Raw genomic sequence first — 57,077 nt, forward strand, 5'->3', positions numbered from 1 at the left:
CGGACTCCGCACGGTTGCGGATGCTGCGGGCCTCGTCGCGACCGGCGCGCTCCTGGGAGCTCCAGCGGCGCTTCGGAGCACCGGACTCGGCCTCCTCCGGGCGGTAGCCGCGGTGCCCGGGGCTGCGGCTCCCGGGGCGACGGTCGTACCCGCCGGTCGCGCGACCCTCGCGGTCGTCGCGTGCGGGACGCTCGTCGCGAGCCGTGTCCCGACCGCCGGCCGGACGGTGGCGGTCGTGGAACGAGGTCTTCTTGGCGCCGTAGCGCGGCTCGAAGTTCGCGGCGGCGCGACCGCCGCGGGGCTTCTTGTTCTTGGGCATTCGGGTGTCCTTCTTGCGTTCTCGCACGAGAACAGCGCTGCGCGCACGCGCGAGCACTCCGATCCAGCGGAGTCCGGACGATCTGCGGCCGGGGCCATTCCTGTGATGGTTGATTCGCGTCGATCGACGCGCACCATCGGCCCCTGGACTCACACTTCACACACTGAAAAACGTCCGCGCCCTGCGCGGGTGTCCGAAGCCGACCGTCTCAGTCTACCCGGCATCCCTGGGAGACCCCCGCACTCCGGCGGCCTGCGGCACTACGATGTCGAGGTGAACTCCGTCTCTCCCACCGGCACCCAGGTCCATCTCCGTCTCGGCGACGTGACCGCGCAGATCGCCCAGGTCGGCGCCTCTCTCCGTGCCCTCCGGATCGGCGAGGTCGATCTCATCTCCCCGTATCCGCTCGACATCCCGACGCCGTCGTGCTCGGGCGTCGTGCTGACCCCCTGGCCCAACCGGGTGCGCGACGGCCGCTGGGACGACGAGGGCACCGTGCGCCAGCTCGCGATCACCGAGCCGAAGACGGACAACGCCAGTCACGGCCTGCTGCGCTTCACGGCGTACGCCATCGAGCAGACGGAGGGCGCCGCGACGCTGCGGGCGACCGTCTTCCCGCAGACCGGCTACCCGTACCTGATCGAGACGTCCGTCGCGTATGTCCTCACCGCGGACGGCATCGAGGTCACGCACACGCTCACCAACTGGTCCGACTCCCCCGCGCCCGTCGCGGTCGGCACACACCCGTTCCCCACGATCGGCGATGTCGACCCGCACGACCTCGTCCTCCGGGTGCCCGCCCGCACCGCCTTCGAGACGGATGACCGCATGCTCCCGATCGGCACCCGTCCCGCCGATCCCGAGCTGCGCGAGGGCATCCGCGTCGGCGACGTCTCGCTCGACACCGGGTTCACCGACCTCGACCGCGACCCGGACGGCCGGGTGCGGCACACCCTCACCGCCCCCGACGGCCGGACCGTCACGCTCTGGCAGGGCGAGGGCTTCGACTTCGTGCAGGTGTACACGGCCACGAACTATCCCGGTACGCCGCTCGCCGTCGCGATCGAGCCGATGACCGCCCCGGCTGATGCCCTCAACAGCGGCCGCGGCCTGAGACGCCTGGCCCCGGGCGAGACCTGGACCGTGGAGTGGGGCCTCTCCTTCGCCTGACCGCGGTCCACCGGTCCGGAGAACACACGCGGAAGGGCCCCGATCCTCGTCTCCTCGACGGGACCGGGGCTCTTTCTCCGCGTTGCGGACGCGCGACTACTCGCCGTGGTTCTCGCGCAGCTCGCGCCGGCTGACCGGCGTGCCGTCCGTGTGCACGGGGACCGGGGCGCCATCGTCGTGCGGCTCGCCCTTCCGCGCGCGACGGCGCTCCCGCGCCCCCTCGACGAGGTTGTACAGGGTCGGCAGCACGATGAGCGTCAGCACGGTCGAGGAGACGAGCCCGCCGATCACCACGATCGCCAGCGGCTGCGAGATGAAGCCGCCGTGCCCGGTGATCCCGAGCGCCATCGGGGTGAGGGCGAGGATGGTGGCGAGCGCGGTCATGAGGATCGGGCGCAGACGCTTCTCCCCTCCCGCCATCACCGCCTCCGCGGTCGACAGTCCCTTCTCCCGGTACTGGTTCACGAGGTCGACGAGCACGATCGCGTTCGTCACCACGATGCCGATGAGCATCAGCACGCCGATCAGCGAGGCCACGCCCAGCGGTACGCCCGTGATGATCTGCAGCAGGATGGCGCCGGTCGCCGCGAACGGCACCGAGATCAGCAGCAGCAGCGGCTGACGCAACGACTTGAACGTCGCCACCATCACCACGTACACGATGAGGATCGCGGCGAGCATCGCCAGGCCGAGCTGCGCGAACGAGTCGGCCTGCTGCGAGGCGACGCCGCCGACCTCGGCCGAGGCGCCGTCCGGCAGGTCCGCGGCGGCGAGCGCCTCGGTGACCGACTGGGTGGCGACCGCGAGGTTGTCCGATGCGGGCGGCACGGTGACGGTCGCGGTGCGCCGTCCCTGCTCGGTGGTGATCGAGGTCGGACCGTTGCGCTGCTCCACGGTCGCGATGTCCTCCAGCGGCACGATGCCCGCCGCGGTGGGGATCGCGAGCTGCTGGAGGGCGTCGACGGTCGTCGGCGGCTCCGGGTTGACGAGGTACACGGTCAGCGCGGTGTCGTCGATCTCCACCGAGCCGATCTGCTGCGGACGCATCGTGTTCGACACGATCGACCCGACGGCGACCTCGGACAGCCCGACCTGGGCGGCGGCCTCGCGATCCACGACCACGGCGATGTACGGCAGCGCCTCGGCGAGGTTGTCGGTCACCTGCCCGATGCCCTCGCGGCCGTCGAGCTCGTCCACCACGGCGGAGGTCGCGGTGGCGAGGTCGTCGCCGCTCGCGGCCGACACGGTGATCTCGATGTCGCTGGAGCCGAAGCCGGCGGACGCCGCGACGGCGACCTCGCCGACCTCGTCGCCGAGGCCGTCGATCGCGTCCTGCACCTCGGCGCGCAGCTTCTCCTGGTCGGCGTCGCCGTCGGTGAGCACGGAGTACGTGATGCCCGCACCGCCGGAGAACGCGTCGCGCAGCGCGGAGCCGCTCGACCCGATGGAGGCCTGCACGTGCTCGATGCCGTCGATGTCGAGGAGCGCCTCCTCGACGGGGACGGCGGCGTCGGACTTCGCCTGCAGGCTCGCGGTCGGCCCGAGGTCCTGCGTCACGGTCATGGTGTTCTGACCGGAGTCGCTGAGGAAGTTCACCTTCATCAGCGGGGCGGCGGCGAGGGTCCCGGCGAGGACCACCACCGCGAGCGCGACCGTGATGCCCGAGTGCTTCAGCGTCCAGCCGAGGATGGGCCGGTAGCCGCGCTGCAGCCGCGTCGGCGGGGCGGCCGGGTCCTCCGGGTCGATCGCGTTCCCCTGGTCGTCGAGGAGCGGCTTGCCGGGCTTGAGGAACCAGTACGCGAGCACCGGGACGATCGTCAGCGCCACGAAGAGCGACGCGACCATGGCGATCGTGACGGTCATCGCGAACGGACGGAACAGCTCGCCCACCATGTCGCCCACGAACACGATCGGCAGGAACACCGCCACCGTCGTGATGGTCGAGGCGGTGATGGCGGCGGCGACCTCGCGCACGGCGAGACGGATCGCGTCGCCCTTGTCCGCGTCGCCCACGTAGTGGCGCTTGATGTTCTCGATCACCACGATCGAGTCGTCGACCACGCGGCCGATCGCGATCGTGAGCGCCCCGAGGGTCAGCACGTTGAGGGAGTAGCCGAACGCCTGCAGCCCGATGAAGGTGATGAGGACCGAGGTCGGGATCGAGATCGCGGTGACCAGGGTCGAGCGCACCGACATCAGGAACACGAGGATCACGAGCACGGCCATCACGAGACCGAGCAGACCCTCCGTGGCGAGGGTGTCGATGGACTGCACGATGAACGGCGCCTGGTCGAACACGACCGTGAACTCCGCGTCGGGGAGCGCCTCCCCGATCTCGTCGAGGGCCGCGATGACCCCCTGCGACACCTCGACCGTGTTGGCGGCGGGGAGCTTCGTGATGGAGATCGACAGGGCGTCCTCGCCGTCGACGCGGGAGATCGAGGTCACCGGGTCGGACACCTGCTCCACCGTCGCGACGTCGCCGATGGTGACCGCGGTGCCGACGAGCGGCAGGGCGGCGATCTCGTCGACCGAGGTGATCTTCGCTCCGGTCTGCACCGTGAGGGTCTCGTCATCCTCGGTGATCTCGCCGCCGGGGAACAGGGTGCCGTTCTGCTGGAGTGCCGTGCTGATCGCCTCGCTGCTCTGTCCGGCGGCGGCGAGCTTCGCGAGGTCGGGGGTGATGGTGATGCGCTGTCCGACGCCGCCGACGATCTCGGCCGCGTTCACCCCGTCGACGTCCTCGAGGTCGGGGATCGCGACGCTCTCGAGCTGCGCCTGGGCGTTGTCCGCGTCGTCGAAGCCGGTGACCGCCACCTGGATCACCGGGAAGTCGTCGATCGAGACCGAGAGCACCTGCGGCGTGACGTCCTCCGGCAGCTGCGAGGAGATGCGGTTGATCGCCTGCTGGATCTTCTGCTCCGCGGTCGCGAGGTTCGTGCCGTACGAGAACATCGCCTGCACGATGGACGCATTGGTCGTGCTCGTCGCGGTGGTCGACTCCAGGTCGGGAACCCCCTGGATGGCCGACTCGATCGGCGTCGAGACGTCGTTCTCGACCACCTCGGGCGAGGCGCCGGGGTACGTGGTCATGACCACGAGTGCCGGCAGCTCGAGCGACGGGATGAGCTCCTGCTTGAGGTTGGTCAGCGCGAGCCCGCCGAACACCGCGGCGACGATCGTCACGAGCGCGATGAGGGCGCGGTTCTTCAGGCTGAGGATGGCGAGTTTCGACAAGGCGTGGTCCTCGGTGTCAGGGGGTGGCGGTCGCTGCGGATGGGAGGGAGAGAGGTTCTCCGAGGATCCGCGCCAGTGCGGATTCGAGGAAGGACTGTTCGAGATCGACGTCGCGGATCTGCGTGCTCCACATGACGCCGTCGATGAAGATCATCGCCGCTCGGGCCCGGTCGGCGCCATAGGTCGGCTCCAGGAGGTCGACGAGGCGGTCGGACAGGTGGCGCGCGAGCTCGCGCAGACGCGGATCGTGGACGGCCGCCGTGACCACCGCTCGATCCGCCTGCACGGCGTGTCCGTCGTGGATGCTGTCGTGGACGAGCGCGGCGATGACGTCGGCCCCGGCTCCGCGTTCGGCGAGGGCCTGCCGCACCCCGTCGAGCCGGCATTCGATCTCGTCCGCGAGGGCACGGAAGGCGGCGCTGCGCAGGTCGTCGAGGGTGTCGAAGTACTGGGTGGTCGCCCCGAGCGGCACTCCGGCGCGGGCGGCGACCATGCGGTGCGTGATGGCGTCGGCCCCGACCTCGACGATGAGCTCGGCGGCAGCCGTGACGATCTCCCGACGGCGCGCTTCGGGATCACGCCGCCGACGCGCGCTCTCCGCCATCGCTCACCCCCTGGACATCCGTACATGTACGTTTGTACATTCGCTCCGGTGTGAACTCCCTGAGAGCCCCGCCCCTCTCCCCCTCCCCCCTCGCTGCGGGATCAGAAACGTGCCTGGGAGACGCGGTTCGGGTGCCCTATTGCACTCCCCTGCCGGTGGGTCAGGCGGCGGAGGAAGAAGCGGAGGAGGAGGGGGTCTGGCCGCGCTCGAAGTAGGCGACGAGCTCGGGGTCGAGCGGGGGGACGGAGATCGCGGAGCCGTCGCCCCGGAGGGACGCGGTCGCGAGGATCCCGGCGGCCACGGCCTCCCGCGCCGCGACGGGAGAGGTCGCCGTGAGACCACCGTGCCGCACGAACCGGAGGAACTCGGCCACGAGCAGCGCGTCGGCACCGTCGTGTCCGGCGTCGGGCACCTCGGGCACGATGAACACCTCGTCCGCGTCGGCCGCCCCGGCATGCCGACGGTTCCACAGCCTCACCTCGCTGCCGGCCACGTCGCCGAAGTTCTCGATGCGCCCCTCGGTGCCGATCACGGTGTAGTTCCGCCAGTAGTCCGGGGTGAAGTGGCACTGCTGGTACGACGCGAAGATCCCGCCCTCCAGCCTCAGGTTCACCATCGAGATGTCCTCGACATCGACGACGGGGTGGAGTCCCGTGAGCGCGGTCGGCGGCCAGTTGTCCATGCTGAACCAGTCGGGCATCCGCTCCCCCGTGCGGTCCCGCCGGTCGGTGATGTCGCCATAGACGCTCAGGCCGCCCATCGCCGCCACCTGCTCGGTGTACGCGCCGGCCAGCCAGTGGATGATGTCGAGGTCGTGCGCCCCCTTCTGCAGGAGGAGTCCGGTGGTGCGGCTCCGGTCGGCGTGCCAGTCCTTGAAGTAGAAGTCGCCGCCGTGCCCCACGAAGTGCCGCACCCACACGGCCTTCACCTGCCCGATGCGCCCGTCCTGGATGAGCCCGCGCATGAGGGTGATCACGGGCATGTGCCGCATGTTGTGGCCGATGTAGAGCCGGGTGCCGGTGCGTCGCGCGGTCTCCAGCATGCGGTCGGCGTCGGCGAGATCGATCGCGAGGGGCTTCTCGCAGAAGACGGGCACCCCGGCCTCCAGCGCCCGGATGGTCAGGGCGGCGTGCGTGTCGTCCGGGGTCAGCACCATGACGGCGTCGACGCCGGATGCGAGCAGCTCGTCGAGGGAGTCGGTGATGAGCGCGTCGGGGACGAGCGCCCTGGCGTCCTCGCGGGCGCGGGGGGCGAGGTCGCAGACGGCGGTGATGCGGGAGCCGTGCCCCGGCCGGTGCACCTCCTCCTGGAGGGTGGAGCGCGCGCCGAAGCCGATGATGCCGATGTGGAGGTCCAACAGAAGTCCTTCGTGACAGAGGGGGAGAAAAGGGGGCGGCTCAGCGGCCGCGGGTTGCCGGGGCGTCGAGGTCGGTCGAGCCGCCGGGGACGAGGGCCCAGGGGAACTCGTGCAGCGCCCCGGGCGAGGGGTCGCCCTCGAGCGCCTTCTCGACGATGATCCGCGCCTGACGCTCGTAGAAGTCCGTGGGGCCGACGGTGGTGAGGGTGGGCGCGATGAGCCGTGCGTCCGGCGTGTTCCCGACACCGATCACCGCGACGTCGTGCGGCACGCGAAGCCCGAGCATGTGCGCGGCGTTGATCGCGGCGATCGCGGCGAAGTCGGTCGTCGCGTACACGGCGTCCGGGCGGTTCTCCTGCGACAGCAGCTCGATCGCGGCGGTGAAGGCGCTGGCCTGGGTCTCCGCATAGGTCACGGTCCACGCCGGATCCGGGGAGATGCCGGCCGCCGCGAGCTTCTCGACGTACGGCGTGTAGCGCGTGACCTGGGTTCCCGCGAGGCGGACGGCACCCTCCGCGGCGATGCAGCCGATGGCCGTGTGCCGCTCCAGCAGGTGATCCATCGCGAGCTCGCACCCCGGGATCGCGTCCGAACGGATGACGTCGAAGCCGTCCGGCTCCAGGTGCTCCGAGAACACCACGAGCCGCTGGCCGCGCTTGACGAGGTCGCCCAGCCGTCGCGCGTCCTCCTCGTCCAGGCCGACGCCGTCGAGATACGCCACGTCGCTCTCGACACGGTCGAGGGCCGCGTGCCAGTCGCCGTCGGCGAGGATCAGCGTCGTCAGCCCGTGCCGGTTCGCCTCGGCGTTCACGGCGTCGGCCACCGCCAGCGACCACGGATCGCTCAGCATGTGCAGGGAGAGCTGCACCATGCCGCTGCGACCCGTGCGGATCGCCCTCGCGGCCGTGTTCGGCCGGTAGTTGAGCTCGTCCGCCGCCGCGAGCACCCGCGCCGCGGTGGCCTCGGCCACGCCCGCCCCGCTGGCCCCTGCTCGCCCGGAGAACACGTACGAGACGGTCGCGGTCGACACTCCGGCACGTTCGGCCACCATCCGCAGGGTCGGGCGGCGGCTCGGGGCGTGCTCACGCTGTGCCATGTCTCAGCCCTTCGTCCCGCTGAACGCGATGCCCTGGATGAACTGCCGCTGCAGGATCATGAACGTCACCAGCATGGGCAGGGTCGCCAGCAGGGCACCCGCCATGAGCACCGGGTAGTCGGTGCCGTGGATGCCGACGAGCTGCGAGAGTCCGACCGACAGCGGCATCTTCGCCGGATCGGTCGTCACGATCAGCGGCCACAGCAGATCGTTCCAGGACCACAGCACAGTGAACACCACAAGTGCGATGATGCCAGGCTTCGCGAGCGGAACCATGATCCGCCAGAAGGTCTGCCACGGATTCGCCCCGTCGATGCGCGCCGCCTCCTCCAGCTCGGCCGGCATCGAGAGGAAGAACTGCCGCATCAGGAAGGTCCCGAAGGCGCTGAAGATGCCGGGCACGATGAGCGCCTGCAGCGTGTTCAGCCAGCCGAGCGCCTGGATGATCTCGTACTGCGGCAGCAGGTAGAGCTGCGAGGGCACCATGAGCACCGAGAGGAACACGACGAACAGGGCGTTCCGGCCCGGGAAGGCGATGCGCGCGAACGCGTAGCCCGCCATGGTGCACAGGGCGACCTGCCCGACCGTGCGGCCGACCGTGAGGAGCACGGAGTTCAGGAACATCTGCCCGAACGGCATCGAGTCGAAGACCTCGGCGAAGTTGGTGAACACCCACTCGCGCGGGAGGAACGACGGCGGCACCTGCACCGAGTCGGACAGCGTCTTGAACGAGGTCAGCAGCTGCCAGACGAACGGGAACACCATGAGCGCGGCGCCGACGATGAGCACGACGTGCACGATCCACAGCCCGCGGTTCCGTGGGGTGCCCGCCCTCCGCGATCGTGCGGGGGCGGCACCGACGACCGCGCGGGTGTCGAGGGAGACGTCACTCATAGTGCACCCACTTCTTCTGCAGCCGGAACTGCACGATCGTCAGCACGAGGATGATCAGCAGCAGGAGGAAGGCGACGGCGGCGGCGTAGCCGCGGTCGTTGTCGAGGAAGCCCGCCTCGTAGAACAGGTAGACGACGGTGCGGGTGTTCGGCATCGCGGGGTTGCTGCGCCCGAGCATCATGTAGATGAGATCGAACACCTGCAGCGCCCCGATCACGCTGATGACGCTGACGAAGAAGATCGAGGGCGACAGCAGCGGGATCGTGATCGAGAAGAACTTGCGTACGGGGCCCGCCCCGTCGAGGTCGGCCGCCTCCATGATCGTGTCGGGGATGCCCTGGAGCCCGGCGAGGAAGATGACGATGTTGGTCCCGAGGCCCGCCCAGATGCCGACGACGGCGATCGCGACCAGCGCGGTGTTCGGATCGGTCAGCCAGCTCCGCCCCTCGATGCCGACCGCGCCGAGGGCCGCGTTCAGCACGCCGTAGTCGCCGTTGTAGATCATGCGCCACACGAGCGCGATCGCCGCGGGCATGGTGACGACGGGGATGAAGTAGAGCGTGCGATAGGCGCTGCGGCCCTTGAGACCGGTGGTGTTCAGCAGCGCGGCGATCCCGACCGCGAGGGGGATGCCGATGAGCGCGATCACCGTGTAGACCGCGGTGTTGCGGAGGGCCCCGAGGAGCTCCGGATCCTGGAACAGCCGGACGTAGTTCTCGAACCCGATCCACTCCGCGCCGCCGAACGGCCCCGACTTCGTGAAGGAGATGATGAGCGTGCGCACGGTCGGCCACAGGTAGAACACGGCGAGGCCCAGGGCGGTGGGCCCGAGGAACACCAGAGCCCACCACGGCGAGGCACCGGGCGTGCGGCGCCGCCGGCGGACCCCGGAGGGCGGGGCCTCCGGGGTCCGTCCGGCGGCGGGGGCGACCGCGCGAGGCGCGAGGACGGTCATCCGGTCACTCCTGCTCGGCGTCCAGCGCGGTCTGCATCTGCGCGGCGAGATCCTGCAGTCCGTCCTTCGGGGAGACCGCTCCGGACCACACCTGGGACAGCGCCTCGCTCTCGATGCTCGTCCACGCGGAGGTGTTCTTCGACACGGGGTACGGGACGGCCGTCTCCAGCGCGTCGATGTAGACCTGCAGGTCGTACTGCGGGAGGGCGTCGACCCAGGCCTGCTGCGTGCCGTTGTACGCGGGGATCACGGTGCCGGTCTCGGCCTGGATCTTCGCGGCCTGCTCGCCGCTCGCGAAGGCGGCGAAGTCCTTGGCCTCCTCCACGTGCGCGCTCTTGGCGTTCGCGACGTTCCCGACGCCGTGGATCACGCTCTGGTTGCCCTCCGGACCCGCCGGCAGCGGCGCCACGTCGACGCTGCCCCCGATGTCCGCGTTGTCCGCGTAGGCGATGGCGGCCCAGGAGCCGTTCTGGAACATGGCGACCTTGCCGGACAGGAAGAAGTCCTCCGGGTTCGTGTCCGTCATCTGCTGCGCCGTGGGCGAGGAGCCGTCGGCGATGAGGTCGGTCCACAGCTCGATGCCCTCGAGAGCCTCGGGGGAGCCGTATCCGCTCTGGGTGCCGTCCGCGGAGATGACCTCGCCGCCGGCCTGCGCGATGGAGTTGTAGAAGTTCTCCTGGCCGTACTGGCTCGCGGCGACGCCGAACTGGCCCTTCGCCGGGTCAGTCAGCTTCGCGGCCGCGGAACGGAAGTCGTCCCAGGTCCAGCCCGCGCTCGGATACTCCACCCCCGCGGCGTCGAACAGCGCCTTGTTGTACCAGAGCGCGACGGTGTCGAAGTCCTTGGGGGCGCCGTAGAGCGCGTCGTCGTAGGTGTAGAGGTCGACGAGCCCCTGGGGGTAGTCGGCCGCGTCCACGTCGTCGAGCGGGGCGAGCTGTCCGTTCGAGGCGTAGAGCTGGAAGTTCGGGCCGTTCATCCAGAACACGTCGGCGGCCGAGCCGCCCGTCACCGCGGTCTGGAGCTTGGTGAAGTACTCCTTGTACGGCGTGACCTGGATCTCGATCGTGACGTTCGGGTGCTCCTCGGTGTACGCGGCGGCGATGTCCTCCATCGCGGGCTTCTGGTTCTCGTCCCAGATCGCGTAGCTGAGGGTGATGTCGCCGCCCGACGACTCCCCGGTCGCGGAGGAGGAGCAGGCGGAGAGCGCCAGGACGGCGGCCGCGGAGGCGGCGAGGGCGCCCAGGGCGCGGCGAGAGGTGCGGGGCATCGAGGTCTCCTTTGACGGGTGCACGAGAAGGCGGTGCGCGATGTTAACCGTTTAGCGTTAAACGATTAGCAGCGAGAGTAGCGCGGCACGTCGGCTCTTCGCAAGCGTCGATCTAGAGCGCGGCGCCCAGCGCGAGCCCCAGCCCCGCGGCGAGGAGACCGAGCACGAGCATGCCGACCGCGTCGAACACCGCGGCGCCGCGCTCGCCGTCCCGCCACAGCGCGACCGCATCGAGCATCGCGGTGCTGAAGGTCGTATAGCCTCCGAGGAGGCCGGCGCCGAGCACGAACGCCGCGTCCGGCAGCGCCGTCGTCACGAGCCCCAGCGCGAACGAGCCGGTGAGGTTGACGACGAGGATCCCCCACGGGAACCGCCGGCCGGCGAGCCGCGCGACGCCGAGGTCGACGAGATACCGCAGGACGGCGCCGATGCCCCCGGCGAGCGCGGCCGCGAGGAACAGCAGTGGACTCACGACACCCCTCCCCGGCGCGGGCGCCCCAGCCGGAGCCCCACGGCCGCCGCGAGGAGACCGAGGACGAGACTGCCCACGGCATACGCGGCGGCGAGGAGCGGAGCCGACCCCCACAGGGCCAACGTCCCGGTCATGAGGGCGCTATAGGTCGTGAAGCCGCCGAGGACGCCGGTGCCGAGCAGCAGCCGCAGCTCCGCCGAGGCCGGGAGCCGCGCCGCCACGACCCCGATGAGCAGGGCGCCCAGCACGTTGGCCAGCAGCACCGCGAGGGGGAAGCCGCCGGGATCGTCCACGAGGAGTCCGAGGCCCAGACGCGCCGCCGTCCCGAGCGTGCCGCCGAGCGCGACGAGCAGGACACGACGGAGACTCACGCTCGCCACTGTAGTCGCCGCATGACAGCGCGACCGTCGGATGTCAAGGCGTTGGGGTGGGGGCGGGGACAGGCGTTGACTGTCGGCATGAAGCCCCTCTGGAAGGTCGACCAGGACGCACCCCACGGCACTCCCTTCGATCCCGGCGCGCAGCACGACGTGCTGATCGTGGGGGCGGGGCTCACCGGCCTCTCGACCGCGGTGCTCCTGACCCGCGCCGGACTCGACGTCGTGGTCGTCGACGCGGGGGACGTGGCGGAGCTGTCGACGGGCGGCAACACGGGCAAGCTCTCGCTCCTCCAGGGGCAGCAGCTCGCCACCATCCGCAGGCACCATCCGGCGGCCCTCGTCCAGGCGTACGTCGACGCCAACCGGGCCGGCATGGAGTGGCTCACCGGCTTCGCCGACAGCGCGGGCCTGAGTTACACCGAGCGGACCGACCACACCTACGCCCAGGGTCCGGACGGGCTCGAGGCGGTCCGAGCCCAGCACTCCGCCGCACGGGAGGCGGGGCTTCCGACCCGGCTGCTCACCGCGGGCGAGCTGTCGACGCCGTTCCCCGTCGCGGGCGCGGTCGCCCTCGATTCGCAGGTGACGATCGACCCGGTCGCCGTCGCCGACGCGCTCGCGAAGGAGTTCCTCGCGGGAGGCGGCACGCTGCACACCGGCGTCCGCGTGACCGGCGCCCACGCCCTGCCGGAGCCGCGGGTGGAGACGACGGCGGGCCCGATGTTCGCCGAGCACATCGTCCTCGCGACGGGGACCCCGATCCTCGACCGCGGCCTGTACTTCTCCAAGGTCGCCGGGATGCGGTCGTACTGCGTCTCGTTCCGGGTCTCCGGCGGGGTGCCGGAGGGCACGTTCATCTCCGCCGACGGCCCGACGCGGTCCATCCGGCCGGTGTCCGCCGCCGACGGCCCCGCCGACACCGCGCAGCTCGTCGTCGGCGGCAACGGGCATCCGGTCGGCCGCTCGGACGGCGAGACCGCGGCGATCGACGACCTCGTGGACTGGACCCGCCTGCACTTCCCGGATGCGGAGGAGACCCACCGCTGGTCCGCGCAGGACTACCAGTCGCACAACCTCATCCCGTTCGTCGGCGCCCTGCCGCGCGGCCTCGGGCGCATCCGCATCGCCACCGGGTACGCGAAATGGGGGCTGTCGAACGCGCCCGCTGCGGCCCTGCGGCTCACGGAGGAGATCATCGGGACGAAGCGCCGCGAGCGTCCGTCCTGGATGCTGCGCCTCGGCACCCGGCTCACCGTCCCCGCCGATCTCGCACGGGGGGCCGTCGAGGGTGCGAAGGTGGCCGCCGCGGCCACGAAGGGCTGGGTCGAGGCCGAGACCACGCCGGTCCCCGTGCCACAGCCCGCGGAGGGCGAGGGCGTCGTGGCGAACCGCGGCGGTCGCCCGGTCGCCATCTCCACGGTCGACGGCGTGACCAGGGCCGTCAGCGCCGTCTGCACGCACCTGGGCGGCGTCCTCGACTGGAACGACGCCGAGTGCACGTGGGACTGCCCGCTGCACGCGTCGCGGTTCGCCGCGGACGGCACGCGCATCGAGGGACCGGCGCTGAACGATCTCCCGGAGGTGCCGCGGACGGTCGGGGGCTCCTGACTCAGGTCCGCGTCGGCGGCGCGTCCCACCCCTGCTGCGGGGTGTCGCAGTCCTCGCGGAACACGTACTGCGACACGAGCTTGCGCTGGCTGCTGGACCAGTCGATCGCCGGGCGACGCTGCTCCGGCGGCAGGTATCCGAGCCGGTACACGGCCATGAGCTCGAGATCGTCGGGCACCCGCAGCAGCCGGACGATCTCGTCCCAGCGCCCCGGCACCTCCATCGGGAACGAGATGAACTGGATGCCCATGCCCAGCTCGACCGTGGTCAGCCAGACGTTCTCCATGGCCGCCCCCATGCTGAACACGGAGTAGAACGACGACAGCTGCCCGGGCCGGTACTCGCTGCGGTCGAGCATGACGCCCAGGAGCAGCGGCGATCCGGCGACGAGCTTGCGATTCTCCGAGCCCAGCGTCTTCGGCACGCCGAACGTGTTCATGAGCGTCTGGCCGCGCTTCGTGAACACCTGGGACGTGAAGGGCCGAAGCGGCGCGGGGAGCTTGTCGAACAGCATGCCGCTGCGCTTCTCCTCCATCTCCTCCTGGCTGAAGCGGAAGTACGGCTTGTACCGCTCGAAGAACGTGCCGTTCGACATGGCCTCCGTCATGCTCTCGCCGGAGATGCGCGCGATCTCGTCGATCGTGTCCCTGTTCTCGATCACCACGAAGCGCCAGGGCTGGCTGTTGAGCTGCGAGGGCGCGCGCCCGGCCGCTTCCAGGAGGATGCGCTGGTGCTCCTCGGAGACCGGGTCGGGCAGGAACGCCCCGTTCGTGGTCTTGCGGCGGCGGATGGCGTCGAGCAGTTCCATGCGGTCACTTCCGGTCGGAGGGCAGGCGCGAGACCACGAGGCCCGCGAGGACGAAGGGGGCCGCCGTGAGGGCGACGAGCGGGTGCCGCCGGGTGTGCGTCCCGGCGTAGGGGATCGCGGCCAGGGGGACGGCGGCGGGGAGGAGAGCGAGGGCGGCGCGACGGGTGCGCGGCGTGCGGGTGGCGAGACCCGCGACGACGGCGAGTCCGGCCGTCGCGCAGGTCAGGATGTAGAGGGCGTGGTGCACCCAGCGGAAGCGGCGCGTGTCGATGAGCCGCGCCGCCACCGCGAGCCCGAGGGCGCAGTTCGCCGCGTAAGCCGTCGCCGCCGCCGCGAAGGCTCCGGACGCGGGGCGGTCGTCGCGCCCCCGCTTCCGTCGCCCCGTCATGGCACGACCCTACGCCCTCCCCTCCTCCCCCGATCCACCCCCTTGCGTGCGAGCCACCCCCTTGAGTACGACCGCAGCGGGGTGGGTCGCACGCAAGGGGGCCGCTCGACGGATCAGAGGGAGGCTTCCGCGTAGATGCGGAGCGCGTCGCGGACGAACTCCGCGCCCTGCGTCCCACCCGCGGACGTCGCGTAGTTCGCGCCGAAGCGCGGATCTGCGACGTACATCTCGCCGAGACCGATGACGTAGGCCTTGGCATCCGCGTCCGGTCCCTGCCGGAGCGCGGCGGCGGGAGTGCCCGGGATGCCCGTGAGCCAGGCCACGTGACGGCGCGCGAGCTCCTGCGCCTCGGCGGACGCGGGATCGATACCGCTCTCCGCCGCGGCGATCCAGTCGCGTCCGAGGTCGGACACGCGCTGCTGCCACTCGGCACGCTCGGCGTCGCTCATCCCGCGCCACCAGCGGTCGCTGTCGGCGTAGGCCTTCTTCCCCCAGCGGCCCTCGACCTCCTGCTTGTACTGCGTGTGGTCGAAGCCGTCGAACATGTTCTCTGCCATGAGGTTCTCACCTCCTCTCAATGCCGTGATGGTGGATTCGACCGACGCGATCTGCCGCGCCAGCCTGGTCTGCTCCTCGCGCAGCAGCGCGAGGTGTGTCTCGAGCGCCGACGCCTCCGCCGCCGAGCCCCCGCCCTGGGTCCCTGAGCCCCCGCCCTGGGTCCCTGAGCCTGTCGAAGGGCCCAGCACCTCCGCGATCTGCGGCAGTCCGAGCCCGAGCTCCCGCAGCAGGAGGATCCGCTGCAGCCGCACGAGCGCCGCCGCGTCGTAGTGCCGGTACCCGTTGGCCGCGATGCGCGACGGAGGCAGCAACCCGATGTCGTCGTAATGCCGCAGCGTGCGGCTCGTCGTCCCCGCCAGTCGTGCGATCTCCTGGATCGACCAGTCCTTCTCGCTCATCCCGCCCACCCTTCCGTGTCGTTCCCCTCCACAGTAGAAGTTGCCGTTACGTCAAGGTCAACCCCGTTCGAATCGCTTGATTGGCTCGATTTCCGGCCGATATGGGACCAATCAGGCGATTCGAAGGAAAGAGGGGTGACGGGATCGAGATATATCGTGTTATCGTGACGGCAACACGATATATCGTGAATCCCTCGACACAGGAGAAGCAGACATGACCGAGAAGTGGCTCATCGCCCCCGGCGAGGAACGCGTCATCGACATCGCCTCCGCGACCCGGCTCAAGGTGGGCCTCGTCGGCGGACAGGTCGACGTCATCGCCCACGACGAACCCGGCATCCGGATCGAGGTGCACGGCGTCACCACCAAGGACCTCCGGATCGAGTCCCGCGACGGCGAGGTCGAGATCGACCACCCGCAGCTCGGCTGGGACAACTTCCTCGAGGTGTTCCGGAACTTCGGCTCCGACGGTCCGCGCGCCGAGGTGAGCGTGGCCGTCCCGCGCAGCATCGCCCTGACCCTCGGCGTCGTGAGCGCCGGCGCCCTCGTGTCGGGCATCCGCAACGACACCCGTCTCAACACCGTGTCCGGCGACATCATCGTCGACACCCTCATCGGCGACCTCAGCGTGAACTCGGTCTCCGGTGACGTGCAGATCCGCAACCTCACCGGCTCGCTCAGCGCCAACAGCGTCTCCGGCGACGTGGCCGTCACGGGCGCCATCCGCAAGGCCACGGTCGACATCGTCTCCGGCGCGACGCTGGTGGACGCGGCGGGCGACGTCAACACGATCACCGTGAACTCGGTCTCCGGCGGCACCACGGTGCGGCTCGACGAGTCCCTCGCGGCGAACTACCTCATCCGCTCGCTCAGCGGCCGCCTGCTCATCGACGGGGTCGAGCGCAGCTCGTCCGGACCGAGCACCTACAACGGCACCACCGGGGAGCTCGCGGGACGCTTCGTCGACCTCCGCGCCAACTCCGTCTCCGGAGGGGTCACGGTCCTCCGCCGCGCTCCGCAGACCATCGAGAACGATCCGGAGTGGGAAGCATGAGCCCCGCGGTCTTCTCCCACGGCGATCTGCGCCTGTACCTGCTGTCGCTGCTCGCGGAGTCCCCGCAGCACGGCTACGGCATCATCCAGTCCCTCACGGACCGGACGGGCGGCACGTACACGCCGAGCGCCGGCACCATCTACCCGCGCCTGGCGAAGCTCGAGGAGGAGGGGCTGGTCACCAAGACCGTCGACGGACGCACGACGATCTACGCGATCACCGAGGCCGGACGCGCCGAGCTGGCCTCGCGCCAGAGCGACCTCGCCGACATCGAGGCGGGCATCACCGACACCGTCCGTCTCATCGCGAACGAGGTGCGCCAGAGCGTGCAGGAGGCGATGAAGAGTCTTCGCGCCGACCTGGCGACGGCCACCAAGGACGACCGGGCGGCGGCGAAGAACAGGCCGCGCACCGCGGGCGACGATGCACGGCTGACCAGCCGCGAGGAGCTGCACCGCGCGGACGCCGTCGTGAACGCCTTCCGCGCCCGCATCCGCACCGACCTGCGCACCCATGTCGCCAAGGGCGGCGTCCTCCCGTCGTCGGTGGTCACCGACCTCGAGAACGCGCTGGACCAGGCCGCCCGGAGCGTGACGGTGGCGCTGAGTCAACCGGACTCCTGAGCCCCTGGCATGACCGCACGAGGCCCCGTCGACATCCGTCGGCGGGGCCTCGTCGTGTGCGGATCACTCCGGCCAGATCTCCTTCTGCTCGTCCGGTACGGACTCCCCCAGGGGGACGACGAGCACGGAGCGGTGCTGGCGATGGGCGAGGCGCGCGGCGACCGAGCCGGTGAAGAACTCCCGGATGGACTCACCGATACCGCGCTTGCGGGTACCGACGACGATGAGCTGCGCGTCGAGCTTGTTCGCGAGCTGCTTGATGGCCAGCGCCGGGTCGCCGACGAGCTGCCGAGCGGTCCAGGTGACTCCCTTGCCGTCGAGCATCGTGGCCGCAGCCGCCTCGACGGCCTCGAACTCGGCAGCCCCCGCGTCGAAGTTGATGTCGATGGGAGCGGAGTGCACGTAGCCGTCCGGATCCTCGTAGGTGACGAAGCGCGTGATGTCGACGTGGGCCACCACGAGCGGGGCGTTCAGCAGCCGGGCGAAGCGGACGGCCTCATCGAGAACGTGCGGGTCCTGGTCGAGCTGCATCCCGACGATCACGGCCTTCTGCAGAGCGGCGTTCTGCGTGGCCTCATCGGACGGAGTGGAGGTGCTGTCGGTCATGGAGATCGCTCCCTTCGCCGGCCTGGCCGCGGCCAGGGTCTGTTCCCCGCGTGCTATCCTGAATGCTACTCTTACCGGCCTCGAGCCGGTGTCGTGAATGACTCGGGCGCCTGTCTGCCCGCAGCTTAACTCGTGAGGGGGTCTCAGGCATGGGCCGTGGCCGTCAGAAGGCGAAGCACACAAAGATCGCCCGCGAACTCAAGGCGTACAGTCCGTCGGTGAACTACTCGGCGCTGGAGCGCGAGCTCGCGCACTCGAGCGACTCCGACGAAGACGCCTACGTCGACAAGTGGGCCGACGAGTACGCAGACGAAGACGAAGACGAACTAGAGAAGGCGTAGCCCCTCGGTTCGAAACACCCGCACGGCTCGTGCGGGTGTTTCGTCGTACCCGGGCGGCGATCCCCTCAGCGGGAGGGCCGCCGTGTCCGGCCGCGCGCGACCGCGTCCCGACGCCGCCGATCGATGTCAGCGCTCCCTCCGCGGCATCCGAATTCGTCCCCGTCCCGCGATTCCGCGTCTTGTGAGCGCAAACATTTTCTGATTTGATGTGCATGTGATCGACGGCGCACCCTCGCCGCGTCCCCGCTTCGGGCGATCCGCAGGAACATGACCTCAAAGAGGAGAACAGCATGGCACCCACCTCACGCACCCCCCGCGTCGCCGCGGTCGTCGCCCTCGGCGCGGTGTCGGCGTTCGGACTCGCGGCCTGCGCGCCGGCCGCATCCGGGGGCGGCGACGCCGGCGGTGAGCCCGTCACCATCGAGTACATGCACCGCCTCCCGGACGGCGAGGGCATGACCACGGTCGCGGAGATCGTCGACCGCTGGAACGAGGAGCACCCCGACATCCAGGTCACGGCCACGAAGTTCGACGGCAAGGCCAGCGACATGATCCTCAAGCTCGAGACCGACATCAAGGCCGGGAACGGCCCGTGCCTCGCGCAGACCGGATACTCCGAGGTGCCGCAGCTCTATGTGAAGGGTCTGCTGGAGGACGTCGCCGCGGAGGCCGAGAAGTACGAGGACCACTACTCGGCCGGCGCGTTCAGCGGCATGCGGGTCGGCGACGCCATCGTCGGCCTCCCGCAGGACACCGGGCCCCTCGTCTACTTCTACAACACCGCGGAGTTCGAGGCGCTCGGCCTCGACGCCCCGGCCACGCTCGACGACCTGACCGCCGCCTCCGCCACGGCCGCCGCCGCCGGCAAGTTCGTCACCGCCTTCACTCCGGACGAGGCACAGAACTGGCTCTCCGGACAGGCCGCGGCCGCCGGCGACACCTGGTTCTCCACCGAGGGCGAGGAGTGGAAGGTGGACGCCGAGGGCGCCGGCTCCGAGCGCGTCGCCGCCTTCTGGCAGGGCCTACTCGACGGCAAGCAGACTCTCGCGACCGAGCGCTGGGGCGAGGGCTTCACGGCGGCGCTGAACGACGGCAGCCTCATCGGCCACGTCGGCGCGGCCTGGGAGGCCGGCTTCCTTCTCGACTCGCTGGACGGCACCCCGGCCGAGGGGCAGTGGCGCGTCGCCCAGCTCCCGGACTTCGGCGCCGGGGCGATGAGCGGCCCCGACGGCGGCTCCGGCGTCTCGGTCATGAAGGGCTGCGAGAACCCCGAGGCCGCCATGGAGTTCAACGACTGGTTCAACACGCAGGTCGACGACCTCGCGTCGCAGGGTCTCGTCGTCGCCGCGAAGGGTGAGGTGGAGACCCCCGAGAAGATGCTGCGGCAGTTCGGTGGCCAGGATGTGCTCGCCGAGCTCGGCACCGCCACCGAGAACCTCAACCCCGACTTCCCCTACGCCCCCGGCTTCTCGACCCTGGCGAACATGAACGAGACGGCCGCCGCGGCCGCCGCCGGCACGGCCTCGGTCGCCGACATCTTCACGACGGCGCAGGACACGGCCGTCGCGTCGCTCAAGGACCTCGGCCTCCCGGTCGCGGAATGACCGGACCGGACGGCATCATCGGATGAACGACGGCGGAGTGCACGGGCGATCGTGCACTCCGCCGTCGTCGTGAGAGCGAGAGGCACATCATGGCCACAGTGACCGAGACGAGGGCAGCGGCGCCGCTCCCTCCCGCGCGCCGCCCCGTCGCCCCGTCGACCAGGCGATCGCGGATCCGACGGGAGGGGCTGACCGGGTGGCTGTTCATGGCGCCGTTCGCGCTGCTGTTCGCCGTCGTCTTCCTCATCCCGATCATCGTGTCGGTCCGGTCGTCGTTCTTCGCGCAGGTGCCCGCCGGCGGCGGCCTGTACGGCGGCGGCGAGCTCGTCGACACCTTCGTCGGCCTCGACAACTTCGCCGCGGCGGCGACCGACGGCGCGTTCTGGGCCGGCATGGGACGGGTCGTGCTCTACGCGGCGTTCCAGATCCCGGTGATGATCATCGCGGCCCTCGCCCTGGCCCTGCTGCTGGACTCGTTCATCGTGCGCCGCCCCGCCCTGTTCCGCCTCGCCTTCTTCCTCCCCTACGCGGTCCCCGGCATCATCGCGGCGATGATGTGGCTCTACCTCTACACGCCCGAGGTGTCGCCCTTCCTGCCGTATCTGCCCGAGGGGACCGACCTCATGTCGCCGCAGACGATCCTCTTCTCGATGGCGAACATGACGACGTGGACCTACACGGGCTACAACATGCTCATCTTCCTGAGCGCCCTGCAGGCCATCCCCCGCGACCTCTACGAGGCCGCCCGCCTGGACGGCGCGACCGGATTCCAGATCGCGACCCGCATCAAGGTGCCGCTCGTGCGCGGTGCCGCGCTGCTGGCCGTGCTGCTGTCGATCATCGGCACGATCCAGCTGTTCAACGAGCCGGTCATCCTGGAGGCCGCGAACTCCTGGATGGGCAAGGACTTCACGCCGATGATGCTCACCTACAACACGATGATGGGCGAGCTGTCGCCGTCGGGCAGCGGTCCGGCGTCGGCGTACTCGCTGCTCATGGCCGGCATCGCGGGTGTGCTCGCGATCGTGTACGCACTGCTCCAGCGGCGGAAGGGCGACGCATGACCACCACACGACTCGTCACCGTGGCTCCGCCGACGAAGCGGCGCTCCCGGAAGCCGCAGGCGGCGGACGCCCCTCCCCCGTCGATCGCCCCCGGCCCCGCCGCGCGCACGTTCGGCATCATCGCCCTCGTCGTCGCCACGCTGTACTTCCTCGTGCCGGTGTTCTGGCTCGTGGTCGCCTCGACGAAGAACAACACCGACCTCACGTCGACGTTCGGCTTCTGGTTCGCCGAGCCGAACCTCGCCGCCAACTACGACAGCCTCATGGGCTGGACGCAGGGGCTGTTCTGGCGCTGGGTCGGCAACTCCCTGTTCTACTCGCTCAGCGCCGGGGTCATCGGCACGCTGTTCGCCGTGATGGCCGGCTATGCGATCGCCAAGTTCGCCTTCCCGGGGAAGAAGCTCGCGGTCGGCATCATCATGGCGGGGCTCCTGCTGCCCGTCGCCCTGCTCACGGTGCCGCTGTACATCGAGTTCCAGGCGCTCGGCCTCACGAACACGGTGTGGGCGATCATCATCCCCTCGGCGGTCTCGCCGTTCGGCGTCTTCCTCGGCATGGTCTACGCGCAGTCTTCGGTGCCGACGGAGCTGCTGGAAGCCGCCCGCATCGACGGCGCCGGTGAGGGCCGGATCTTCTTCACGATCGTGCTGCGGCTGCTCGGCCCCGCGATGGTGACGATCTTCCTGTTCATCTTCGTGGCCACGTGGAACAACTTCCTCCTCCCGCTCATGATGATCTCCAGCCCCGACCTCAAGCCGGTCACGCTCGGCCTCTACGGCATGATGAGCTACTTCTCCCCCGACAAGGGCGCCGTCATGCTCGGGGCCCTGCTCGGCGTGATCCCCCTCATCGCGCTGTTCTTCACGCTGCAGAAGTACTGGCGCTCGGGTCTCGCCGCCGGCGCCGTCAAGGGCTAGGCACCTCGACCGCGCACAGACCGGAGGCCGCCCGCGCGAGCCTCCGGTCGTGCGTCAGGAGCGGGCAGTCGAACACCGCGGCGAGCGCGACGTACGCGGCGTCGTAGGCGGTGAGGTTCGCCCGCAGCGCGAGGATCCGCGGCACCAGCGGGAGCGTCGGATGCAGGTCGACCGGGAGGCGGGCGAGGTCGCCGGCCGCGGATTCGAGCGCCGCGGCGTCGAGGACACCGCCGCGTTCGAGCCCCCGCAGAGCGCTGGCCACCTCCACCGGCAACAGCTCCGGGGCAAGCAGAAACTCGTCCTCCAGCCGCGACCCCAGGACACCGGTCGACGTTCCGGTGCAGACCAGGTCGACGACGATCGAGGCGTCGACGACGATCACCGCCCGGCGCGCCCCTCGTGCACGGCGGCGACGATGCTCTCCGGGGTGAGCGCGGTCATCTCCGGCTGCCGCGCTCGTCGGCTCAGGAACTCCGAAAGCGTCGGGCGCGAGGCGAGGCGAGTGAGCTCCGTCGACAGATACTGCTGAAGCGACTGTCCTCGCTCGCGCGCGCGTGCGGCGAGCACGGAATGCACGCCCGGATCGAGGTCGCGGATGAGGACGTTCGGCATGCTTACAGTATGCATGTACGGCTCCTTTCGTGACTACCCCTCGAGTATCGGGGAGCGGGGGCACGCTCTCCCGCCCCGGAACCGCGACCCGTGGAGAACCGGCAGACTCCCCGCCGCGTGCAGAAGAGGCCCGGGGCGAACCCCGGGCCTCTCGTGTGCAGAGGAACTCAGCTGCGTCGCCGTCGCCAGAGCGCCGCACCGAGTGCGCTCAGGGCGAGCGCGCCGACGGCGACCGCCAGCCAGGTCATCCCCTCCGTGCCGGTCGTGGCCAGCGCCCCACCCGCGGCGGTCGCGGCCGCGGTGACCGCCAGATCCGCGCGGGCCAGCTCGGCGCCCTCGGTGTCCGTCGCGACGAGCGCGTGGGCACCCGCGGGCGTGGCCGCCGGGATGAGGACGGTCGCGACCGCGCCGCCGTCGGCGGCGATCGTCACCTCGCCCACGCGGACCGGCTCCGAGTGGAGCCAGAGCTGCACGACCGCCTCGGGGTCGAAGCCGCGGAGCTGCACGCGGAGGGAGTCTCCTGCCACCGCGGTGCCGACCGACGGGGTGAGGACGGCTTTCTTCGCCGGCTTCGCCTTCTTGACCTTGAGGTCCGCGCCGGCCACCTCCGCGCCGGAGGCGTCCTTGACGAGGAAGCGGTGCTTCCCGACCGTCGCATCCGCGGGGATGAGCACGCGGGTGGTCAGCGCGCCGTGCGCATCGACCGTCGCGTCCGCGAGCCGCACGCCGTCCAGCCAGAACGAGACGGCGGCGCCGGGCGCGAAGCCTGAGAGCACGGCCTCGACCGTCTCCCCTGCGCGCACGGAATCCGCGCCGAGCGTGAGCACCGGATCGGTCTCCGGGGCGCACGCCCCGAGGTCGTCCGCTGGTCGCTTCTCCGGGGCGTGCCCCGTCTGCGGGGACGTGACACCGTACACCGCCATCTCCGCCACGGCCGCGAACGGCGTGCCCGAGATCGACGAGGTCGCCGTCACCCGCACGTATCGCGCGGTCGTCGCGGCGAAGTCGACGTCCTGCCACTCCGCGACGTTCTTCCACTCGCCCGCCGCCACGTCGGTGAAGGTCTGCCCGTCGGTCGAGACCGCGACCTGGAAGCCCTTGATGGGGCCGTTCTGGTTCGCACCGCGCCGCAGGTAGGAGATGCCGTCGACCGTCTCCGCGGAACCGAGGTCGAACGTGAGCACGTGCGGATACCCGGGGGCGTCGCTGCTCCAGCGGCTGTGCCAGAACGTCCCGGCGTTGCCGTCGAGCATGTTCGCCGCTGTGCCGTCCTCACCCGCGGTCTCCTCGGAGCTCGCGGTCGCCGTGATCTGCGCGTTCGGGATACGGGCGCGGGAGGCCACAGCCGCCTCCTGCGCGGTCTGCACGGTCCGCACGTCGCAGTCGACGAGGTAGGTGGCCGCGATGCCGATGCTGACGGCGGAACCCGCGGCCGACGCCGGTGCCGTCAGCAGCCAGTCCGTCGTCACGCTCTCGCCGGGGGCGACCTTCGCGAACAGGTTCGACGACCCGTCTGCGACCTCGACGGTGTAGCCCTCCGGGAGGTCGAGCTGCACGCCGACGTTCTCCGCCAGGATGTCCTCGCTGTTGGTGAAGGTCGTGCTGAACGGGGTCTGTGCCCCGGGGCTCAGGGTCACGGCCTCGCCGGAGACGGTGGCGCACGGGGTGCCGCCCTCTGTCGGCCCCAGGTCGGTGACGGTGAAGTCGTCGAGGACGAAGTCGACGTCCGGGCCGCCGACGCGCTCCAGACCGACCCACGTGTAGTCGCCGCACCCCACGATCACGTCCTCCTGGAACGCGGTGGTCTCCAGGGCCTGCACGACGGGGGTGCGACGCAGGGTCGTCGAGGAGATCTCCCCGTCGAGCGCGGCGTCGGTGCCGGTCAGCCAGCGGTAGGCCCCGCTCGCGCCGGCCTGGTAGTCGAACCCGATGCGGTAGGTGTGCCCGGCCTGCAGCGGCACCAGCGTGGGGTCGGTCCGGTAGACGACGCCGGAGTTCTCGGAGTGGGACATCAGCGAGTGCTCGCCGGTGAGGGTGGTGTCCACCGCCAGCCCCGCGAGGGCTCCGCTGTCGAACGGCTTGGCCGTGTTGCGCCAGTCGCTCGTCGTGTACGGGTCGTGCCGGCGCGAGATGCTCGTGCGGGGGTCGTCGATGCCGTTGGCGTCGCCCTTCACGAACGGGCCCCACCCGGGCTGGTTGCCCTCGAAGTCGTTCGAGTACACCGTGCCGGCCGCGGCCGGGGCCGTCGTGTCCGCCATCACCCTGGCGTTGTCGATGCGCACCGCCGCGTCGCCGTCGACCGCCGAGACCGAGACGGTCACCTCGCCGGAGGCCGGCGCCAGGAACGACACCGATCCGCGCTGGTAGTACTGTCCGGCCTTCGAGTCGGCGCGCATGTAGTTGTACGTCGGGGACAGGTTCCAGGTGCGGCTCACGACGCCGCCCCCGGTGTCGACCGCGACGCTCACGTCGCGCGTGGCCGTCGGATCGATCTGCACCTGCGCGGAGAACGCGTAGCGCTTCCCGGGGGTGAGGCCGGTGACGGTCTGCGAGATCGCGGAGGGGGACGAGCCGAAGACCGCGATGTTGTCGCCCCGTGAGGCGTTCTTCGCCGCGCCGAGGTCCGTGCGCTCGATGGTCACGTCGCCCCGGGGGTTCCAGCCGTCGAGCGCGCCCGAGTTGAACCCGGGATCGGTCAGGCCCGCGTCGCGGTACTCGATCGCCGCCCGCTGCGCTCCGCCCTGAGGCACGACGACGTAGGCCGTCCCCTTCTCACCGGACAGCGTCAGCTTCCCGTCGACCGCGGTGACGGTGCGCACCTTCTCGCGGCCCTGGTCGCCGAGCGCGAACACGTCGAAGGTCGTGTTCCCGCGGAAGGCGTCCGTGAGACCGAAGGTCTTCTCGCCGCCGGAGGCCGTGAAGAAGTACATCTTGTCCGCGTCGACGGGCGAGCCCGCCTCGGCGCTCGACTCCAGCGACTGCCACGGCAGCAGGTAGGAGTCGCCGCGGAGGACGGTCGCGCCGTCCATCGTGACGACCCGCATGCCGCCGTCGATCCGGGCGACCACGTCGTCGGTGAAGGTCGCCTCGACCCCCGCCTCGTACGTCTGCAGGTCGAAGTGCTGCAGGAACTTCGTCGGCAGGCTCTGCGACCAGATGTTGCCGATGAAGCCGTCCCAGTTGCGGTTGCCCACCCAGCCCTCGGCATCGACGAGACGCTGCTGGCCGAGCAGGACGTCGTCGTTCCAGACGTCCGCCTGCGCGTTCTGGATGAACCGCACCATGGTGGAGTTGATGCCCTTGTTGTCCTTGCCGCCGTAGGCGAGGTCGTTCGGCCAGTGCGACCAGACCGTGCTGTCGACGAACTTGTCGCCCCACTCGGTCGCGACCTCGAGATCCATGGCGTTCAGCTCGTCCGCGAGCTCCTCGGCCACCCAGCCGTTGGAGTAGTACACGTCGATGTAGACGCCGCTGAGCCCCGGCACCTCGTCCCGCAGCTGCTGGAAGCGGTCGAGCACGCGTCCGGTGCCGAGGTCGGTCTGCTGGTTGATGTAGTACGACTGGTCCAGCCAGTTCCAGCCCGGCTTGTACGGCGGGGTACCGTCGAGGATCGCCGCGTCGAACGCGTCCGCCTGCGGGTAGATCTCCGTGGCGTTGACGTGCACGCTCATGTCGGCGTTGAGCTTCGCCCCCTCGTCGACGAGGCGGTTGAGGTCGGCGAGGCCGCCCGCACGCTCGTTGTAGTTCCCGCCGTAGTCGGTGTTCGCGGAGTCGTGTCCCTCGCTGCCGAAGCCCTTGTTGAGCACCCACTGCCCGAGGCCGTCGGTCTGGTTCGCGATGCGCTTGGTGTTGTCGAGCACGAGGTCGAAGTAGTTCGTGGCGCTGGAGGCGAAGTTGAACGGGATACGGCTGACCACGCGGTCGGCCACCCGGTCGGCACCGAGGCGCGGGGCGTCGACCTCGCGGTAGCGGATCGCGGCGTCCTGCCAGTCCACGGTCTCGTCGCCGTTGCGGTCGGCGGTGAGGAGCACCGTGACCTTCGGAAGGGCGTAGGTCGTCACCCGGCTGTCGACGGCGGTGGTCGGATGGATGAGCCAGGTGTTCGAGCCGATCTCCGCGGTCCGGCCGTCGGCAGCGGTCACCCGCGTCGTGAGCCGGGTGTTCCACGAGGCGGTGCCGCCGGAGGCCTGCGTCGTCGCGTTCGTGATCACGCTGCCGGCGAGGGTCCCGTCGCCGAGGAATGCGAAGGCCGCGCCCTTCGTCCCGGTGGCCGTCGCCGCTCCCACCGCGATGTGCTCATCGGCGTTCGTGGTGCTGTTCGGGCTGATCACGGTGCGATCGAGGACGGCGCCGTCCGCAGCCGTCGCGGAGAGGAACGCGTTGTCGGGGAGCGCCAGGGTGTTCACCGCGGCGGAGCCGTCCACCCCGGTCACGGTGAACTCGACCGTGCCGTTCGCCGCGACGCGGATGCTGCTGCGCACCGTGACGTCGATGCCGGTCAGGGTCGATACGTAGTCGACGCCGCTCGCCGTCGCCGTGGAGGTGGTGGTCGACGCATAGGCGGTGCCGTTGACCGCCCAGGTGCGCGGGGAGCTCTTCTGCCCGCCGAGGCGGTCATCGCCCACGCGGTAGCCGAGGATCTGCGGGAACGCGGAGGTGACGGTGGCGGTGGTGCCGCCCGCGGCGATCTCGACGGTGTCCCCGGTCTCCGGCTGCTCCGGCGTCTCCGGCTCCGTGACGATCGGCGGGAGCTCCTCGTCGGAGAGCACCTGGATCTCACCGGCGCCGCCGCCCGTGGTGCCCTGCGCGTCGATGACGAGCAGCGCGACGTATCGGCCGTCCTTCGCGGTCTCCAGCGTGATGCGCTGCTTCTCGTCATTCGCGGTGGGTGCGTGCAGTGTCGCGGCCGCGGCGGCGGCGCCCCATCCCCCATCGGCCGGCGAGGTGCGCGCGGCGTCGGCGTCGTCCGTGACGTACACCTCGACGGTCTTGGCCGCGACGCTCTGCCCGCGCTTGACCGAGTAGTCCAGCGCCTTCACAGAGAGGGGCCGCTGCAGGTCGAGGGCGATCCAGTGCGGGAAGGGCGCGTTGGACGAGTACCGCGACGTCCACTGCGTCGCATAGTCGCCGTCGAAGGCGCCGAGAGCCGTGCCGTCGAGCGAGGGCGGCGCCGGATACGGATCCGATTCGCTGGACACCGCGTGCAACCGGTACTCCGTCTGCGGGACGGGGAGGAGATCGGCGGCCTGTGCAGCGGTCGCGGGGAGGAGCGCTCCGCCGAGCGCGAGAGCCGTCGCCAGCAGGGAGCTGATGGCGACGGCGGTGCGCGGCGGTCGGGAAGGTGTCGACACGTCTTGCCTCTCGAACGGTGCGACGGCCGGAGGAAAGGACGCCCCGATGCGCCGCAGGTGGATCATCGATCGGAACCGATGTTTGCGCTATCACCGTAGAGCGACGATGTGGCTTAAGACAAGAGTTGAACGCGAAGTATGCGCAAACATTGGCCGAAGGTCATCACTCGCGGCCGGTGCGCGGCTCAGGAGCCGATGAACTCCTCGGTCTCCCCGAAGGACGGCGCCTCCCGGATCTCCACCGTCGCCCCGAGGCCGTCGGTGTCGAGCAGCACGATCTCGTTGCGCCCGGCACGCCACAGCGGCGCGGGGGCGTAGAGCGTCTCCTGCGGACCCACGCTCCAGTAGCGTCCGAGCAGGAATCCGTTCAGCCACGCCATGCCCTTGCCGCCACCGGGGAATGCGAGCCACGCGTCCAGCGGTTCAGCGACATCGAACCCGGCGACGGCGAGGCCGTCCGTTCCGCCCGACGCGACGGCGTCCGCCGCCGGTGCCGTCTGCGGCAGGAGGCGATGCGTCCAGCCGTTCACAAGGCGGCGGCCGATCATCACCCCGCGCATGATGCCCTTGCCCTCGCCGGTGTACGGCCCGTAGTTGATGCGTCCGAGGCTCTCGACGACGAACGTCAGCCGACCGGAGCCGCCGTCCACGGGGAGAGCGAGAGACGTCTCGCCGTCCCGTTCGAGCACACCGAGGCGGCGGTCGTCGAGGAAGACGACCGCACGATCGTGCAGGCCGTCGATGGTCAGAGTCGCCTCGTCGGGGAACGACACGTCGGCCTCGTAGGCGACAAGGCCGTCCTCCGCCCCGAGCTGCTCGAAGGTCAGCGGGCGTGGCGAGTGCGCGCCCGTGGCAGGGGTCGCCCGGACCACGTCGAGCAGACCCGCCCGCGGCTCCAGGGGCGCGGACGCCGCGGACTGCCGCCGCGGCTGGTCGGGGACCGGCGGCAGCTCGTCCGCGTGGAAGGGGGCGAAGAGCGCGCGAAGCGCATGGAACTTCTTCCCGAGGGTGCCGTCCTCGCCGATCGGGGCGTCGGAGTCGTAGCTGGTCACCGTGGGCTGCAGCACGAGGTCGTGGTTCGCGCCGTTCCACAGGCCGAAGTTGGTGCCCCCGTGCGCCATGTAGAGGCTGACCGAACCGCCCTCGTCGAGGAGCTCGCGGATCGTCCCGCCCATGCTGTCCGCCGACCGCACATGGTGCCGCTCGCCCCAGTGGTCGAACCAGCCGCCCCAGAGCTCGCTGCACATGAGCGCCTCCCCGTGCCGACGCAGGGAGGCCGCCACCGGCACCCCGGTGCCGAAAGTGAACGTCGTCATCGCGCCCGGCACGCTCCCGTGCGCGATCATGTCCGGAGTGATCCCGTCGGCCGTCGTCAGCATCTCCACCATGCCCCGTCGCCGGAGCCCGTCACGCAGGTGGGCGAGGTAGGCGGCGTCGCTGCCGAACGATCCGTACTCGTTCTCGATCTGGATCGCCACGATCGGCCCGCCGTACGCGGCCTGCAGGGGCGCGAGCCGCGGAAGCAGCGCGTCGTACCAGGTATCGACGGCGGCGAGGAACGCGGGATCGCTCGTCCGCAGCGCCGCGACCCGCCCGGTGAGCCAGAAGGGGAGACCGCCGTTGGACCACTCCGCGCAGATGTAGGGACTCGGCCGGAGGAAGACGTCGAGGCCGACCTCGCCGGCCAGCCGCACGAAGCGCTCGACGTCCTGCCAGCCGTCGAAGCGGATGTCCCCTTCGACCCGCTCGTGGAAGTTCCAGGCGACATAGGTGTCGACCGTGTTCGCGCCCATCGCGGCGAGCCGGCGCAGGCGGTCCTCCCACTGGTCCGGGTGCACGCGGAAATAGTGGATCGAGCCCGACAGGATGCGGTGCGGCGCACCGTCGCGGAGGATCTCCCCGTCGCGCCAGGACAGGGCGGGGGCGCCGGGGGCAGCGGCGTCTGTCGGCGCGGCGACGGCGGTGGAGAAGCCGTCGGAAGCCGCGGCGAGAAGGTCGGACATTGCACTCCCAGCTGAATTGTTTGCGTTCACATTATCGCATCGCCGATGTCCGCGCTCCCTGGTTTTCCGCCGATGGATCGCTACCATTGGGGCATGTCCCCTCGCCGTCCGAAAGACGACCGCGCCCCCAGCCAGGTCGACGTCGCCCGCCTCGCCGGCGTCTCCACCCAGACCGTCTCGCGCGTGATGTCCGGACAGGACAACGTTCGCCCGGAGACCGCACGACGGGTTCTCGCCGCGGTCGAGGAGCTCGGCTACCGGGTGCACGCCGCCGCCGCGTCGCTCGCCTCGGGCCGCACCCGTGTGCTCGGCGTGATCGTGGTCTCGACCGATCGCTACTCCTCCGCCGCGCTCGGCGTCGGCATCCAGCAGGCCGCGGCGGCGAACGGCTACACCGTGACCACGGCGGCGGTGGCCGACCACGCCTCGGACGACGCGTTCCTCGAGGCCTTCGATCGCCTGGAGCGGCAGGGCGCGGAGGGCATCATCCTCGGTGTTCCGATCGCCCTGGACACGCCGGCGATGCGGACGCGTACCGAACGGACGCCCGCCACCCGGAGTGAGCGCACCTCCCTCGAGGAGGACGCCCCGCTCGCGGTCGACCAGCGCGCGATCGCCCGCCTCGCTGTGGAGCACCTCCTCGACCTCGGCCACGAGACCGTGTGGCACGTCTCCGGCGACGACTACTGGACGGAGACGCAGCAGCGCAGCGAGGCCTGGGAGCAGACGCTCCGCGAGCGCGGCATCGTCCCGCCGCCCGTGATCCCGGCGGACTGGACCCCGGAGTCCGGGTACCGGGCGGGCCGCACGATCGCCGCGATCCCCGAGGCGACCGCGGTCTTCGTCAGCAGCGACGAGATGGCGTTCGGCCTCATCCGCGCCCTGCACGAGGCGGGGCGCAGCGTGCCGGAGGACATCTCCGTCGTGAGCGTCGACGACATCGCCCTCGCCGCCTACGCCTCCCCCGCCCTGACCACCGTCCGTCAGCCGTTCGAGGCCATGGGCCGCGCCGCCGCGCTGCGGCTCATCACCCAGATCGAGGGCCACGACCCGGTCGGCGAGATGCCCTCCACCGACCCGCAGCTCATCGTGCGCTCCTCGACCGCGCCGCCTCGCGTCACGCGCTGACGGCCATCGTCACCAGCGGCCGTGACGCCGCTCCCACTCGTCCTCGATCGTGCGACGGCGACCGGCGATGATGCCCGCGGGCACGGAGACGACCAGCACCCCCGCCACCACGAGAAGCGGCACCTGCCACCCTCCGCTGGTGTCGTGGAGAAGGCCGACGAGGAGCGGGAACACCGCCGCGATCGCGTAGCCGATGCTCTGCACGAAGCCGCTGAGGGCGACAGCGCTCTCCGGCGTACGCGCGCGGATGCTCAGGAGCACGAGGCTCAGCGGGAACATGATCGCGGTGAGCCCGAAGATCGCCACCCACAGCGGCAGCGCGACGGTCGGGAAGAGCAGGAGACCGGCGAGCCCGACGAGACCGGCCACCACGGCCACGAAGAACAGCGGGCGGCTGGCCTGGAACCGCACGACGAGCACCGGCACGAGCATGGAGCAGGGCAGCCCGACGAGAGCGAACAGCGAGAGCAGGAAGCCGGCGGTCGCCGGGGTCACGCCACCGAGGTCGACGAGGATGGTGGGCAGCCAGGCGAAGGCGACGTAGGCCATGGTCGACGACGTGCCGAACACGAGCGCGAGCGCCCACGCCAACGGCAGCCGCCAGAGCCGGCCGAAGACGCGGGGGCTCGCCGACTGCGTCGTGATCGGCCCGGTCGAGGCGGCGACCGCGTCGCGCACATCGTCCACGCCGTCGGTGGGGTCGGGAACCAGGAGCTCCGTCGGCACCGCGCGGTCGTCGCCGCGGGAGCGCACCAGCAGCGTGACCCAGGGCACGAGCGCGAGGGCGGCCACCACGCCCCACATGCCCAGCGAGATCCGCCAGCCGAGCGAGTCGGCGACGGGGACGGCGACCAGCGGCGGGAGGAAGGTCGAGACCGCGAGCGTCGTGGAGTATGCGGTCATCATGACGCCGAGCCGGTCGGCGAAGTACTTCTTGACCAGCGGCGGCAGCAGGACGTTGCCCGACCCCACGCCGGCGAACACGACGGCGGTCGCCGCGAGCAGACTCCAGGAGTCGGGGGCGAGGCCGCGCAGCAGCATGCCCGCCGCCATCAGCACGATCGCCACGACCGCCATCCGCTCCAGCCCGAACCGGCGCTCGAACAGCGGGGTCAGCAGTCCGAACAGCGCGAAGCAGACGGGCGGAGCCGCGCCGATCAGCCCCACGATCACGGGGGCCACCGGGAAGTCCTCGGCGACGTGGTCGAGGACAGGAGAGAGCGAGGCGACCGCCGACCGCAGCGAGAACGCGACCAGCACGATCCCGATCAACGCGAGGGCGCGCCCCTGCCAGAGGGGTCGGCCCTGCGGCGAGCTCAGGGACCCGGACATCAAGAGGTCTGCGACCCCTCCACCCAGGCGAGGTACTCGTCGGTGACGGTGCCGGTGACGTAGCGGCCGTCGAAGCAGCTCATGTCGAGGTCTTCCAGTACGGAACCCTCGGTGATCGCGGCCTTCAGGTCGTCGACCTCCTGGTACACGAGGTGGTCGCAGCCCAGCTCCTCCGCGATCTCGGGGATCGTGCGGCCGTGGGCGATGAGCTCGTGCCGCGAGGGCATGTTGATGCCGTACACGTGCGGGTGCCGGACGGGCGGGGCGGCGGAGGCGAAGGTCACCGAGGCGGCTCCGGCATCCCGGGCCATCTGGATGATCTCCTTCGAGGTGGTGCCGCGCACGATGGAGTCGTCGATCAGCAGCACGTTCTTGCCCTGGAACTCCGTCGACATGGCGTTGAGCTTCTGACGGACGCTCTTCTTGCGCACCGCCTGCCCCGGCATGATGAAGGTGCGGCCGACGTAGCGGTTCTTGTAGAAGCCCTCGCGGTACTCGATGCCGAGCTTACGGGCGACCTCCATGGCCGCGGGACGGGACGAGTCGGGGATCGGCATGACCACGTCGATCTTGTCCATCGGCACGTGCTTTGCGATCGTGTCGGCGAGCTTGTCGCCCATCCGCAGGCGGGACTCGTACACCGAGATGCCGTTCATGACGGAGTCGGGACGAGCGAGGTAGACGTACTCGAAGGCGCAGGGTGCGAGGTGCGTCTCGGTGGCGCACTGCTTCGTGAACAGCTCGCCCTCGTTCGTGATGAACACGGCCTCGCCGGGCTCGACCTCGCGCACGACCTCGTAGTCGCCGTTCTCCAGCACGAGGGACTCGCTCGCCACGACCCACTCGTCCTTGCCCTCGGCTCCGGGGACCGTGGAAGGGCGGCGGCCCAGGATCAGCGGACGGATGCCGAACGGATCGCGGAACGCGAGCAGGCCGTAGTTGGCGATGACGGCGATCACCGCGTACGCGCCCTCGATGCGGTCATGCGTGCGGGCGACGGCCTCGAAGATCCGGTCCGGGTCGAGGTCGACCGTGGAGGTCGTGGCCTGCAACTCACCGGCGAGCACGTTGAGCAGCAGCTCGGTGTCGCTGGACGAGTTCAGGTGCCGACGGTCGCGCTGCGCCATGTCGGCGGCGAGCTCGCGCGTGTTCGTGAGATTGCCGTTGTGGATGAGGATGATGCCGTAGGGCGCGTTCACGTAGAACGGCTGCATCTCCTCTTCACTGGACGCGGTGCCCTTGGTGGCGTAGCGGACGTGGCCGAGACCGACGTTGCCCAGCAGTCCGCGCATGTCGCGGGTGCGGAACGCCTCGCGCACCATCCCCTGGGCCTTGGCATTGTGCATGACGCCGTTCGCCTCGGCGGTGGCGATGCCCGTCGCGTCCTGCCCGCGATGCTGCAGCAGCAGGAGGGCGTCGTAGATGTCCTGATTGACCGGGGCAGAGCCCACCATTCCGACGATGCCGCACATGGGCTCTTACTTCGCTCCGTCCGCGTAGGCGCCGACGAGGCGCACTGCTCCACCATCGACGCCCTTGGCGCCCTGTTCGAATTCACCGGCCGGACGCGGGCCGAAGCCCACCGTGCCGACCTGCCAGGAGGGCATGCCCTCGGCGTTCAGCGCCGCGATCGCGGCGTCCGTCCTGTCCGCCGCCACCACGGCGAGGAATCCGATGCCGAGGTTCCAGGTGCCCTCGGCGGATTCCAGCGTGGAACCGGCGATGTCGCTCAGCACGCGGAACACCGGGCTCGGCGACCAGGTGCTGCGGTCGACCTCGACCCAGCTTCCCTGGGGGAGTACGCGCGCGAGGTTCGCCGCGATGCCGCCGCCGGTGACGTGGCTCAGCGCGTGGACCCCGCCGGAGGCCTCGATCAGTCGCAGCAGCGGCAGCGTGTAGAGGCGCGTGGGCTCAAGCAGAGCCTCGCCCCAGGTCGAACCGAAGTCTGCGGCGTTGTCGCCGTAGGAGATCCCGGCTCGGGTGATGATGTGGCGCACGAGCGAGTAGCCGTTGGAGTGCAGGCCGCTGGAGGCGACCGCGATGACCGCATCGCCGTCCTGCACGCGCTCCGCGCCGAGGATGGCGTCGGCCTCGACCACGCCCGTCGCCGCGCCGGCGACGTCGTAGTCGCGCGGGCCCAGGAGACCGGGGTGCTCCGCCGTCTCGCCGCCGACGAGCGCGGTGCCCGTCGCGGCGCACGCCTCGGCGATGCCGCGCACGATGTCGGCGATCCGCTGGGGGACGACCTTGCCGCACGCGATGTAGTCGGTCATGAACAGGGGCTTCGCGCCCACCACGACGATGTCGTCGACGACCATGCCGACCAGGTCCTGGCCGATCGTGTCGTGCTTGTCGATGGCCTGCGCGATGGCGACCTTGGTGCCGACGCCGTCGGTGCTGGTCGCGAGCAGCGGACGCCGGAAGTCGCGCAGGGCGCTGGCGTCGAACAGACCGGCGAAACCGCCGACACCGCCGAGCACCTCGGGGCCGTGCGTCGCGCGCACGGACGACTTCATCAGTTCGACGGCGAGGTCACCCGCCGCGGTGTCGACGCCGGCTTCGGAATAGGGGTTGGTGGGGGAGGCAGCCACTCGAACAGCCTACCGCCCGCGGGCGCCCCGTCGGCTCGCCGCCCGCTTCGAGCGCGGGGTGGATCGAGTCATACCGAATCGTCCTCATATGTAGCGTAATCATCCGCGTATGTGAGAGTCTGTCGGCGAATCGGGCGGGCTCGACGACCGGGTGTCCCGGAAAGAACAGGAGAGGTGGACTGTGCGCATACAGAAGAAGAGAACGGACCGACGACGCAGGGGAAGCCGGGGCGTGGCGAGCAGCGCCGTCGCCCTCCTGGCCCTGGTCGGGCTCGCGATGCCGCCGACGGCGCAGGCGGCGGAGCTGGATGCCATCACGGCGGTGACGGTGGTGGAATCGACAGGCGGCATCCACCTGTACGACACCCTCCGACTCGAGGCCACCTGGGCCGTTCCGGACAGCGCGCAACCGGGGGACACCTTCTCGCTCGCATTTCCCACGACGCCCCGCTTCGTCGGGGTGGCTGCGACGTTCCCCCTGCGGGACCCCGCCGGCGCGACCGTCGGCACCTGCACCGTCGCGGCGACCGCCATCGCCTGCACGCTGAGCGACTACGTCCTCACGCATGACAACGTCCACGGCACCCTGTTCTTCCAGATGAAGGCGGAGGAGACCACCGAGGAGGACACCGTGACCTTCACCACGGGGGACGGTGGTCCGATCACCGTGGAGATCCCCGGCGGCGGCGTGGGCCCCCAGCGCCCGGAGCCGGTGCCGACGGATGCGACCAAGTCGGGCGTGCAGACGACCGACGGGACGATCGAGTGGTACATCTGGGTCCCCGGACGACTGCTCGGTGGAGAACGCCCGACCCTCACGGACACCGCGACCCCGGGACTGAACCTGCTGCCCGACACCGTGGCGATCGGCTCGGTCGCGACCGACGCGTGGGCAGGCGGCCTGTTCGACCCGGCGGACTTCCAGCCGCTCGCGGCCGGGTCGGACTTCGTCCTCACTCCGGGCACCGCGAGCTCGTCGTTCACCGTGGAGCTCACGGCGCCGGCGCAGGCCGACCGCCTGTATCGGCTGTCGTATCAGACCGAGCTGCCGGCGGATGCGCACAACGGCCAGGTGTTCGCGAACACCGTCTCCGGATCGAGCGTCACCACCACCACGGCGACCGTGACCGCGAGCGTGGCGGGCGGCGACGGCGAAGGGGACGGGCGCGGCGGGTTCTCGGTCGCGAAACGAATCGTCGGCGAGGGAGCATCCCTCGTCCCGGCCGATGCGACGTTCGCCGTCGACTACTCCTACCCCACTGCGGACGGTGCGGTGACCGGAACGCTCATGCTGCCCGCGGACGGCACCGCGCGCGATGTCGCGCAGATCCCGGTGGGCGCGGTCGTGACGCTGTCCGAGCACACCGCGGAGGCCGTGCCCGGTGTCGTGTGGGGAAGCCCGCAGTTCACCGGCGACGGGGTGACCGCGACCGACGGAGGCGCACAGCTCACGATCAGCGCGGATTCCGTCGTGACCGTCGAGCTGCGCAACCCGACCACGCTCTCCCCGCCGTCCCCGACCACGCCGCCGACCACGGTCGAGCCGCCCTCCCCCTCGGCTCCCGCGACGCCGCCCGCTCCCCCCTCCCGGGGCCTCGCGGCCACCGGCGGCGACGCCGGCGGCCTGATCGGACTCGCCGCCGGGGCGGTGCTGGCCCTCGCGGCGGGGGTCCTGCTCAGCCGGCGCGTCCGGACCCGCGCAGACTCCGCACCGGGACGCACCGGCATCGAGACCTGACCCGGCCCTCGGCACGCGAAGGGCCCGGTCCGACGGATCGGACCGGGCCCTTCATGTGGCGGGTGCGCGGGCATCAGTTCCCGCCGGCGACGTTGTCGCGGGCGTCCTGCGCACTGCTCTTGACCTCGTCGACCGCGTGGGTCGCGTCGTCACGGACGTGGGCGGCGGCACCGGCGGCCTCGTCCTTGACGGCGGCGAAGGCCTCCTGCGCCGGCTCCTTGAGATCCTGGCCGATGGTCTTGGCGACGTCGGTCGCCTCGTCGACGAGAGGCTGCGCCTTCTCCTTGATGTCCTCGGCCAGTTCCTTCTCCTTCGAGGAGGCGGGGATGACGGCGGCCACGACGAGCCCCGCAGCGAAGGCCATGAGCCCCACCGCCAGCGGATTGCCCTGCGCCTTGGCCACGGTGTGCCGTCCGGCGTCGGCGACCGAGGAGGAGGCATCCCCCAGTCGGTCCCCGGCGTCGTCGGCGGCGCCCATGACGCGGTCGACCGCCGAGCGCACGGCGCCCTTCATCTTCTGCGTCTGCCGGTGCACGACCTTCGAGGGGGTGACCTTGTCGGCGAGGGCGTCGACATCCCTGCCGAACTCCGCTCGGGTCCGCTCGATGTCGGCGCGGATCGCTTCGGGTGAATCGCTCATTTGTTCTCCTCATTCCTCTTCACCGCATCAGGGATGCGCTTGAGGCTGTCCACGGTGCGCGGAGCCCCTTCGATGCTCTTCAACTGCTTGCGTCCCATCACGAACAGGACGAGGGCGATCACCGCCCAGATGACGGCGACGATCACTGCCGACCAGCCGAGGCCGGTGACATATGCTCCGAGGGCCCACCAGAGGGCGACCGACAGGAAGAACACGGCCATGAGTGCGCCGTATCCCGCTCCGCCGAGCATCCCCGCCCCCCGGCCCGCGCGCGTGGCGGACTGCTTGAGCTCGGCCTTGGCGAGTTCCAGCTCCTGCCGCATGAGGGTCGACAGATCGGTGGTGACCTCGCTGAGCAGATCGCCGAGTGACGTGGTCTCGGCCTTCTGCTCCGAGGGCGTGGGAGTGGCGTCGGTCATGGTCGCCCCTCTTCGTCGGATCCGCGGGTGGCGGCGTCGGTGCGGTCGTAGAGCGGGGTGTCCCCGTCGTCGACCGTCTCGCCGTGCGGCGTGACGCCCCACGGGGCGGTGCCGGCGTCGATCCCGCTCATGCCGTCCGGCGCTCCGGGCACGGTGCCGTCGGTGGGCAGCGGCGGCTCACCGAGAGTGGTGTTCTCTGCGGTGCCCGCGCCTCCGACCACTCCCGCGGCGCCCGCGCTGCCGGGGACGGCGCCGGGCGTGGTCGCCGGGGCGACGACGGGACGCGGCGGGACAGCGGGTGCCGCCGCTCCCGCCACCGACGGGGAGCCGGAGCCCGATGCCGCGCCGGACGAGGCGGACTCCGCGGCGCCCTCGGAGAGCGCCCTGGTCAGCCGGCCGGCGACGAGACCGGCGAGTGCGGCCACCGCGATGAACGTGCCGGGCTTCGCCCGCGCGTAGGACTTCACCTCGGTGAGCAGCGAACCGGGGTCGCGGTCGCCGATCCAGCCCGCGATGCCCTGGATGCGCGTCGATGCCTGGCGCACGAGGTCGGCGGCGACACCGCCGTCGGAACGCTCCGCCATCGTGCCCAGTTCCCCGCCCACGGACCGGAGTCCGTCCGCGACGCGGCGCTGCTGCACCGCCGCCTGCTCCGACAGCTCCGTCTTGGTCTGGTGGTACAGGTCGCGCACCTGATCCTTGGCCTCGTGGGCGACCGCCCCGGCTTCGGCCTTCGCCGTCTCGACGACGTCCGCGGCCTGGCCCTTCGCCGTGTCGGCGACACCCGCGGCCTCATGCGCGGCGGTCCGGACGGTGCCCGGAGACTCGGTCGTACCGCTGCCCGCGGCACCTTCTGCATTGCTCTGCGACATCGTTCTTCCTCTCGACTCCCGCCGACGGCCGCCGACGTGTGAGCAGGTTTACCCCCGGGTGCGGCGATCACAGCGAGGGTTGACGCGGCTCGCAGTGGGCATTACCGTGCCGGGACTCCGCACGGCTGCCGCACCCGCCTACGATGGGGGCCATGGCCGACAAGCCGCAGTGGCTCATCCGCGAAGACGCGAGCGTCCCCGTGCTCGTCGCGCTCGCCCTGCGCCAGCTGCTGGGCATCAGGGCGCCCCTCGATCTGCCGTCCCTCCGCGACCTGTCCGTGCGCGCGCCCGATGCTCCGGACGCCTCCCCCGAGGTCGAGACGCAGTGGCAGGGCTACTGGGACATGACCGTGGAGCCGCGGGCCCACCACTCCGGCGTCCCGCTCGAGCTGATCGACGGTTTCGACACCCTGGTGGCCCTCCCGGCGACCGGCGCCGAAGCGCTCTCGACCGCGATCCGTCCGCATGCCGGCACCGCGCTCCGGTACGCCAACGCCGCGCACGACCGATACGTCGGGTCGATGAAGAGTCACACGGGCGGAGACGCCTATCGGGCGTACGCGAGCGCTATCGCGGAGTTCGAACGCGATATCGGACGCCGCGCGCACTCGTTCGAGCTCAACGTGCAGGTGCTGCCGCTGTCGCAGCGCGGGATCTGGTGGATCGGCGACCTCACGGTCGCGGTGACCGATGGGCTCCGCCGGGACGTCGTGGCGTTCGACTCCGCCATCCGTCCCGTGATCGCCGAGCTCGCCTAGGCGCGGTGGGTCGTCGTGTCGTCCTCGTCGATGACGGTCTCCCGGTCGACCCTCACGACGCGGTCATGGCGGCGGGCGATCCGCTCGAGAACGAGACCGGCGACGCCACCCAGCGCCAGCCCGATCGGCACGGTCCACAGCAGCAGGAAGCCGAAGACCTGACCAGGCGGGTAGACGACGTCGAGCGCCTGCGACTGCTCGAAGCTGCCGACCATCGTGAGGATGCCGGCGGCGATGATGCCCAGCACGACCCCGATGCCCATGAGCACGCCGTACCGCGGTACGCGGCGCACGGTCGCTTCGACGGTCTGGTGGGTGTCGTGGGAGGGCATGCCTCCATTGTCCCACCCTCTGCGGGCGTACGCAGCCGCGCACGGAACCGCCCTCCCCGATCACCGGGGAGGGCGGTTCCGGTAGCCGCCGGACTCAGACCTCGGTCGTCGCCTCGGCCGGCTCCCCCCTCCGGGTGCGCCGCACGATCAGCACCCCGCCCGTCGCGGCCAGCGCCACGACCACCAGACCGCCCACGATCCAGGGCCACACCGGAGCTTCCGCGGTGGCGACCGGCGCGCTGATCGCGGTCACCGCCGCGTCCGCCTCGGCCTCCGGCTCGGACTCCTCCTCGGCGGGAGTGCCGCAGGCGCCGTCGACCGGGATCACGGCGGACACCGGGTCGAGCTCCTCGCCCGCCTCATACGTGCCGAACGCGGAGGCACCGGCCGCGGTCAGCGTCGTGGGAACCGCATCGAGGGTCAGCGCGCCGTCGACGACGGCGGCGTCCGCGAGCGCGAACTCGGCGAGACGCACGCCCTCTTGCGCCACGGCTTCTCCCGCCTGCGTGGTCCCGGTCACGTCGAACACGAGGTAGCCGGTGTCGCCCGTGAGCTCGACCCGCGCGTTCGCCAGCGTCGTGTTCAGCGCCCCATCGTGGCCCGTGAAGGTGATGCTGCCGCCGTAGGTGACCAGGCCCGAGCCCGCCGCGTCGTCCAGCGAACCGGTGCCGTTCGACCACACGAAGGCGGGGTACTCGTAGGCCACGTCGGTGAGCGTCCAGCCGCCCCGCGCGATGCCCTCGATGTACGTGCGGAACGACTCCTTGTAGCCCCAGTGCAGGGTCGCCCCCTCGACCGTGCACACGCCGATCTCCGTGGTCACTCTGGCGAGCGTGAACGCGAGACCGCGATCGACCGAGCCCTGGAAGGTGAGCGTGTGCTCGCCGTCCGCGAGTGTGGCCGGGAGGGCACCCGACCACGTCGCGACGCCCGCCGCGTCGGCCGTCACCGTGCCGAGCAGCACCGGGGTCGAGTACACGACCACCTTGATGCCCTCCTCGTTCGCACGGAAGCCGGAGGCGGAGACCGTGGCCGTCTTCCCGGCGGCGAGCGCGGCGAGGTTCTCCTCGTCGACCTCGATGCCGGCCGCCGTCGGCGCGGTCGTCGGGAGCGTGGCCTTCGGGACGACCGCGGCCGCCGCGACCGTTCCCGTCGTACCCGACGGAGCGGCGGCGACGGAGCCGATCGTGAACGAGACGGGGTTGAGCGTGGTGCCGTACCCCGAGAGGACGCGGTCGCGTCCGGCATCCGTGAGGGCGGCGGGTGCCGCCGTGTAGGTGACGGCACCACCGGCCGTCGTGCGGACGGCGCGGGAGAGGTCGAGGGTCGCGAACGGCACCTGCGCACCCCCGCTCGTCACGAACAGCGTGGCGGAGGACGCCGAGGTGATCCGGATCATCGGATCGGCGACCGTGACGTCGAGCACCCCGTGGTGGCCTGTGAAGCGCACGGCACCGCGGTAGACGACACTGCCGCGTCCGGAAACCGCGTCGAAGTCGCCGCCCACGGTCTGCCCGAACTGGAACTGGCCGCCGGACCGGGTGGCGCCACCGGACACGGCGATCGCGCCCTGGGCGATCGGGCCGGTGATGTAGTTCGTGAACGAGGACGAGATGGCCCAGCGCAGCGATCCGCCGGGGACGGTCGCGGCCGGCTTCGTCGGCGTCACCGGGGGCTTCGGCGTGACCGGGGGCTTCGGCTCGGTCGGCTTCTCGCCGAGCAGTGCGCGCCACTGCGCGTCGGTGATCGTGACCGCTGCGCGCGCGTAGATGGTGTCGGCGGTCGGCATCGTGTGCTGCTGCCACACGATCGCCTCGTACGTCTTCGTCCGGTCGAGGTTCTTCGCCGCCGCGTTCAGGTCGACGGCGAAGGCTCCGAAGCCGATGTTCCGGACGTACTGCATGGCGAGGAAGCCGCCGCCGGCGGTCACGTCGGACTCCGTCCCCGCCTCGATGAGCGCCACGTAGGCGCCGGTGACCGCGCCGAGGTCGGCGGCAGTGACCTTCACCGTGAGCCCGTCCGCGGCGGTGGCGCCGGTGACGGCGGTCGTGACCGACGGTCCGGAGGAGGGCAGCAGGGCGTTCCACTGCGCGTCGGTGACCGTGACGGTGGAGCGTGCGTAGATGGTGTCCGCGTTCGGCATCGTGTGCTGCTGCCAGACGATCACCTCGTACGTCTTCGACCGGTCCAGAGCACTCGCCGCCGCGGTCAGGTCGACGCTGAAGCCGCCGCCGGTGATGCCGCGCACGTACTGCATCGCGAGGAAGCCCCCTCCGGCCGTGACGTCGGCCTCCGTACCCTTCTCGATCAGCGCGGCGTAGGCACCGGAGACGGTACCGAGCTTCGTCGCCGCGGCCGTGACCGTGAGGCCGTCCTCGGCCGTCGCCGCGGTCACGGTGGTCGTCAGCCCCGAGGCGATGCGGTAATCCAGAGCGACGCTGCGCTCCTGGTCGGCGTTGACGACACCGCCTGCCGGGTAGGTGTACACGCCGTAGGAGCCGGGCGTCGCCGGGGTGTCCTTCAGCGTGAGCGTGACCTGGAACGAGCCGTCGGGCGAGATGTCCACCCACTGCGCGCGGATCGCACCCTGGTACTGCGTCGGGACCTGGGTCAGCACATCCTCGGCGAGCGCCCAGGCCTGAGCACCGACCGAACGCGCCGAGGACGGCGCCCCCTGCGAGGGCTGCCACGTCGCGGCGAAGTTGCCGAAGACCACATAGGCGCCCTGGGGCAGGTTCGACGGGATCGGAACGCCGCGTCCGCCGACGTTCGCGGTCGGGTCGTATCCGGTGCCCTTGACGACGATCTCGTCGCCGGCCTGGAGGCGAGCGCCCGCAGCGGGCGTGGTGCCGTCGGCGAGGAACACCTCGATGGCGGCTTCGGCGGGCGCCGGCTCGGTCTCGCCCGGGGTCGTCTCCCCCGGCTCCGTCTCCCCGGGCTCGGTCTCCCCGGGCTCGGTCTCCCCGGGCTCGGTCTCCCCGGGCTCCGTCTCCCCGGGCTCGGTCTCGCCTGGAGTCGTCTCACCCGGCTCCGTCTCACCCGGCTCGACGGGCGTCGTTCCGAAGACCGTGTCCCACTGCGCAGCTGTCACCGTGACGTCGCCGCGGCCGTAGATCGTGGCGGCTGTCGGCGCGGTGTGCTGCTGCCAGACGAGCACCTCGTACGTCTTCGTCCGGTCCAGGGACGCCACGGGCGCCTGCAGCGTGAAGGACGCGGCCCCCTGCTGCACGCTCGGGAAGGGCAGCGCGAACGCGGCGTAGCCACCACCGGCGGAGATGCCGCTCTCGGTGCCCGACACGATCAGTGCGGCATAGACGCCCGTCACGTCGGGCAGGCCCTCGGCCCGCACCTGCACGGTGAGGCCGCTGGTGGCGGCGGACGACACCGCCGCGGTGACGGTCGCCGCAGCCGCGTGGGCCGGTGGGCTGACCATCGCCCCGGCGGCGACGAGGACGAAAGAGACGAGGGCGGCGAGCAGGACACGCAGGCGTGTGCTCGCTGAGGGCGTATGTGCTGTGGCGTTCACGGTTCTCCGCGGCGCGCCGGGCGCGATCGATCGCGCGCCCCTGCGGCGCCGCACGGCAGTCGGGCGAGGGTGGACTTTGGTTAGGCTTGGCTAAGCAAGCCGCCGATCCCGAGCGTAGAGGGGCGCCAGTGAGGGCGTCAAGTTTTAGGATAGCCTTGCCTAATGCGACGCGCTCCTGCCCTGCTTCTCGCCGCCGCGTTGGCCCTCGGACTGGCCGCGTGCGCCGGGTCGGACTCCGGCCCCGGGTCGGCGGCACCCCCTGTCGACGACGCCTGCCCGCAGGCCTCGACTCCTCTCGCCGATCTGGACCTGGTCGCCGACGTGCGCGCAGCGACGGGCCCCTCGACCGCATGCCTCGCGAGTCACGCGGTCGCGCCCGTCGATGACGACACCGCCCCGGCGCTCCCGGTCACCGTGACCGACAGCGAAGGCCGCGAGGTCGAGATCACGAACGTCGATCGCATCCTCCCGATCGACATCTCCGGCACGATCGCCGCCACGGTGTTCGCGCTCGGACTCGGCGATCAGGTCGTCGGACGCGACGCGTCCACGCAGTTCCCCGGCACCGAGGATCTCCCGGTCGTCACCAAGACCGGGCACACGCTCAACCCGGAGGCCATCCTCGAACTGGCCCCGACCGTCGTGCTCACCGACACCACGATCGGCCCGAAGGAGGTCCGCCAACAGCTGCGGGATGCGGGCATCGCGGTCGTCGTCATCTCCAGCGACCGCCGGATCGACACCACCGACGCGCTCGTGACGGAGATCGCCACGGCCCTCGGCGTCCCGACGCGCGGCACGGCGCTCAGCGCCCGCCTCGACGCCGAGCTCGACGCCGCCATCGCGGAGATCGCCGACGTCACCCCGTCCGCCGCGACGGACCGCGCACGCATGCTCTTCCTGTACGTACGCGGGAGCGCCAACGTGTACTACATCTTCGGTGAGGACTCCGGGGCGGACTCCCTCATCGATGCGGTCGGCGGTGTCGACGTCGCGGAGGAGATCGGCTGGGAGGGCATGAAGCCGATGACCGCGGAAGCACTCGTCGCCGCGCAGCCCGACGTGCTCGTGATGATGACGGACGGGTTGGAATCGGTGGGCGGCGTCGACGGGCTCATCGAACGCATCCCCGCCATCGCCGAGACCCCCGCAGGAGCACACCGGCGGGTGATCGACATGGCGGACGCCGAGATCCTCAGCTTCGGCCCCCGGTCGGCCGATGTGATCAGCGCCCTCGCCCGGGCCCTGTACGCGCCGGAACCCGCCTCGTGACCGGCGAGGTCGTCACCCCGACGCCGACCCGGCATCGGGGACTACGCTTCGCGACGGTCGTCATCGCCCTCGTCATCGGCCTTCTCGTCACGGGCGTCGCGTCGATCACGAGCGGGCAGTACGACCTGTCGCCGACCGCGCTCCTGGACGTCCTGTTGCGCGGCCTCGGCATCGACACCGCCGGGACTCCGGCCGCGGCGACCGACGACGGCGTGATCTACAACCTCCGCCTCCCCCGACTGGTCCTCGGCCTGCTCGTCGGCGCCGCGCTCGCGGTCTCCGGCGTGCTCATGCAGGCCATCTTCGGCAACCCTCTCGCGGACGCCGGCGTCGTCGGCGTCTCCTCCGGCGCGGCGCTCGGAGCGGCGGCCAGCATCACGTTCGGCCTGGCCACCTTCGGCATGTGGACCACGCCCGCCTTCGCCTTCCTCGGGGGTCTCGCGGCCGTCTTCTCCGTCTACCTCCTGAGCCGCTCCGGCGGTCGCACCGAAGTGGTCACGCTGCTGCTCACCGGCATCGCGATCAACGCCATCGCCGGCGCCGGCATGGCCTTCCTCACGTTCCTCGGCACGACCTCGACGCGCGAGCAGATCGTGTTCTGGCAGCTCGGCTCGCTGAACGGCGCCCTCTGGTCGAACATCCAGCTCGTCGCGCCGCTCGTGGCGATCGGGATCGTCGTCGCCCTGATCGTGGCGCCGGGTCTGGATCTCTTCGCCCTCGGCGAGCGCACCGCCCGGCACCTGGGCGTGCCGGTCGAGCTGCTGCGGATGGTCGTGATCGTCACGGTGGCACTGCTCGTCTGCGCCGCGGTCGCCTTCGCGGGGATCATCGGGTTCGCGGGCCTCGTCGTGCCCCACCTGATGCGCATGCTGATCGGCCCCGCACACCTCCCGCTCGTGATCGCCTCCGCCCTCGGCGGCGCGCTCCTCATCGCGGCCGCCGACCTCGTGGCGCGCACGGCGGTGCCGCTCGCGGACCTCCCCATCGGCATGATCACGTCCCTCGTGGGCGGCCCGTTCTTCCTCTGGCTCCTCGTGCGGACGCGGCGGCGGTCGGGAGGATGGGCGTGAGCCCGCGCCTGCGGGGCCAGGGGCTCACGGTGCGGGTCGGGGACGGACGCACCATCCTCGACGACGCGGCCATCTCCATCCACGCCGGCGAGGTGCACGCCCTCGTCGGGCCGAACGGCGCGGGCAAGTCCACCCTGTTCGGCGTGCTCGCGGGGGACGTCGCTCCGGAGTCCGGCACCGTCCTCCTCGACGGCCGTCCGGTCACGGGTGTCCGTCCTCGCGACCTCGCCCGGCAACGCGCCGTGCTGCTGCAGGAGAACGCCGTCACCTTCCCCTTCACGGTCGAGCAGGTCGTGCGGATGGGACGCACGCCGTGGGCGCGGAGCCCGGCCGCCGAGGAGGACGGCAGCGCCGTGGCGGCGGCGATGGCGACGACCGAGGTCACGGCGCTGCGGGAGCGCTCCGTCCCCTCGCTCTCCGGCGGTGAGCGCGCGCGGGTGGCGCTGGCCCGCGTGCTCGCCCAGGACACCGGGATCCTGCTGCTCGACGAGCCGACGGCGGCCCTGGACCTGAAGCATCACGAAGACGTCATGCGGGTGATCCGCAGGCGGGCGAAGGCCGGGGTCGCGGTCGCGGTCGTGCTGCACGACCTCAACGCCGCTCTCGCGCACGCCGACCGCGTCACTCTGCTCGCGGGCGGTCGGGTCTCCGCCACCGGCACGCCGGCCGAGGTCCTCACGGCCGCACGGATCGAGGAGGTCTACGGGCAGCCCGTCGATGTGTTCCCGCACCCGCACACCGGGGTACCGCTCGTCGTGGCCCGGCGCTAGGGGCGCAGCGGGAGGACTCCGGTGAGATCCGCACGCGTGCCCGAGGCGTGGATGCGCCCGGCCGTCGCGGCGTCCGCCCATGCCTCCGTGCCGGTCGCGACCGCGATCCACGTGGCGGCGTCCATCTCCACCACGTTCGGCGGAGTCCCACGGGTGTGCCGCGGCCCCTGGATCACCTGCACGGCTCCGAATGGCGGGACGCGCACCTCGACGCTGTTGCCCGGCGCCTTCTCGTCGAGCAGCTGCAGCAGGTAGCGCACCGCGGTGGCGAGCTCCGGCCGCGCCGCCTTCGTCCCCGCGGCCTCCGCGTCGCGCACGGCACCGAGCGCCGCGCGTCCCTCGACGATGTCGATCTTCCTGGCCATCCCCCCACCCTAGATCCGCCGCGGCGGCCCCGGTCATAAGCTCGATGGCATGAGCATGCATCCCCAGGGCGCCCGCGCCGAGCTGCTCGCCGCCGCGGCCGACCACTCCTGGAGCGTGCCGATCCCTCCGCTCGCGGATCCGGGCCGCGCCCATGACGCCTCGGTGCTCATCCTCTTCGGCGTCCTCGACCGCATCCCCGCACCGACCGTCGATGCGGCCGTCGCGCGCGACCTCGACGTCCTGCTGCAGCGTCGCGCCCCGACCCTCTCCTCGCATCCGGGCCAGGTCTCCTTCCCCGGCGGGCGCGCCGAAGCGGCCGATGCCGACGCCGTCGCCACGGCGCTGCGCGAGGCCGAGGAGGAGACCGGCCTCGATCCCGCGGGAGTCGAGGTGCTCGCCACGCTCCCCGTGATCCCCCTCGCCGCGAGCAACCACCTGGTCACCCCGGTGCTCGCCTGGTGGCAGTCGCCGTCGCGCGTCGTCGCCGTCGACCACGAGGAGACCGTCGAGGTGTTCCGCGTCCCCGTCGCGCAGCTCCTCGACCCGGCGACCCGCTTCACCTCGACCCTGTCCCGTGCCGGCCGCACGTTCCGCGGACCCGCGTTCGACGTCGACGGCACGATCGTGTGGGGCTTCACCGCCATGGTGCTCGACGCTCTGTTCGACGCCACCGGTTGGACCGTGCCCTGGGACACGGCGGACGAGCGCCCCATCGAGCTCTGACCCGGACCCACCGAAACCTCGCGCACGCGCCTCGATAGGCTGGACGGGTGAAGATCCTCGTCCTCGGTTCCGGTGCCCGTGAGCACGCGATCATCCTGGCGCTGCGCGCCGAGTCCCCCGCGCACGAGATCCTCGTCGCCCCCGGCAACGCCGGCATCGCGCAGGACGCGACACCCGTCGCCCTCGACCCGCTCGACGGCGCCGCGGTCACGGCCTTCGCGAACGAGCACGCGGTCGACCTCGTCGTCATCGGCCCGGAGGCCCCTCTCGTGGCGGGCGTCGCGGACGAGCTCCGCGGCCGCGGCATCCCCGCCTTCGGGCCGGGCAAGGCCGCCGCGCAGCTCGAGGGCTCCAAGGCCTTCGCAAAGCGCGTCATGGACGCCGCCGGTGTGCCGACGGGCCGCGCGGTCCGCGCCGCCACGGTCGCCGAGGTCGAGTCCGCGTTCGACGAGCTGGGCGCCCCCTATGTCGTCAAGGCCGATGGGCTCGCTGCGGGCAAGGGCGTCATCGTCACCTCCGACCGCGCCGAGGCCCTGGCCCACGCGGAGCAGTACCTCCCGGCCGGCCCCGTCCTCGTCGAGGAGTTCCTGTCCGGCCCCGAGGTCTCGCTGTTCTTCCTCAGCGACGGCGACACCGTGCGCGCGCTCAGCCCGGCACAGGACTTCAAGCGGGCCCTCGACGGCGACGCCGGCCCCAACACCGGCGGCATGGGGGCATACTCCCCGCTGCCCTGGCTCGCGGAGCAGTTCGGCAGCGAGCAGGCGTTCGTGGAAGAGGTCACCCGCGACGTCGCCCTCCCGGTCGTCCGGCAGCTCGACGCGGAGGGGACCCCGTTCATCGGCCTCCTCTACGCCGGGCTCATCCTCACCCCGCAGGGCGTGCGTGTGATCGAGTTCAACGCGCGCTTCGGCGACCCGGAGACCCAGGTCGTGCTGCCGCGACTGGAGACCCCGCTGTCCCAGCTCCTCTTCGCCGCCGCCTCCGGCACGCTCGAGGACCAGCCGGAGCCCGTGTTCCGCGACGAGGTCGCGATCACCGTGGTCCTGGCGAGCGAGGGGTACCCGGAGGCGCCGCAGACCGGGCGCCCGATCGAGGGTCTGGACGAGGCCGCCGCCGTGGAGGGCGTCCGCCTGGTGCACGCCGCGACCGCGAGCCCGGACGCCCCGGGGGGTTCGCTCATCGCGACGGGTGGCCGTGTCCTGAACGTCGTCGCCGTGGCCCCGGACTTCCGCACCGCCCGCGACCGCGCCTACGACGCCCTCGGCCGCATCCGCCTCGAGGGGTCCCACCACCGCACCGACATCGCTGCCCGCGTCGCTGACTGACCCACTGCTCGGCGACCGTCCCCGTTGAAGTAGCGCGAATGGCTGCATCCCGACCGGGAATGCAGCCATTTGGGCGATTCGAAGCGGATGCTTGACAAGCCTCACTTTCTTCAAGAAAGTAGCAGGATGCCGCTCCGCTCCGACTGGTCCTCCGCGTCCTGCCCGATCGCCCGCGCCGCCGATGTGATCGCCGACCCGTGGGTTCTCCTCATCCTGCGAGAGCTCTTCTCGGGCCGCACCCGGTTCGACGAGCTGCGAGACGCCTCCGGCGCCGCGGACTCGGTCCTGGCACGTCGGCTCGCCCTGATGACGGAGGCCGGACTCGTGACCCGGGACGACCGCGGCGAAGGGCGGAAGGGGTACCGGCTCACCGCAGCCGGCGAGGAGACGCTGCCCATCCTGCATGCGTACGCACGGTTCTCCCGCCGCACCGACCCCGAGGGCCCGTGGGGACTGGTCGTGTCCTGTGCCCGGTGCGGGACCGCCGCCGAGTCCGCGGACTGGTGCTCCCGGTGCGCCGCTCCCCTCGACGCCGACAGCACTCTCTGGGCGCGACGGAGCATGGGCGGCGAGCCCTTCGCCCTGCACGGCGGACACGCCGCATGACCGCCGAGTCCGTCGACCGCCCCGCCGAGACCCGTCGCCGCCTCCACCCCGCGTGGACGGTCGCCCTCGTCGCCCTCATCGCCCTCATCGGCGCCGCGGGATTCCGCGCCGCCCCTGGGGTGCTCATGGTCCCGCTCGAGGAGGAGTTCGGCTGGACCACGGCCGAGCTCTCCCTCGCCGTCTCCGTCAACCTCCTGCTCTACGGCCTGATCGCTCCTTTCGCCGCGGCGCTGATGCAACGGTTCGGCATCCGCGCGGTGACGGTCGTCGCGCTGTTCGTGATCGGCGCCGGGGCCGCGCTCAGCGTCTTCGTCGCGATACCGGGCCAGCTCATCCTCACGTGGGGCGTGCTGATCGGCCTCGGGACGGGATCGATGGCTCTGGTGTTCGCGGCCACCATCACCGACACGTGGTTCGCCACCCGGCGCGGGCTGGTCTCGGGCGTGCTCACCGCCGGCAGCGCGACGGGACAGCTCATCTTCCTCCCGGTGATCGCGGCCGCGGCGGAGGACATCGGCTGGCGCGGAGCCTCGCTCGTCATCGCGGGCGGCGCGCTCGCCGTGGTGCCCCTCGTCTGGATCTTCCTCCGCAACCGCCCGAGCGACCTCGGCGTCGCACGCTATGGCGAGAGCGCGGAGCCCATCGCCTCCGCTCCGCGCCCCCGCGGGACGGCGTGGGGTGCCGCTCGACTCGCGCTGACGACGCTCCGTGATGCCGCCCGCACGCGGACGTTCTGGGCTCTGGCCGCCGGTTTCGCTATCTGCGGCGCCACGACGAACGGCCTGATCGGCACGCACTTCATCCCGAGCGCCCATGACCATGGGATGCCGACGACGACGGCCGCCGGCCTGCTCGCGGTCGTCGGCGTGTTCGACATCCTCGGCACCGTGTTCTCCGGATGGCTGACCGACCGGGTGAATCCGCGCATCCTGCTCGCCGCCTACTACGCCCTCCGCGGCATGAGCCTGGTGTTCCTGCCGAGCCTGCTCTCGGCGGAGGTGCAGCCGAGCATCGTGGTGTTCATCGTGATCTACGGCCTGGACTGGGTCGCGACGGTGCCGCCGACGATCGCCCTCTGCCGGGAGGTCTTCCGCGACCGCGGACCCCTGGTCTTCGGATGGGTGTTCGCGGCGCACCAGATCGGCGCCGGCATCGCGTCCGTCCTCGCGGGGCTCGTACGGGACCACACCGGCCACTACACCGCGGCCTGGTTCGCCGCCGCGGGCCTGTGCGGCGTCGCCGCTCTCGTCAGTGCGACGATTCGTCGGCGACCGTCCCCGTTGAAGTAGCGCAAATGGCTGCATCCCGACCGGGGATGCAGCCATTTGCGCGACTCGAACGGGGTCAGAGGACCTTGGACAGGAAGTCCTGGAGGCGCTCGTTCTTGGGGGCGCCGAACAGGTCGGCGGGAGTCCCCTCCTCGACCACGACTCCGCCGTCCATGAAGACCGTGCGGTCGGACACCTCGCGCGCGAAGCCCATCTCGTGAGTCACGAGCACCATGGTCATGCCGCCCTCGGCGAGGTCGCGGATGACCTGCAGCACCTCGCCGACCATCTCCGGGTCGAGAGCGCTGGTGGCCTCGTCGAACAGCATGATCTCCGGGTCCATCGCGAGTGCACGGGCGATGGCCACGCGCTGCTTCTGACCGCCGGAGAGCGACGCGGGCTTCGCGTCCGCCTTCTCCGACAGGCCGACGCGCTCGAGCAGCGAGCGGGCGCGGTCGCGGGCCTCGACCTTCGTCATGCGGCCGAGCTCGACCGGGGCGAGCGTGATGTTCTCCAGCACGGTCATGTGCGGGAACAGGTTGAAGTGCTGGAACACCATGCCGATGCGCTGGCGCACCTCGTCGAGCTTCACGCTCTTGTCGGTGAGGTCGACCCCGTCGATGATCACGTGCCCCGACGTCGGCTCCTCGAGCTTGTTGAGGCAGCGCAGCAGCGTCGACTTGCCCGAGCCGGAGGGGCCGATCACGGCGATGACCTCTCCGTCCTCGACCGTGAGATCGATGCCCTTGAGCACCTCGTTGTCGCCGAACGACTTGTGCAGGTCCCTGACCTCGATCTTGCTCATGCGTTGGCCTTCCTCTCCAGGCGGTTCGCGAGCAGCGTCAGGAGCGTGATCACGACGAAGTAGATGATGGCGACGATCGTCAGCACCTGTGCCGAGAGATACGTCGAGGCGATGATCTGGCGCGAGACGAACGTCAGCTCGGCGAGACCGATGACGCTGATGAGCGAGGTGTCCTTCAGCGTGATGATGCCCTGGTTCACGAACGACGGGATCATGATCCGGAACGCCTGCGGCAGCACGACCTTGCGCATCGTCTTCCAGTGGCTGAGGCCGAGCGAGCGCGACGCCTCCGCCTGACCGGGGTCGACGGCCTGGATGCCGCCGCGGATGATCTCCGTCATGTACGCACCGGTGTTCAGCGACAGGGTGATCGCACCGGCCACGAACGGGTCGAACTTGAGGTCGGGGATCAGCTGCGGGATGGCGAAGAACACGAAGAACGCCTGGATCAGGATCGGGGTCCCGCGGAAGACGTAGACGTAGGCCGTCGCGATCCAGCGGAACGGCGCGAACTTCGACAGGCGTCCGAAGCCGAAGATGATCCCGAGGATGAACGCCGCGATCACCGCGACGATCGTGGCGAGGATGGTGAGCCACAGACCCTGCATGAGGGCCGGCCAGTACTTCACCGCGACCGAGATGATGTCGGTGGGCTGCGCCTCCTGCGCGTCGTCACCCGTCGCGAGGTAGGTGTCCACGATCTCGTCGTACTCGCCGGAGTCCTGCAGGTTGGCGAGGCCGGCGTTGAACATCTCCAGGAGCTCGGCGTTCTCGCCCTTGTTCACCGCGAAGCCGTACTCGCCGCCGAGCGCGGGCTCGCCGACGAGACGGAAGCCCGACCCCTGCTGGATGCCGTAGGCGAGCACGGGGAAGTCCTCGAAGTAGCCGACGGCCTGTCCGGCCTTCACCGCATCGACCATGTCGGTCGTGTCCTGGTAGGGCGTGATCCGGAAGCCGTACTCGTCGGCGTTCTCCTCGGCGAAGGTCTGCCCCTGGGTGCCGGTCTTCACCGCGACGGTCTTGCCGTCGAGGTCGTCGAGGGACTCGATGTCGCTGGACTCGAGCACCCCGAGCTGCACGCCGCTGGTGAAGTACGGGTCGCTGAAGTCGAAGGTCTGCTGTCGCTCCTCGGTGATCGACATCCCGGCCATGACGGCGTCGACCTGGTTCGACTGCAGCGCCTGCACCGCGGCGTCGAAGCCGAGCTGGCGGATCTCGACCTCGAAGCCCTGGTCCTCCGCGATCGCGCGCAGGAGGTCCATGTCGATGCCGACCAGGTCGCCGGACTCGTTCGTGAACTCGAACGGCGCGAAGGTCGTGTCGGTGCCGATGACGTAGGTCTCGCCGTCGTCGGCCGCGGTGGCGGGCGCGGCTCCGGCAAGCAGCGCCCCGGCGGCGACGAGTGCGGCGAGAGCGGTCGCGCCGGCGGTGCGGCCGAACCGCCGCAGACGGCTCGGCGGAGAGGATGGGTGGCGGCTCACGTCGAGTGCTCCTCGGGGTTCGGAAGGGCGACCCGGCGGCCGCCGACCATCCACCCTAACCCCGCTCCTCCCGCGCACCGGAATCTCGGCGCGACCCCGAACAGCGCCGGAACCCGCGTGGATACCGGCGTGTCGGGGTCATCGCGGTCACGCCGGAGGGGTCGCGGCGACGGCCTCGTCCTTCCGATCCTGCCCGCGGAGGAACAGCGAGGCGACCAGCGCGATGAGGATCACACCGGCGGGCAGCAGCAGCGTCTGGGACATGCCGGCCGCGAAGCCCTCGGCGACCTGCGGCGGCAGCGCGCCGCTCCCGGTGCCGGCCGGAGCGTCGGCCAGACCGGGGAGGTTCGCCTCCAGCCGCGACTGCATGAACGCGGCGATCGAGGCGGAGCCGATGACCGAGCCGATGGTGCGGGTGGTGTTGTAGATGCCCGCGCCGGCACCGGCCTGTCGCGGCGGCAGCTTGCGCGTGGCCGTGGTCGCCAGCGGCCCCCACATGCCCGCATTGCCGATGCCCATGAGCGCGGACGGCAGCAGGAACATCAGGATCGGGGTGTCCATCGTGGTCAGGGCCGAGTACCAGACCAGGGCGCCTGCGACGCAGAGCAGACCGGGGACGAGGATGATGCGCGGGTCGACGCGGTCCAGGATCTTACCGGCGACCGGGGCGAGCACGCCCGACAGCACGGCCATCGGGATGAGCAGCATCGCGGCCTCGGTCGGGGTGAGGCCGCGCGCGGTCTGCAGGAAGAACATCATCGGCAGCGACATGCTCGTGACCGTGAAGCCGACCGCCGCGATCGCCACGTTCGCGCCGGAGAAGTTCCGGTCGCGGAAGAGGGCGAGGGGCACGAGAGGTTCGCTGCGGGTACGCGCCTGCTGCACGATGAAGAGCGCGAGCACCACGACGCCGGCGATGATGAGACCCCAGACCGAGATCGGTCCCGCGATGGTTCCCCAGTCGTACTTCTCGCCCTCCTGCAGTCCGAAGACGATGAGGAAGAGCGCGACCGCGCTGAGCACGACGCCGACGAGGTCGAACCGGTGCGGGTGGGTCTTCAGCTTCGGCACGAGGATCCAGGCGAGCACGAAGGCGACGACGCCGACGGGGAGGTTGACGAAGAAGATCCACTCCCACCCGAAGCCGTCGACGAGCAGACCGCCCGCGAGGGGGCCGACGAGCGTGGCGACGCCGGCCGTGGCACCCCACAGGCCCATCGCCGCGCCGCGGCGGTTCGGCGGGAAGGTGCGGGTGATGACGGCCATGGTCTGCGGCGTCATGAACGCGGCGCCGAGCCCCTGCACCGCGCGGGCCGCGATAAGGCCCTCGAGCGTCGTCGACAGTCCGCACCAGAGCGAGGCGAGGGTGAAGACCGCGAGTCCGATGAGGTAGATGTTCTTCGGGCCGAAGCGGTCGCCGAGTCGTCCGGTGATGAGCAGCGGCACGGCGTAGGCGAGCAGGTAGGCGCTGGTGACCCACACGACGTTGTCGAGGTTGTTCGTGTCGGGGTCGAGGGCGGCCTTGATCGCCGGGTTCGCGACGGACACGATCGTGGTGTCGACGAGGATCATGAAGAACCCGATGACGAGGGCCCAGAGCGCGGGCCACGGACTCTTCGGCGCGTGACCGGCGGCGAAGGGCCCCGTCTCGGGCCCCGAGGTCTGGCGGGAATCGGTCATTGCTGTGCAGCCTTTCGCTGGGCGCGGTAGCGGTCGGTGTCGTCGAAGGCGTCGGGGCCCCAGCGGAGCTCGTCGCCGTCGAGGCGGGTGAGGAGGGTGTCGAGCCAGCGGAGCTCGGCGTCGAGCAGCGCCTCCTGTCGTTCGATCTCGACGAGGACCTGCGGCGGGACCCCTTTGGTGCGGGCGGCGGCGAGGCCGTCGTGGTGCAGCGCGTACGAGGCGACGAGGGCCTCCCGTCGCTCCTGCAGCAGCGCGACGGCGTCGTCGCGGTCGAGGTTGTGCGACTCGGCGAGCGCGACGCGGGCGTCGGTCTCGCGGTCGATGCGCGGGAGGGCACGACGCACCCACGCGACCACCGCCTCCCGGCCGGCGTCGGTGAGGGTGTAGGTCGTCCGCTCCGGTCGGTTGCCCTCGCGATCCGTGCCGACCTCGTCGAGCAGACCGGCCCGCTGGAGCCGGGCGACCGTGTGGTACAGCGTGCCGTTGGTGACGGTGATGAGCCGGTCGTCGTGACGCGCGCGGAGCAGGCGCACCATCTCGTACGGGTGCATGTCGCTCTCGCGGAGCAGCGCGAGCACCATCACCCCGAGCGGCGTGAGTCCCGCCACCACATCCCTGCTCTTCCCCACGCCTCTCCCCCGTCCCCTGCTCTGTCGCCCCGTCGAATAGTCCAGATGGACTATACACCCGCCCTCCCTCCGCCGAGACCCCGTATTTCCGGCGAGACCCCGGGGTCGCGACGCGCACACCCCGGGGTCTCGACGCGAACGCGGGGTCTCGGCGCGGAAGAACACGCATCACCGGGATAATGGGCGGGTGAGCACACCGTCCGCAGGAAACGCGCAGGCCATCCCCGGGTGGCGACACCTCTACTCCGGAAAGGTCCGCGACCTCTACGCCTCGGAGGACCCGGCCGACACCCGCATCCTCGTCGTCGCGTCCGACCGGGTGAGCGCCTTCGACGTCGTGCTCTCCCCCGGCATCACCGACAAGGGCGCCCTGCTGACGCGCCTCAGCCGCTGGTGGTTCGCCCAGCTCGACGTGCCGAACCACCTCACGGACGGCGACCTGCCGGAGGAGGTGGCCGATCGCGCCATGCTCGCCCAGTCGCTCGAGATGCTGCCGATCGAGTGCGTCGTGCGCGGGTACATCACCGGCTCCGGCTGGGCCGAGTACCAGGAGCACGGCACCGTGTGCGGCATCGCCCTGCCGGAAGGGCTGCAGAACGGCGACCGCCTGCCCGAGCCGCTGTTCACCCCGGCCTACAAGGCGCCGATGGGCGAACACGACGAGAACATCACGTTCGACCGGGTCGTCGAGCTCGTCGGAGCGGACCGGGCGGCCGAGCTCCGCGACGCCTCGCTCGCGATCTACCGCCGGGCCGCGGCCATCGCCGAGGAGAAGGGCCTCATCCTCGCCGACACGAAGTTCGAGTTCGGGACCGACGCCGACGGCACCCTCCGCCTCGCCGACGAGGTCCTCACGAGCGACTCCTCCCGGTACTGGGACGCCGAGGCCTGGCGCACGGGGTCGACCCCGGCGGAGCGGATGGCAAGCTTCGACAAGCAGATCGTGCGCGACTGGCTCGCGGCGAACTGGGACAAGCAGGGCGAGCCCCCCGTGCTACCCGAGGAGGTCGTGGCCCGGACGGCCGCCCGCTACCGCGAGCTCATCGACCGCCTCGGAGCCTGACGCCGCGCTCCCCGCCGCCTCCGGGCGCACAGGGAAAACTCAGGAATCGGTAGTGTTGCTCCAGCACTCCGCCCCCGATCCCGAACCCTGAGGAGCCCGCATGGCTTTGTGGAAGCTGCACGGAAACGGCCGCACCGTCGAGCCCGGCGCCGTCGTCACCCCCGAGGAACGTCTGTCCTGGCCCGCGACCATCGCCATCGGCGCCCAGCACGTCGTCGCCATGTTCGGCGCCACGTTCCTCGTGCCGACGCTCACCGGCTTCCCCGTGTCGACCACGCTGCTCTTCAGCGGCATCGGCACGCTGCTCTTCCTCCTCATCACGAAGAACCAGCTGCCGAGCTACCTCGGCTCCTCGTTCGCCTTCATCGCCCCCATCACCGCGGCCGTCGCGGCAGGCGGCACCGGCTCGGCCCTCGCGGGCGTGGTCGCGGTGGGCGTGCTCCTCGCGGTCGTCGGACTCGTCGTGCAGTTCGTCGGCCTCCGCTGGGTCGATGCCCTGATGCCCCCGGTCGTCGCCGGCGCCATCGTCGCGCTCATCGGCTTCAACCTCGCCCCCACCGCCTGGAGCAATTTCGCGCTCGACCCCGTGACCGCCACGATCACCCTCGTCGCGATCATCCTCTTCGCGGTGCTCTTCCGGGGCTTCCTCGGCCGCATCTCGATCTTCCTCGGCGTCGCCGTCGGCTTCATCTGGGCCGCGTTCAACGGCTCGTTCGAGGTGCCCAACCCGCTCCGTGGCGACAAGACCCCGGCGGAGCTCATCGCGGACGCCCCCTGGATCGGCCTCCCGCACTTCCAGTTCCCGGACTTCGTCGGGCCGGGGACCTGGTCGACCATCGCGATGTTCCTGCCCGTCGTGCTCGTGCTCATCGCGGAGAACGTCGGTCACGTGCGCGGCGTCGCGACCATGACCGAAGACCCCGCGATCAACCGCCACACCGGTCGCGCCCTCATCGCCGACGGTGTCGCCACGACCATCGCCGGCGGCTTCGGCGGC

The 57,077-nt window shown here is 71.0% G+C and carries 50 protein-coding genes and 1 pseudogene (1 of these 51 running past the window's edge); 20 read left to right on the forward strand and 31 right to left on the reverse strand.

The features are described from left to right. Positions 1–319 (reverse strand): annotated as a pseudogene (locus tag D8M34_RS12440) (DEAD/DEAH box helicase); the annotation flags it as partial. A 273-nt stretch (positions 320–592) separates the two neighbouring features. On the opposite strand from D8M34_RS12440, the gene D8M34_RS12445 reads away from it, so the two are divergent. Continuing rightward, positions 593–1,489 carry an aldose 1-epimerase family protein gene (locus D8M34_RS12445; RefSeq protein ID WP_025104688.1) on the forward strand — a complete coding sequence of 299 codons (897 nt, stop codon included), beginning with the start codon at positions 593–595 and terminating at the stop codon, positions 1,487–1,489. 96 nt (positions 1,490–1,585) lie between these two features. On the opposite strand, the gene D8M34_RS12450 is transcribed toward D8M34_RS12445, so the two are convergent. The 9 genes from D8M34_RS12450 to D8M34_RS12490 form a co-directional block, all read right to left on the reverse strand. Next, complete coding sequence (locus D8M34_RS12450; RefSeq protein WP_126894161.1) at positions 1,586–4,726, reverse strand: efflux RND transporter permease subunit; 3,141 nt, start codon at positions 4,724–4,726, stop codon at positions 1,586–1,588. Between the two features lie 16 nt (positions 4,727–4,742). Next, positions 4,743–5,330 (reverse strand): TetR/AcrR family transcriptional regulator, encoded by a 588-nt coding sequence (locus D8M34_RS12455; protein WP_126894162.1) that lies wholly within the window; start codon positions 5,328–5,330, stop codon positions 4,743–4,745. A gap of 160 nt (positions 5,331–5,490) precedes the next feature. Then, positions 5,491–6,687 carry a Gfo/Idh/MocA family protein gene (locus D8M34_RS12460; protein ID WP_202976262.1) on the reverse strand — a complete coding sequence of 399 codons (1,197 nt, stop codon included), beginning with the start codon at positions 6,685–6,687 and terminating at the stop codon, positions 5,491–5,493. Positions 6,688–6,727: 40 nt separating this feature from the next. Beyond that, positions 6,728–7,783 carry a LacI family DNA-binding transcriptional regulator gene (locus D8M34_RS12465; protein WP_126894163.1) on the reverse strand — a complete coding sequence of 352 codons (1,056 nt, stop codon included), beginning with the start codon at positions 7,781–7,783 and terminating at the stop codon, positions 6,728–6,730. A 3-nt stretch (positions 7,784–7,786) separates the two neighbouring features. Beyond that, complete coding sequence (locus D8M34_RS12470; protein WP_025104693.1) at positions 7,787–8,677, reverse strand: carbohydrate ABC transporter permease; 891 nt, start codon at positions 8,675–8,677, stop codon at positions 7,787–7,789. Further along, entirely contained in the window at positions 8,670–9,632 is a 963-nt protein-coding gene (locus tag D8M34_RS12475) for a carbohydrate ABC transporter permease (protein WP_062637352.1), read from the reverse strand. Before D8M34_RS12475 ends, D8M34_RS12470 begins: the two co-directional genes overlap by 8 nt. 4 nt (positions 9,633–9,636) lie before the next feature. Next, positions 9,637–10,899, reverse strand: a complete 1,263-nt coding sequence (locus D8M34_RS12480; protein WP_126894164.1) for an ABC transporter substrate-binding protein — start codon at positions 10,897–10,899, stop codon at positions 9,637–9,639. Positions 10,900–11,011: 112 nt separating this feature from the next. Then, positions 11,012–11,371, reverse strand: a complete 360-nt coding sequence (locus D8M34_RS12485; protein ID WP_126894165.1) for a fluoride efflux transporter FluC — start codon at positions 11,369–11,371, stop codon at positions 11,012–11,014. Continuing rightward, entirely contained in the window at positions 11,368–11,742 is a 375-nt protein-coding gene (locus D8M34_RS12490; protein WP_238695654.1) for a fluoride efflux transporter FluC, read from the reverse strand. Before D8M34_RS12490 ends, D8M34_RS12485 begins: the two co-directional genes overlap by 4 nt. An 87-nt stretch (positions 11,743–11,829) precedes the next feature. On the opposite strand from D8M34_RS12490, the gene D8M34_RS12495 reads away from it, so the two are divergent. Continuing rightward, a complete protein-coding gene (locus D8M34_RS12495; RefSeq protein ID WP_126894167.1) occupies positions 11,830–13,359 on the forward strand; it encodes an FAD-dependent oxidoreductase in 1,530 nt (509 codons plus the stop codon). 1 nt (position 13,360) lies between these two features. On the opposite strand, the gene D8M34_RS12500 is transcribed toward D8M34_RS12495, so the two are convergent. From D8M34_RS12500 to D8M34_RS12510, 3 genes are all read right to left on the reverse strand, one after another. Beyond that, a complete protein-coding gene (locus D8M34_RS12500) occupies positions 13,361–14,167 on the reverse strand; it encodes a nitroreductase family protein (protein ID WP_126894168.1) in 807 nt (268 codons plus the stop codon). 4 nt (positions 14,168–14,171) lie between these two features. Then, positions 14,172–14,555, reverse strand: a complete 384-nt coding sequence (locus D8M34_RS12505; RefSeq protein ID WP_126894169.1) for a hypothetical protein — start codon at positions 14,553–14,555, stop codon at positions 14,172–14,174. A 113-nt stretch (positions 14,556–14,668) separates the two neighbouring features. Next, positions 14,669–15,511: a MerR family transcriptional regulator gene (locus D8M34_RS12510; protein ID WP_126894170.1), complete on the reverse strand. Its 843-nt coding sequence runs from the start codon at positions 15,509–15,511 to the stop codon at positions 14,669–14,671. 214 nt (positions 15,512–15,725) lie between these two features. Between D8M34_RS12510 and D8M34_RS12515 the strand changes: the two genes are divergently transcribed. Then, on the forward strand, positions 15,726–16,565 hold the full coding sequence (locus tag D8M34_RS12515) for a DUF4097 family beta strand repeat-containing protein (protein ID WP_126894171.1): 840 nt from the start codon (positions 15,726–15,728) through the stop codon (positions 16,563–16,565). Continuing rightward, positions 16,562–17,188: a PadR family transcriptional regulator gene (locus D8M34_RS12520; RefSeq protein WP_060922301.1), complete on the forward strand. Its 627-nt coding sequence runs from the start codon at positions 16,562–16,564 to the stop codon at positions 17,186–17,188. The genes D8M34_RS12515 and D8M34_RS12520 overlap by 4 nt, the downstream gene beginning before the upstream one ends. Before the next feature lie 63 nt (positions 17,189–17,251). Here D8M34_RS12520 and D8M34_RS12525 read toward each other — a convergent pair whose 3' ends face one another. Beyond that, on the reverse strand, positions 17,252–17,794 hold the full coding sequence (locus tag D8M34_RS12525) for a universal stress protein (protein ID WP_025104704.1): 543 nt from the start codon (positions 17,792–17,794) through the stop codon (positions 17,252–17,254). 149 nt (positions 17,795–17,943) lie between these two features. Between D8M34_RS12525 and D8M34_RS12530 the strand changes: the two genes are divergently transcribed. The 4 genes from D8M34_RS12530 (at position 17,944) to D8M34_RS12545 (ending at position 21,720) form a co-directional block, all read left to right on the forward strand. Further along, a complete protein-coding gene (locus D8M34_RS12530; RefSeq protein ID WP_025104705.1) occupies positions 17,944–18,135 on the forward strand; it encodes a DUF3073 domain-containing protein in 192 nt (63 codons plus the stop codon). A gap of 290 nt (positions 18,136–18,425) precedes the next feature. Next, complete coding sequence (locus D8M34_RS12535; protein ID WP_062766151.1) at positions 18,426–19,739, forward strand: ABC transporter substrate-binding protein; 1,314 nt, start codon at positions 18,426–18,428, stop codon at positions 19,737–19,739. 89 nt (positions 19,740–19,828) lie between these two features. Continuing rightward, positions 19,829–20,803, forward strand: a complete 975-nt coding sequence (locus D8M34_RS12540) for a carbohydrate ABC transporter permease (protein ID WP_025104707.1) — start codon at positions 19,829–19,831, stop codon at positions 20,801–20,803. Then, positions 20,800–21,720, forward strand: coding sequence for a carbohydrate ABC transporter permease (locus D8M34_RS12545; protein WP_062637376.1), 921 nt, complete (start codon positions 20,800–20,802; stop codon positions 21,718–21,720). Before D8M34_RS12540 ends, D8M34_RS12545 begins: the two co-directional genes overlap by 4 nt. Here the strand turns inward: D8M34_RS12545 and D8M34_RS12550 are convergent. From D8M34_RS12550 to D8M34_RS12565, 4 genes are all read right to left on the reverse strand, one after another. Continuing rightward, positions 21,710–22,102, reverse strand: coding sequence for a type II toxin-antitoxin system VapC family toxin (locus D8M34_RS12550; RefSeq protein ID WP_025104708.1), 393 nt, complete (start codon positions 22,100–22,102; stop codon positions 21,710–21,712). The two genes, D8M34_RS12545 and D8M34_RS12550, sit on opposite strands and share 11 nt — an antisense overlap. Further along, positions 22,099–22,332, reverse strand: coding sequence for a FitA-like ribbon-helix-helix domain-containing protein (locus tag D8M34_RS12555; protein ID WP_025104709.1), 234 nt, complete (start codon positions 22,330–22,332; stop codon positions 22,099–22,101). The genes D8M34_RS12550 and D8M34_RS12555 overlap by 4 nt, the downstream gene beginning before the upstream one ends. A gap of 167 nt (positions 22,333–22,499) precedes the next feature. Next, positions 22,500–27,683 carry an endo-alpha-N-acetylgalactosaminidase family protein gene (locus D8M34_RS12560; protein ID WP_126894172.1) on the reverse strand — a complete coding sequence of 1,728 codons (5,184 nt, stop codon included), beginning with the start codon at positions 27,681–27,683 and terminating at the stop codon, positions 22,500–22,502. A 185-nt stretch (positions 27,684–27,868) separates the two neighbouring features. Continuing rightward, entirely contained in the window at positions 27,869–29,686 is a 1,818-nt protein-coding gene (locus D8M34_RS12565; RefSeq protein ID WP_126894173.1) for a glycoside hydrolase family 35 protein, read from the reverse strand. Positions 29,687–29,779: 93 nt separating this feature from the next. On the opposite strand from D8M34_RS12565, the gene D8M34_RS12570 reads away from it, so the two are divergent. Continuing rightward, positions 29,780–30,814 (forward strand): LacI family DNA-binding transcriptional regulator, encoded by a 1,035-nt coding sequence (locus D8M34_RS12570; RefSeq protein WP_126894174.1) that lies wholly within the window; start codon positions 29,780–29,782, stop codon positions 30,812–30,814. 9 nt (positions 30,815–30,823) lie between these two features. Here D8M34_RS12570 and D8M34_RS12575 read toward each other — a convergent pair whose 3' ends face one another. From D8M34_RS12575 to purM, 3 genes are read right to left on the reverse strand one after another with little or no spacing between them, the layout of a single operon-like run. Then, positions 30,824–32,146 carry an MFS transporter gene (locus D8M34_RS12575; protein WP_126894175.1) on the reverse strand — a complete coding sequence of 441 codons (1,323 nt, stop codon included), beginning with the start codon at positions 32,144–32,146 and terminating at the stop codon, positions 30,824–30,826. Beyond that, positions 32,146–33,618, reverse strand: coding sequence for an amidophosphoribosyltransferase (gene purF / locus D8M34_RS12580; RefSeq protein ID WP_025104714.1), 1,473 nt, complete (start codon positions 33,616–33,618; stop codon positions 32,146–32,148). Before purF ends, D8M34_RS12575 begins: the two co-directional genes overlap by 1 nt. 6 nt (positions 33,619–33,624) lie before the next feature. After that, entirely contained in the window at positions 33,625–34,737 is a 1,113-nt protein-coding gene (purM, locus tag D8M34_RS12585; protein WP_025104715.1) for a phosphoribosylformylglycinamidine cyclo-ligase, read from the reverse strand. Positions 34,738–34,969: 232 nt separating this feature from the next. On the opposite strand from purM, the gene D8M34_RS12590 reads away from it, so the two are divergent. Further along, positions 34,970–36,475 (forward strand): DUF5979 domain-containing protein, encoded by a 1,506-nt coding sequence (locus D8M34_RS12590; protein ID WP_126894176.1) that lies wholly within the window; start codon positions 34,970–34,972, stop codon positions 36,473–36,475. Positions 36,476–36,548: 73 nt separating this feature from the next. Here the strand turns inward: D8M34_RS12590 and D8M34_RS12595 are convergent, their stop codons facing one another. Genes D8M34_RS12595 through D8M34_RS12605 form a run of 3 tightly spaced genes read right to left on the reverse strand, consistent with a single transcriptional unit; the run spans position 36,549 to position 38,406 of the window. Then, positions 36,549–37,115, reverse strand: coding sequence for a DUF3618 domain-containing protein (locus D8M34_RS12595; protein ID WP_126894177.1), 567 nt, complete (start codon positions 37,113–37,115; stop codon positions 36,549–36,551). Then, positions 37,112–37,534 (reverse strand): phage holin family protein, encoded by a 423-nt coding sequence (locus tag D8M34_RS12600; RefSeq protein ID WP_060923665.1) that lies wholly within the window; start codon positions 37,532–37,534, stop codon positions 37,112–37,114. The genes D8M34_RS12595 and D8M34_RS12600 overlap by 4 nt, the downstream gene beginning before the upstream one ends. Next, complete coding sequence (locus D8M34_RS12605; protein ID WP_126894178.1) at positions 37,531–38,406, reverse strand: hypothetical protein; 876 nt, start codon at positions 38,404–38,406, stop codon at positions 37,531–37,533. Before D8M34_RS12605 ends, D8M34_RS12600 begins: the two co-directional genes overlap by 4 nt. Positions 38,407–38,558: 152 nt before the next feature. Here D8M34_RS12605 and D8M34_RS12610 point away from each other — a divergent pair, with 152 nt between their 5' ends. After that, positions 38,559–39,164 carry a hypothetical protein gene (locus D8M34_RS12610; RefSeq protein WP_029989711.1) on the forward strand — a complete coding sequence of 202 codons (606 nt, stop codon included), beginning with the start codon at positions 38,559–38,561 and terminating at the stop codon, positions 39,162–39,164. On the opposite strand, the gene D8M34_RS12615 is transcribed toward D8M34_RS12610, so the two are convergent. Beyond that, positions 39,161–39,496, reverse strand: a complete 336-nt coding sequence (locus tag D8M34_RS12615) for a potassium transporter Trk (protein ID WP_126894179.1) — start codon at positions 39,494–39,496, stop codon at positions 39,161–39,163. The two genes, D8M34_RS12610 and D8M34_RS12615, sit on opposite strands and share 4 nt — an antisense overlap. 94 nt (positions 39,497–39,590) lie before the next feature. After that, positions 39,591–43,022, reverse strand: a complete 3,432-nt coding sequence (locus D8M34_RS12620; RefSeq protein WP_126894180.1) for an HtaA domain-containing protein — start codon at positions 43,020–43,022, stop codon at positions 39,591–39,593. A 162-nt stretch (positions 43,023–43,184) separates the two neighbouring features. Between D8M34_RS12620 and D8M34_RS12625 the strand changes: the two genes are divergently transcribed. Genes D8M34_RS12625 through D8M34_RS12635 form a run of 3 tightly spaced genes read left to right on the forward strand, consistent with a single transcriptional unit; the run spans position 43,185 to position 46,134 of the window. Beyond that, the gene (locus D8M34_RS12625; RefSeq protein ID WP_126894181.1) at positions 43,185–44,294 is read left to right on the forward strand and encodes a heme/hemin ABC transporter substrate-binding protein; all 1,110 of its coding nucleotides are present in this window, start codon (positions 43,185–43,187) and stop codon (positions 44,292–44,294) included. Continuing rightward, complete coding sequence (locus D8M34_RS12630; protein ID WP_085604773.1) at positions 44,291–45,364, forward strand: FecCD family ABC transporter permease; 1,074 nt, start codon at positions 44,291–44,293, stop codon at positions 45,362–45,364. Before D8M34_RS12625 ends, D8M34_RS12630 begins: the two co-directional genes overlap by 4 nt. Further along, positions 45,361–46,134, forward strand: coding sequence for a heme ABC transporter ATP-binding protein (locus D8M34_RS12635; RefSeq protein WP_238695655.1), 774 nt, complete (start codon positions 45,361–45,363; stop codon positions 46,132–46,134). Before D8M34_RS12630 ends, D8M34_RS12635 begins: the two co-directional genes overlap by 4 nt. Here the strand turns inward: D8M34_RS12635 and D8M34_RS12640 are convergent. After that, positions 46,131–46,499 (reverse strand): sterol carrier family protein, encoded by a 369-nt coding sequence (locus tag D8M34_RS12640; protein WP_085604767.1) that lies wholly within the window; start codon positions 46,497–46,499, stop codon positions 46,131–46,133. The genes D8M34_RS12635 and D8M34_RS12640 overlap by 4 nt on opposite strands. A 49-nt stretch (positions 46,500–46,548) precedes the next feature. Between D8M34_RS12640 and D8M34_RS12645 the strand changes: the two genes are divergently transcribed. The 4 genes from D8M34_RS12645 to D8M34_RS12660 all read left to right on the forward strand — a co-directional run bounded on the left by D8M34_RS12645 (position 46,549) and on the right by D8M34_RS12660 (position 50,443). After that, positions 46,549–47,223: an NUDIX hydrolase gene (locus D8M34_RS12645; RefSeq protein WP_126894183.1), complete on the forward strand. Its 675-nt coding sequence runs from the start codon at positions 46,549–46,551 to the stop codon at positions 47,221–47,223. 47 nt (positions 47,224–47,270) lie between these two features. After that, positions 47,271–48,548: a phosphoribosylamine--glycine ligase gene (gene purD / locus D8M34_RS12650; RefSeq protein ID WP_126894184.1), complete on the forward strand. Its 1,278-nt coding sequence runs from the start codon at positions 47,271–47,273 to the stop codon at positions 48,546–48,548. A 126-nt stretch (positions 48,549–48,674) separates the two neighbouring features. Next, a complete protein-coding gene (locus D8M34_RS12655) occupies positions 48,675–49,154 on the forward strand; it encodes a winged helix-turn-helix transcriptional regulator (protein ID WP_161973070.1) in 480 nt (159 codons plus the stop codon). Next, the gene (locus D8M34_RS12660; RefSeq protein WP_126894186.1) at positions 49,151–50,443 is read left to right on the forward strand and encodes an MFS transporter; all 1,293 of its coding nucleotides are present in this window, start codon (positions 49,151–49,153) and stop codon (positions 50,441–50,443) included. The genes D8M34_RS12655 and D8M34_RS12660 overlap by 4 nt, the downstream gene beginning before the upstream one ends. Positions 50,444–50,498: 55 nt before the next feature. Here D8M34_RS12660 and D8M34_RS12665 read toward each other — a convergent pair whose 3' ends face one another. From D8M34_RS12665 to D8M34_RS12680, 4 genes are all read right to left on the reverse strand, one after another. Further along, positions 50,499–51,227: an amino acid ABC transporter ATP-binding protein gene (locus D8M34_RS12665; protein ID WP_062766131.1), complete on the reverse strand. Its 729-nt coding sequence runs from the start codon at positions 51,225–51,227 to the stop codon at positions 50,499–50,501. Then, positions 51,224–52,708: an amino acid ABC transporter substrate-binding protein/permease gene (locus tag D8M34_RS12670; protein WP_126894187.1), complete on the reverse strand. Its 1,485-nt coding sequence runs from the start codon at positions 52,706–52,708 to the stop codon at positions 51,224–51,226. Before D8M34_RS12670 ends, D8M34_RS12665 begins: the two co-directional genes overlap by 4 nt. A gap of 147 nt (positions 52,709–52,855) precedes the next feature. Further along, entirely contained in the window at positions 52,856–54,388 is a 1,533-nt protein-coding gene (locus D8M34_RS12675) for a DHA2 family efflux MFS transporter permease subunit (protein ID WP_062766128.1), read from the reverse strand. Continuing rightward, positions 54,385–55,017 (reverse strand): PadR family transcriptional regulator, encoded by a 633-nt coding sequence (locus tag D8M34_RS12680; RefSeq protein WP_308195654.1) that lies wholly within the window; start codon positions 55,015–55,017, stop codon positions 54,385–54,387. The genes D8M34_RS12675 and D8M34_RS12680 overlap by 4 nt, the downstream gene beginning before the upstream one ends. Before the next feature lie 187 nt (positions 55,018–55,204). Here D8M34_RS12680 and D8M34_RS12685 point away from each other — a divergent pair, with 187 nt between their 5' ends. Both D8M34_RS12685 and D8M34_RS12690 read left to right on the forward strand, forming a co-directional pair. Next, positions 55,205–56,080 (forward strand): phosphoribosylaminoimidazolesuccinocarboxamide synthase, encoded by an 876-nt coding sequence (locus D8M34_RS12685; RefSeq protein WP_025105721.1) that lies wholly within the window; start codon positions 55,205–55,207, stop codon positions 56,078–56,080. 100 nt (positions 56,081–56,180) lie between these two features. Continuing rightward, positions 56,181–57,077, forward strand: the 5' portion of a protein-coding gene (locus D8M34_RS12690) for a uracil-xanthine permease family protein (RefSeq protein WP_126894188.1). The gene runs 459 nt beyond the window's last position; only the first 897 of its 1,356 coding nucleotides appear in the window; the start codon lies at positions 56,181–56,183; its stop codon lies beyond the right edge, outside the window.

Source organism: Microbacterium sp. HSID17254 (assembly GCF_003989315.1).
Classification (GTDB): domain Bacteria; phylum Actinomycetota; class Actinomycetes; order Actinomycetales; family Microbacteriaceae; genus Microbacterium.

Excerpts from the sequence above, each read along its gene's own strand:
- D8M34_RS12570 (WP_126894174.1), top strand. The coding sequence starts at position 29,780 with ATGTCCCCTCGCCGTCCGAAAGACGACCGCGCCCCCAGCCAGGTCGAC.
- D8M34_RS12470 (WP_025104693.1), bottom strand. The coding sequence starts at position 8,677 with ATGAGTGACGTCTCCCTCGACACCCGCGCGGTCGTCGGTGCCGCCCCC.
- D8M34_RS12530 (WP_025104705.1), top strand. The coding sequence starts at position 17,944 with ATGGGCCGTGGCCGTCAGAAGGCGAAGCACACAAAGATCGCCCGCGAA.
- D8M34_RS12515 (WP_126894171.1), top strand. The coding sequence starts at position 15,726 with ATGACCGAGAAGTGGCTCATCGCCCCCGGCGAGGAACGCGTCATCGAC.
- D8M34_RS12665 (WP_062766131.1), bottom strand. The coding sequence starts at position 51,227 with ATGAGCAAGATCGAGGTCAGGGACCTGCACAAGTCGTTCGGCGACAAC.
- D8M34_RS12625 (WP_126894181.1), top strand. The coding sequence starts at position 43,185 with ATGCGACGCGCTCCTGCCCTGCTTCTCGCCGCCGCGTTGGCCCTCGGA.
- D8M34_RS12575 (WP_126894175.1), bottom strand. The coding sequence starts at position 32,146 with ATGTCCGGGTCCCTGAGCTCGCCGCAGGGCCGACCCCTCTGGCAGGGG.
- D8M34_RS12675 (WP_062766128.1), bottom strand. The coding sequence starts at position 54,388 with ATGACCGATTCCCGCCAGACCTCGGGGCCCGAGACGGGGCCCTTCGCC.
- D8M34_RS12555 (WP_025104709.1), bottom strand. The coding sequence starts at position 22,332 with ATGCCGAACGTCCTCATCCGCGACCTCGATCCGGGCGTGCATTCCGTG.
- D8M34_RS12510 (WP_126894170.1), bottom strand. The coding sequence starts at position 15,511 with ATGAGCGAGAAGGACTGGTCGATCCAGGAGATCGCACGACTGGCGGGG.
- D8M34_RS12495 (WP_126894167.1), top strand. The coding sequence starts at position 11,830 with ATGAAGCCCCTCTGGAAGGTCGACCAGGACGCACCCCACGGCACTCCC.
- D8M34_RS12640 (WP_085604767.1), bottom strand. The coding sequence starts at position 46,499 with ATGGCCAGGAAGATCGACATCGTCGAGGGACGCGCGGCGCTCGGTGCC.
- D8M34_RS12615 (WP_126894179.1), bottom strand. The coding sequence starts at position 39,496 with ATGCCCTCCCACGACACCCACCAGACCGTCGAAGCGACCGTGCGCCGC.
- D8M34_RS12565 (WP_126894173.1), bottom strand. The coding sequence starts at position 29,686 with ATGTCCGACCTTCTCGCCGCGGCTTCCGACGGCTTCTCCACCGCCGTC.
- D8M34_RS12455 (WP_126894162.1), bottom strand. The coding sequence starts at position 5,330 with ATGGCGGAGAGCGCGCGTCGGCGGCGTGATCCCGAAGCGCGCCGTCGG.
- D8M34_RS12645 (WP_126894183.1), top strand. The coding sequence starts at position 46,549 with ATGAGCATGCATCCCCAGGGCGCCCGCGCCGAGCTGCTCGCCGCCGCG.
- D8M34_RS12545 (WP_062637376.1), top strand. The coding sequence starts at position 20,800 with ATGACCACCACACGACTCGTCACCGTGGCTCCGCCGACGAAGCGGCGC.
- D8M34_RS12610 (WP_029989711.1), top strand. The coding sequence starts at position 38,559 with ATGGCCGACAAGCCGCAGTGGCTCATCCGCGAAGACGCGAGCGTCCCC.
- D8M34_RS12520 (WP_060922301.1), top strand. The coding sequence starts at position 16,562 with ATGAGCCCCGCGGTCTTCTCCCACGGCGATCTGCGCCTGTACCTGCTG.
- D8M34_RS12465 (WP_126894163.1), bottom strand. The coding sequence starts at position 7,783 with ATGGCACAGCGTGAGCACGCCCCGAGCCGCCGCCCGACCCTGCGGATG.
- purF (WP_025104714.1), bottom strand. The coding sequence starts at position 33,618 with ATGTGCGGCATCGTCGGAATGGTGGGCTCTGCCCCGGTCAATCAGGAC.
- D8M34_RS12595 (WP_126894177.1), bottom strand. The coding sequence starts at position 37,115 with ATGAGCGATTCACCCGAAGCGATCCGCGCCGACATCGAGCGGACCCGA.
- D8M34_RS12525 (WP_025104704.1), bottom strand. The coding sequence starts at position 17,794 with ATGACCGACAGCACCTCCACTCCGTCCGATGAGGCCACGCAGAACGCC.
- D8M34_RS12655 (WP_161973070.1), top strand. The coding sequence starts at position 48,675 with ATGCCGCTCCGCTCCGACTGGTCCTCCGCGTCCTGCCCGATCGCCCGC.
- D8M34_RS12605 (WP_126894178.1), bottom strand. The coding sequence starts at position 38,406 with ATGTCGCAGAGCAATGCAGAAGGTGCCGCGGGCAGCGGTACGACCGAG.
- D8M34_RS12505 (WP_126894169.1), bottom strand. The coding sequence starts at position 14,555 with ATGACGGGGCGACGGAAGCGGGGGCGCGACGACCGCCCCGCGTCCGGA.
- D8M34_RS12535 (WP_062766151.1), top strand. The coding sequence starts at position 18,426 with ATGGCACCCACCTCACGCACCCCCCGCGTCGCCGCGGTCGTCGCCCTC.
- D8M34_RS12540 (WP_025104707.1), top strand. The coding sequence starts at position 19,829 with ATGGCCACAGTGACCGAGACGAGGGCAGCGGCGCCGCTCCCTCCCGCG.
- D8M34_RS12600 (WP_060923665.1), bottom strand. The coding sequence starts at position 37,534 with ATGACCGACGCCACTCCCACGCCCTCGGAGCAGAAGGCCGAGACCACG.
- D8M34_RS12480 (WP_126894164.1), bottom strand. The coding sequence starts at position 10,899 with ATGCCCCGCACCTCTCGCCGCGCCCTGGGCGCCCTCGCCGCCTCCGCG.
- D8M34_RS12500 (WP_126894168.1), bottom strand. The coding sequence starts at position 14,167 with ATGGAACTGCTCGACGCCATCCGCCGCCGCAAGACCACGAACGGGGCG.
- D8M34_RS12660 (WP_126894186.1), top strand. The coding sequence starts at position 49,151 with ATGACCGCCGAGTCCGTCGACCGCCCCGCCGAGACCCGTCGCCGCCTC.
- D8M34_RS12475 (WP_062637352.1), bottom strand. The coding sequence starts at position 9,632 with ATGACCGTCCTCGCGCCTCGCGCGGTCGCCCCCGCCGCCGGACGGACC.